General features: G+C 64.0%; 40 protein-coding genes and 1 pseudogene. 21 read left to right on the top strand and 20 right to left on the bottom strand.

Going from position 1 to position 52,977, the window contains the following annotated elements; all coding sequences use genetic code 11:
- Together gltB and ACE1EY_RS12615 are read left to right on the top strand one after the other, a co-directional pair.
- A pseudogene (gltB, locus tag ACE1EY_RS12620) lies at positions 1-655 on the top strand (glutamate synthase large subunit); the annotation flags it as partial.
- Between the two features lie 59 nt (positions 656-714).
- Positions 715-2,136: an FAD-dependent oxidoreductase gene (locus tag ACE1EY_RS12615; RefSeq protein WP_370300312.1), complete on the top strand. Its 1,422-nt coding sequence runs from the start codon at positions 715-717 to the stop codon at positions 2,134-2,136.
- Positions 2,137-2,173: 37 nt separating this feature from the next.
- Here the strand turns inward: ACE1EY_RS12615 and ACE1EY_RS12610 are convergent, their stop codons facing one another.
- From ACE1EY_RS12610 to ACE1EY_RS12600, 3 genes are read right to left on the bottom strand one after another with little or no spacing between them, the layout of a single operon-like run.
- Positions 2,174-3,625, bottom strand: coding sequence for a hypothetical protein (locus ACE1EY_RS12610; RefSeq protein WP_291515201.1), 1,452 nt, complete (start codon positions 3,623-3,625; stop codon positions 2,174-2,176).
- Positions 3,622-3,993 carry a hypothetical protein gene (locus ACE1EY_RS12605; protein WP_291515200.1) on the bottom strand — a complete coding sequence of 124 codons (372 nt, stop codon included), beginning with the start codon at positions 3,991-3,993 and terminating at the stop codon, positions 3,622-3,624. The genes ACE1EY_RS12610 and ACE1EY_RS12605 overlap by 4 nt, the downstream gene beginning before the upstream one ends.
- A complete protein-coding gene (locus ACE1EY_RS12600; protein ID WP_370300311.1) occupies positions 3,983-6,061 on the bottom strand; it encodes a hypothetical protein in 2,079 nt (692 codons plus the stop codon). Before ACE1EY_RS12600 ends, ACE1EY_RS12605 begins: the two co-directional genes overlap by 11 nt.
- Positions 6,062-6,391: 330 nt before the next feature.
- Here ACE1EY_RS12600 and pyrF point away from each other — a divergent pair, with 330 nt between their 5' ends.
- From pyrF to ACE1EY_RS12575, 5 genes are all read left to right on the top strand, one after another.
- Positions 6,392-7,114 carry an orotidine-5'-phosphate decarboxylase gene (pyrF, locus tag ACE1EY_RS12595; protein WP_291515198.1) on the top strand — a complete coding sequence of 241 codons (723 nt, stop codon included), beginning with the start codon at positions 6,392-6,394 and terminating at the stop codon, positions 7,112-7,114.
- A gap of 38 nt (positions 7,115-7,152) precedes the next feature.
- Positions 7,153-8,202 carry a uroporphyrinogen decarboxylase gene (gene hemE, locus ACE1EY_RS12590; protein ID WP_291515197.1) on the top strand — a complete coding sequence of 350 codons (1,050 nt, stop codon included), beginning with the start codon at positions 7,153-7,155 and terminating at the stop codon, positions 8,200-8,202.
- A 19-nt stretch (positions 8,203-8,221) separates the two neighbouring features.
- Positions 8,222-9,112 carry an acetyltransferase gene (locus ACE1EY_RS12585; protein ID WP_373928089.1) on the top strand — a complete coding sequence of 297 codons (891 nt, stop codon included), beginning with the start codon at positions 8,222-8,224 and terminating at the stop codon, positions 9,110-9,112.
- A gap of 72 nt (positions 9,113-9,184) precedes the next feature.
- Positions 9,185-12,340, top strand: coding sequence for an isoleucine--tRNA ligase (ileS, locus tag ACE1EY_RS12580; RefSeq protein ID WP_370300309.1), 3,156 nt, complete (start codon positions 9,185-9,187; stop codon positions 12,338-12,340).
- A 134-nt stretch (positions 12,341-12,474) separates the two neighbouring features.
- Entirely contained in the window at positions 12,475-14,070 is a 1,596-nt protein-coding gene (locus ACE1EY_RS12575; RefSeq protein WP_370300308.1) for a CocE/NonD family hydrolase, read from the top strand.
- A gap of 16 nt (positions 14,071-14,086) precedes the next feature.
- Here the strand turns inward: ACE1EY_RS12575 and ACE1EY_RS12570 are convergent, their stop codons facing one another.
- From ACE1EY_RS12570 to ACE1EY_RS12540, 7 genes are all read right to left on the bottom strand, one after another.
- Positions 14,087-14,965 (bottom strand): FAD:protein FMN transferase, encoded by an 879-nt coding sequence (locus ACE1EY_RS12570; protein WP_370300307.1) that lies wholly within the window; start codon positions 14,963-14,965, stop codon positions 14,087-14,089.
- 275 nt (positions 14,966-15,240) lie between these two features.
- Entirely contained in the window at positions 15,241-16,440 is a 1,200-nt protein-coding gene (locus tag ACE1EY_RS12565) for a DUF3570 domain-containing protein (protein ID WP_291515089.1), read from the bottom strand.
- 16 nt (positions 16,441-16,456) lie between these two features.
- Positions 16,457-16,681, bottom strand: a complete 225-nt coding sequence (locus ACE1EY_RS12560) for a DUF4266 domain-containing protein (protein ID WP_291515088.1) — start codon at positions 16,679-16,681, stop codon at positions 16,457-16,459.
- The gene (locus ACE1EY_RS12555; protein WP_370300306.1) at positions 16,678-17,190 is read right to left on the bottom strand and encodes a TlpA family protein disulfide reductase; all 513 of its coding nucleotides are present in this window, start codon (positions 17,188-17,190) and stop codon (positions 16,678-16,680) included. The genes ACE1EY_RS12560 and ACE1EY_RS12555 overlap by 4 nt, the downstream gene beginning before the upstream one ends.
- On the bottom strand, positions 17,187-18,506 hold the full coding sequence (locus tag ACE1EY_RS12550; protein WP_291515086.1) for a DUF1552 domain-containing protein: 1,320 nt from the start codon (positions 18,504-18,506) through the stop codon (positions 17,187-17,189). The genes ACE1EY_RS12555 and ACE1EY_RS12550 overlap by 4 nt, the downstream gene beginning before the upstream one ends.
- A complete protein-coding gene (locus ACE1EY_RS12545) occupies positions 18,503-21,133 on the bottom strand; it encodes a DUF1592 domain-containing protein (RefSeq protein ID WP_370300305.1) in 2,631 nt (876 codons plus the stop codon). Before ACE1EY_RS12545 ends, ACE1EY_RS12550 begins: the two co-directional genes overlap by 4 nt.
- A gap of 142 nt (positions 21,134-21,275) precedes the next feature.
- Positions 21,276-22,124 carry a 6-carboxytetrahydropterin synthase gene (locus tag ACE1EY_RS12540; protein WP_291515083.1) on the bottom strand — a complete coding sequence of 283 codons (849 nt, stop codon included), beginning with the start codon at positions 22,122-22,124 and terminating at the stop codon, positions 21,276-21,278.
- 107 nt (positions 22,125-22,231) lie between these two features.
- Here ACE1EY_RS12540 and gltX point away from each other — a divergent pair, with 107 nt between their 5' ends.
- Positions 22,232-23,641 (top strand): glutamate--tRNA ligase, encoded by a 1,410-nt coding sequence (gltX, locus tag ACE1EY_RS12535; RefSeq protein ID WP_370300304.1) that lies wholly within the window; start codon positions 22,232-22,234, stop codon positions 23,639-23,641.
- Positions 23,638-24,468 (top strand): M23 family metallopeptidase, encoded by an 831-nt coding sequence (locus tag ACE1EY_RS12530; RefSeq protein ID WP_370300303.1) that lies wholly within the window; start codon positions 23,638-23,640, stop codon positions 24,466-24,468. Before gltX ends, ACE1EY_RS12530 begins: the two co-directional genes overlap by 4 nt.
- Positions 24,469-24,485: 17 nt before the next feature.
- On the opposite strand, the gene ACE1EY_RS12525 is transcribed toward ACE1EY_RS12530, so the two are convergent.
- Positions 24,486-25,361, bottom strand: a complete 876-nt coding sequence (locus ACE1EY_RS12525) for a DNA ligase (RefSeq protein WP_370300302.1) — start codon at positions 25,359-25,361, stop codon at positions 24,486-24,488.
- Between the two features lie 239 nt (positions 25,362-25,600).
- Here ACE1EY_RS12525 and ACE1EY_RS12520 point away from each other — a divergent pair, with 239 nt between their 5' ends.
- The 4 genes from ACE1EY_RS12520 to ACE1EY_RS12505 all read left to right on the top strand — a co-directional run bounded on the left by ACE1EY_RS12520 (position 25,601) and on the right by ACE1EY_RS12505 (position 30,611).
- Entirely contained in the window at positions 25,601-28,645 is a 3,045-nt protein-coding gene (locus ACE1EY_RS12520; protein WP_291515079.1) for a PKD domain-containing protein, read from the top strand.
- A gap of 9 nt (positions 28,646-28,654) precedes the next feature.
- Positions 28,655-29,206, top strand: coding sequence for a hypothetical protein (locus tag ACE1EY_RS12515; RefSeq protein ID WP_291515078.1), 552 nt, complete (start codon positions 28,655-28,657; stop codon positions 29,204-29,206).
- A 109-nt stretch (positions 29,207-29,315) separates the two neighbouring features.
- Positions 29,316-29,726 carry a PaaI family thioesterase gene (locus ACE1EY_RS12510; protein ID WP_291515077.1) on the top strand — a complete coding sequence of 137 codons (411 nt, stop codon included), beginning with the start codon at positions 29,316-29,318 and terminating at the stop codon, positions 29,724-29,726.
- A 72-nt stretch (positions 29,727-29,798) separates the two neighbouring features.
- Complete coding sequence (locus ACE1EY_RS12505) at positions 29,799-30,611, top strand: SDR family NAD(P)-dependent oxidoreductase (RefSeq protein WP_370300301.1); 813 nt, start codon at positions 29,799-29,801, stop codon at positions 30,609-30,611.
- 7 nt (positions 30,612-30,618) lie between these two features.
- Here the strand turns inward: ACE1EY_RS12505 and ACE1EY_RS12500 are convergent, their stop codons facing one another.
- The 5 genes from ACE1EY_RS12500 to ACE1EY_RS12480 all read right to left on the bottom strand — a co-directional run bounded on the left by ACE1EY_RS12500 (position 30,619) and on the right by ACE1EY_RS12480 (position 36,253).
- Entirely contained in the window at positions 30,619-31,767 is a 1,149-nt protein-coding gene (locus ACE1EY_RS12500) for a DUF819 family protein (RefSeq protein ID WP_373928088.1), read from the bottom strand.
- Positions 31,761-33,161, bottom strand: a complete 1,401-nt coding sequence (locus ACE1EY_RS12495) for a TonB-dependent receptor (RefSeq protein ID WP_370300313.1) — start codon at positions 33,159-33,161, stop codon at positions 31,761-31,763. The genes ACE1EY_RS12500 and ACE1EY_RS12495 overlap by 7 nt, the downstream gene beginning before the upstream one ends.
- Before the next feature lie 313 nt (positions 33,162-33,474).
- Positions 33,475-34,314, bottom strand: a complete 840-nt coding sequence (locus tag ACE1EY_RS12490) for a TonB-dependent receptor plug domain-containing protein (RefSeq protein ID WP_370300299.1) — start codon at positions 34,312-34,314, stop codon at positions 33,475-33,477.
- A gap of 247 nt (positions 34,315-34,561) precedes the next feature.
- Positions 34,562-35,506: an AraC family transcriptional regulator gene (locus ACE1EY_RS12485; protein ID WP_370300298.1), complete on the bottom strand. Its 945-nt coding sequence runs from the start codon at positions 35,504-35,506 to the stop codon at positions 34,562-34,564.
- A 93-nt stretch (positions 35,507-35,599) separates the two neighbouring features.
- Entirely contained in the window at positions 35,600-36,253 is a 654-nt protein-coding gene (locus ACE1EY_RS12480) for a M23 family metallopeptidase (RefSeq protein ID WP_370300297.1), read from the bottom strand.
- A 128-nt stretch (positions 36,254-36,381) separates the two neighbouring features.
- Between ACE1EY_RS12480 and ACE1EY_RS12475 the strand changes: the two genes are divergently transcribed.
- The 3 genes from ACE1EY_RS12475 to ACE1EY_RS12465 all read left to right on the top strand — a co-directional run bounded on the left by ACE1EY_RS12475 (position 36,382) and on the right by ACE1EY_RS12465 (position 41,208).
- Complete coding sequence (locus tag ACE1EY_RS12475; protein WP_373928087.1) at positions 36,382-37,782, top strand: flavin-containing monooxygenase; 1,401 nt, start codon at positions 36,382-36,384, stop codon at positions 37,780-37,782.
- Positions 37,782-38,708 carry an SDR family oxidoreductase gene (locus tag ACE1EY_RS12470; protein WP_291515068.1) on the top strand — a complete coding sequence of 309 codons (927 nt, stop codon included), beginning with the start codon at positions 37,782-37,784 and terminating at the stop codon, positions 38,706-38,708. Before ACE1EY_RS12475 ends, ACE1EY_RS12470 begins: the two co-directional genes overlap by 1 nt.
- A gap of 64 nt (positions 38,709-38,772) precedes the next feature.
- Positions 38,773-41,208: a penicillin acylase family protein gene (locus ACE1EY_RS12465; protein ID WP_373928086.1), complete on the top strand. Its 2,436-nt coding sequence runs from the start codon at positions 38,773-38,775 to the stop codon at positions 41,206-41,208.
- Positions 41,209-41,222: 14 nt separating this feature from the next.
- Here the strand turns inward: ACE1EY_RS12465 and ACE1EY_RS12460 are convergent, their stop codons facing one another.
- Positions 41,223-43,799: a TonB-dependent receptor gene (locus tag ACE1EY_RS12460; RefSeq protein ID WP_370300294.1), complete on the bottom strand. Its 2,577-nt coding sequence runs from the start codon at positions 43,797-43,799 to the stop codon at positions 41,223-41,225.
- 140 nt (positions 43,800-43,939) lie between these two features.
- On the opposite strand from ACE1EY_RS12460, the gene ACE1EY_RS12455 reads away from it, so the two are divergent.
- Together ACE1EY_RS12455 and ACE1EY_RS12450 are read left to right on the top strand one after the other, a co-directional pair.
- Positions 43,940-44,671, top strand: coding sequence for a FadR/GntR family transcriptional regulator (locus ACE1EY_RS12455; protein WP_370300293.1), 732 nt, complete (start codon positions 43,940-43,942; stop codon positions 44,669-44,671).
- 1 nt (position 44,672) lies between these two features.
- Positions 44,673-45,356, top strand: a complete 684-nt coding sequence (locus tag ACE1EY_RS12450; protein ID WP_291515065.1) for a sterol desaturase family protein — start codon at positions 44,673-44,675, stop codon at positions 45,354-45,356.
- A 12-nt stretch (positions 45,357-45,368) separates the two neighbouring features.
- On the opposite strand, the gene ACE1EY_RS12445 is transcribed toward ACE1EY_RS12450, so the two are convergent.
- On the bottom strand, positions 45,369-45,509 hold the full coding sequence (locus ACE1EY_RS12445) for a zinc-binding dehydrogenase (protein ID WP_291515064.1): 141 nt from the start codon (positions 45,507-45,509) through the stop codon (positions 45,369-45,371).
- Positions 45,510-45,792: 283 nt separating this feature from the next.
- Here ACE1EY_RS12445 and ACE1EY_RS12440 point away from each other — a divergent pair, with 283 nt between their 5' ends.
- Positions 45,793-50,151, top strand: a complete 4,359-nt coding sequence (locus ACE1EY_RS12440) for a DEAD/DEAH box helicase (protein WP_370300292.1) — start codon at positions 45,793-45,795, stop codon at positions 50,149-50,151.
- Positions 50,152-50,156: 5 nt separating this feature from the next.
- On the opposite strand, the gene ACE1EY_RS12435 is transcribed toward ACE1EY_RS12440, so the two are convergent.
- Positions 50,157-50,933: a ferredoxin--NADP reductase gene (locus ACE1EY_RS12435; protein WP_291515062.1), complete on the bottom strand. Its 777-nt coding sequence runs from the start codon at positions 50,931-50,933 to the stop codon at positions 50,157-50,159.
- Positions 50,934-51,207: 274 nt separating this feature from the next.
- Between ACE1EY_RS12435 and bfr the strand changes: the two genes are divergently transcribed.
- The gene (gene bfr / locus ACE1EY_RS12430; RefSeq protein ID WP_291515061.1) at positions 51,208-51,708 is read left to right on the top strand and encodes a bacterioferritin; all 501 of its coding nucleotides are present in this window, start codon (positions 51,208-51,210) and stop codon (positions 51,706-51,708) included.
- Between the two features lie 43 nt (positions 51,709-51,751).
- On the opposite strand, the gene ACE1EY_RS12425 is transcribed toward bfr, so the two are convergent.
- A complete protein-coding gene (locus tag ACE1EY_RS12425; RefSeq protein ID WP_291515060.1) occupies positions 51,752-52,432 on the bottom strand; it encodes a hypothetical protein in 681 nt (226 codons plus the stop codon).
- 245 nt (positions 52,433-52,677) lie between these two features.
- Here ACE1EY_RS12425 and ACE1EY_RS12420 point away from each other — a divergent pair.
- Positions 52,678-52,977: transaldolase family protein (locus ACE1EY_RS12420; RefSeq protein WP_370300291.1), on the top strand; the 300-nt coding region annotated here is incomplete at its 3' end.

The following is a 52,977-nucleotide window of genomic DNA, read 5'->3' as shown; positions in this document are numbered from 1 at the left end:
TGCGCCGATCACCATCGAGCTGAATGGAACCGCCGGACAGAGCTTTGGCGTGTGGAACGCTGGCGGCCTGCATCTGGACCTGGTCGGCGATGCCAACGACTACGTCGGCAAGGGCATGGCCGGTGGTCGCATCACCATTCGCCCGCCGGAGAAAAGTGCGTTCAAGACTCAGGACACGACCATCATCGGCAACACCTGTCTCTACGGGGCCACCGGCGGCTCGTTATACGCGGCCGGCCGCGCGGGTGAACGCTTTGCGGTGCGCAATTCAGGCGCACTGGCCGTGGTCGAGGGTTGTGGCGATCACGGCTGCGAATACATGACAGGCGGCGTGGTCTGCGTGCTCGGCTCCACCGGCGTCAACTTCGGCGCCGGCATGACCGGCGGCTTCGCCTATGTGCTGGATCGCGACCGGCATTTTGTCGACCGGTACAATCACGAGTTGATCGACATCCATCGGCTGGTGGCCGAGCACATGGAAGGCCACCGCCACTATGTGCGCGACCTGATTGCCGACTATGTGCAGGTCACCGGCAGTCAGTGGGGCGCCGAGATTCTTGATGACTGGCGCGACTGGGTGGGCCGTTTCTGGCTGATCAAGCCCAAGGCCATCGATATCGGCGATCTGCTCGACGCCATCCGCCAGGCTGCCTGAGGACTAGGCAGACCATGCCCGCCACCAAGCGGGCCGATCAACCCTGCAAGGGTCAGTAAATGGGTAAGAACACCACGCAATTTCTGGATGTGCCGCGTCATGATCCGGCCAAGACCTCCGTCGAAGTCCGGATACAGGACTTTCGCGAAATCTATGGCGAGTTTGATCCGGAATCCGCCGTGCAGCAGGCCGGGCGCTGCCTGTCCTGCGGCAACCCCTACTGCGAGTGGAAATGCCCGGTCCACAACTACATCCCGAACTGGCTCAAGCTGGTCGAGGAAGGCAACCTGTTCGAGGCCGCCGAGTTGTCGCACAAGACCAACTCGCTGCCCGAGGTCTGCGGCCGTGTGTGCCCGCAGGACCGCCTCTGCGAGGGTGCCTGCACACTCAATGACGGATTCGGTGCCGTCACCATCGGTAGCATCGAGAAATATATCTCCGATGAAGCCTTCAAGCAGGGCTGGCGTCCGGACCTGTCGCAGGTCGTGGCCACCGGCAAGCGGGTCGCGATTGTTGGCGCCGGGCCGGCCGGGCTGGGCTGCGCCGATGTGCTCGCCCGCAACGGCGTGCAGGCCGTGGTCTTCGACAAGTACCAGGAGATCGGCGGCCTGCTGACCTTCGGCATTCCGCCCTTCAAGCTGGAAAAATCGGTCGTGCGCACCCGCCGCGAGATTCTCGAAGGCATGGGCGTCGAGTTCCGGCTGGGCGTGGAGATCGGAACAGACACGCCGTTTCAGGCGCTGCTCGATGAATACGATGCCGTATTCCTCGGCATGGGGACCTACACCTACATGAAAGGCGGCTTCCCCGGCGAGAACCTGGAAGGCGTCTACGATGCGCTGCCTTACCTGATCTCGAACATCAACCGCGAGCTGTTGCTGGAGAATCACCCGAGCGACTTCATCAACATGGCCGGCCAGAAGGTCGTCGTGCTCGGCGGTGGTGACACGGCGATGGACTGCAATCGCACGGCCGTACGGCAGGGTGCCGAACGCGTGCTCTGCGCCTACCGCCGCGACGAGGAGAACATGCCGGGCTCACGTCGCGAGGTGGCCAACGCCAAGGAAGAAGGCGTGCAGTTCCTCTTCAACCGCCAGCCCATCGAAATCGTGGGAGACGGCCGCGTCGAGGGCGTCAAGGTCGTGCAAACCCAGCTGGGCGCACCGGACAACCGTGGCCGTCGCAGGCCGGAGCCGGTCCCCGGCACGGAAGAGGTCGTCGACGCCGATTGCGTCATCATCGCCTTTGGCTTCCGGCCAAACCCAGCCACCTGGTTTGGCGACCACACGATCGGCATCCACGATGATGGCCGGGTACAGGTCAATGCGCAGGCCGACGGCAAGCATGCCCACGCCTTCCAGACCGGCAATCCGAAGGTGTTTGCGGGGGGTGACATGGTCCGGGGCTCCGACCTCGTCGTCACCGCCGTGTTCGAAGGCCGGGAGGCCGCCGAGGCGATCTGCGACTATCTGGAGGTCTGATTCAGGCCGCGCGGCCGGGACTGAAACGAGCGGGCGTTTAGCCGTTGAGCGGCTGCGCCAGAATCCAAAGCCCCACACCGGTGAACAGGACCATCAGCGCCAGCACGGGAATCTGGCTGAGCAGCACGGTGCGCGTATCGCGAAACTGGCGCAGCGCTTCAGCGTGGGCGATGTAAACGCTCACAACGTGCCCGAGCAGGATCAGCAACACCTGGCTGTACCACACCACCCCCATATCGGGCAGGATCGGCACGCGGCCGGTGATGGCGGTCCCGAACAGGTTCCAGCCCCAGCCAAACGGATCGGACACCAGCGCCCGGATCTTCACGCCCTGATCCAGCAACAGCGTGTAGTAGTGCGTCACGTGGTACACGACCGCGATGGGCAGCAGGCTGTACCCGAAATCCATTGCCAGATCGCGAACACTCGCCCGGGTGCGGCAAAGGCATTTGCCAAGCCAGAGAAACAGCGCCACCGCGCCAAGGTACAGAAATGGTGAGGCCACAAGACACAGCATTTCGTAGCGAATAAACCAGATGCGCACATCGCCGTAATACTGCAGGGGGTGGCGACCAAACCATTGCGTCAACAGGCCGCTCGGGTCCATCCAGAACGCGTTAAACCACGGCTTTGTCTCGCTCAGGCCGTCAAATGCGGTCGAAGACAACATGAACAGCAGGAACACAAGCAGGCTGCGGTGCTCGATGCGGGCCCCCAGCAAGCCCACGAACGGCCAGCGAAGCCAAACCCGCCTCGCCCCGTTGGCGTCCCGGTCAATCAGCACCGGCGCCATCATCGACACCAGCCGAAACATCACCGCGAAAAACTCGCCGTGGCGAAACCATGCCCGAGCGCCTACCAGGAACACGCCGAGCAGGTTGATCGCGGTGTACAGCAGCAGTGCGACCGACAGCGAGAACGGCCGGACATCCCCAAACAGTTCCAGCGCGATGAAGCCCATGTACAAGACCAGCGCCGGCCAGTACGCCAGACCTGCGGGGTAGCGAAAACGCCCGGTCGAGAAGGCCGGCCACAGGCGGTCGCAAAGGCGACTCAGCGTGCGCCAAGGGTTCAGCACACCGTACCAGCCGCCGATCACAGCACTGAGGTAGGTGCCGCCCAGCACGAACAGAATCCAGAAGAACGTCATGTTGAAGTTGCGGTACGGATCGCGCGAACCGACCAGACCGGTCAGCACGGAAAACGCGAACAACAGCAACACCACCGCCCGCAGAGTGCTGATGGCGTATCCACGTCGCAGCCAACGCAAGGGCGGACTTCCGCTCAGCTCCCGGTAGCGCGGAGCGCGATCAAAATGCGACCGACCCACGAATAAACCGAACACGACGAAAGACAGCACCAGCGCGGCCATCGCACCGTAGATATAGAGCCAGTACGGCATCGGCAGCTGGTAGGGCTGCCCGAACGAATGGCCGGAAACCGGCGTGGAGAACAGGACCGCAGCAAGCAGCCCGGCACGTCGCATCACGACCGTGGGTAGACCTCCAGCGTCCCGACCTCCAGCGTGCTGCCGTGAAGCTCAAGCTGGTGCTGGCCGGCGCGATCGGCAGTGAATTCGAGCGTCTGGGGCGCTCCCGCCGGCAGCGGCAGATGATGCTCGTAACCGTGCACGTGCATCGCGTCGTCCACGGCGCTGGTGACCTCGAAGCGAACCCGATCGCCCTGCTCGACGCGAAACCGCTTGGCGACCCAGTGCTTGCCGTCGCCGAGCGCGAGCTCAAAGACCTGCATCTGCGGTGCGGAGTTCGCGGACGGCACCGCCGGCCGCATGGTCCACCACAGTCCTGCCAACAGCGCCATCGCCACCAGGGCGATGAGCAGCTGGCTAACTTTCATCGGACGCGGTCTCGCGATTGTAGGTGCGCTCCCACATCTGCAAATAGCCTTCGGCCGAGTTGTAGAGCGCATCCAGCGCCTCGCGACCACCCTCCAGACGCACTTCCTCGACAAAGTCGGCGACCAGGCCGTAGTGCGCCATGCCGACTTCGTCGATGTGCCAGAACTTGCCGCTTTCCGGAATCGTCAGCAGGCCCACGGACACTGGATCAAAGCCCGCGAACTGAGGTCCCCAGTCGGCGCCCTGGAACAGGGTGAAGGGATATTGAACCGGCTCCGAATCTCCGCCACGCGGCCCCGGATGCCCACCGAATCCATTGGCATCCGCACCGAAACCCAGCCCCAGTATCCGGTCATCCGGAACACCAGCCTTCTCACGCCAGAACTTCAACTTTTCCAGGAACTCGACGTGTTTGACGCCGTTGCCCTTGTACGGATAGATGATGCCGCCGCTCGCAAGCATCCGTTGCGCCTGGTCGCTGGTCAGCCCGCCATGGGCATCATGGGAGGAGGCCATCGGGTATGGCGGATTCTGGGATTCCGCAATGTCCAGCATGATGTCCTTGCTGTGATAGGCAGCGTGGTCGATGTCGATCACCATGCGCTTGTCCATCAACGCCTGCAGGGCGTACGCCCCCAGTTCCGTCACGGTCCGCTTGTTACAACTCTTGCCATCGGGGTAGACCGGCAGCGAGCCCCCCGTCAGCCCGAGTATGGCGGCGGTGAGCGGATCATCTCCCAGGCCGGGCAGCGAGGTGGCGATCTCCAGGCCCGGGGTGCGGACCGAAGGCTCGTCCTCAGGATAGTCGCGGCAGGCTTCGACCTCCCAGAACGCGCCGGTGTCCAGCAGCCCGAGCAGGTTCATGATGTCGCTGAAAATTCCGGTGCCGCCGAGAGCACTGTTGATGTCGTGATACGGGTAGACGTGTCGCACACCCAGTTCCCACAGGCGATCAATCTCGGCATCGATCTGGGCCTGGTCACACTCGGGAACCTCCGCCAGCCCAACCGCGAGATTGACGCCGCAGTTGAAGACCTGCGCCACTTCCACACCCAGCACCACGGCGAGCTTGCCATCGTTGATGACCTCCCGGGCCTGCTGCGGGCTGGTCACGATGCGGAACCAGCCCTTGCCCGGGCCGCCATGTTGCGCATCGACGTAGTCCTGAACCTCGTACAGATACTGCACCTGCTTGACCGCGATACTCATGTCATCGCAGTCCGCCAGCGGGGCGAGGGAATACAGCTTTCCGACGTTGCAAAGCGCCTGAATGTTGGTGCCGTGATTGACCATCAGCCGCAGTCCGGCCAGCCAGGCGCGCTCCACCCACTTGTAGTACATCACCTGGTGGGTCAGGTAATCGCGCTGCGGCCAGTCGATGAACGTGGGCCAACCCTCGGTCTCATGCGTCCCCACCGTGCCGGAGATGATCTGGTTCGCATCCAGCACGCCCTGCGGACCGTGGAACTCTAGGCAGTCCTCCAGCGCATGCGGAACGCCGAAGCGGTGAATGACCTCCCCGTACAGCACACCGCCTGCAGACGGCCCCACGTCCCCCGCGTAGGAGAGCTCGCTGGACATTCCCATGTGCGTGTGAACATCGGCAAAGCCGACCGCCGGCTTGTTGATCCCGTTGCCCTTGAAGCTGTCGCCGGTCACCGCCACCGGCATCTCCGGATAAATGGCGCAGGTCACGGAGGTGGGCACGAACTCGAAGTGCGTGGTGTTCGTGTCGCCGGGGTCGGCCAGGGTCAATGCGCCGGCGTCGTTCACCGCCAGCGCCAGACTGGCGTCGTCGGAATACAGGGTAAAGGCGTCCGAATCAGGCACCGGATCAACCGTCCAGATCGCAGCATCGCTGGGAGCACTCTGGCCGGCAGCGGGTGACGCCGAAGTCAACAGCCGAGTGTCGGTTGCGTAGAGCAGATACTTGCCCAGCGTCGCCGCCCGCATGAAGAACGCCTCGGCGTTCTCGGGCGCAACCACCGAGGTGTCGTAGCCACCGGTGTCGTTGGCCACAACCAGACCATCCGTCGCCACCGATCGCAATGCATAACACTGGTTCACGATGGAAAAGCGGTCGATGGGCAGAGGTGACTGTCCGACGTCCGAGTCTGATGGAGGGGGGCTCGAACCGCAGGCCATGATGGTCAATGCCACACATGCGGCAACCGCTAAACGAATATTGGCCATGTCCCCGGTCCCGATTTGTTGTTTAAGTTTGTTCAGGCTCGAGTGTATGAGAGTGACCCAGGTGAACAAACCGTAAAAATGCCCCAACGGCGCGCTGCAGGAGATGAACGACGCATCCGCACCGTCACCGTTCGACGCGGGCTTCGACAATCCCCCGATCGGCTCCTAAGATAGCCGCCGTCCCCCTACCCCTCCCGACGAATCATGGCCGAAACCACTGCGCGCGAGCGATTGATCGTTGCCCTGGATGTTCCAGACCTCGCCCACGCGAAGGCATTGGTCGAGCGGCTGGGCGATACCGTTGGTCACTACAAGATCGGCCTTGAACTGGCGATGACGCCGGACTACTTCGTCTTGCTGGACTGGCTGGTCGGTCAGGGGCATCGTGTGTTCTGCGATCTGAAGCTGCATGACATCCCGGCCACCGTTGGCCGGGCGGTCGAACGGCTGGCCGCCTCCGGCGCCCAGTTGCTCACCGTTCACGCCGGTCAGACCGCGATGCTCGAGGCTGCCGCGCAAGCCAAAGGCGCCACACTGCAGGTGATCGCCGTCACGGCTCTGACCAGCCTCGACCAAGCAGACCTCACCGACCTGGGCATCACCACGCCGGTTGATGACCTGGTGTTGCGCCATGCCAGCCGCGCTCGACAAGCCGGCCTGGATGGTGTCGTGTGCTCCGGCCACGAAGTGGGCCGGGTCCGCGCGCTACTCGGTCCTGATGCACTCGCGGTCACGCCAGGGATTCGGCCAACGCTCGAAACCCATCACGCCGATCAGAAACGCGTGATGACGCCGCAGTCCGCAATCAAGGCGGGCGCCAGCCACATCGTGGTCGGACGGCCGATTCGCGACGCGGACAACCCGGCCGCCGCGGCTGAATCCATCCTGCGCGCCATCGAACAAGGCCTGGCTGACCAACCCGCCTGAGTGACGCGGCAGGCCCGAAGCTTTTAGACTCCGCCGCCATGGAATCCAGTCATCGCTTTATCCGCGCGCTGCGTCGCCAGCCCGTGGACAAGACCCCCGTGTGGATCATGCGTCAGGCAGGACGCTATCTGCCCGAGTATCGGGCCACGCGCGCCGAAGCCGGGGACTTTCTCACGCTTTGCAAAACCCCGGAGCTGGCCTGCGAAGTCACCATGCAGCCGCTGCGCCGCTTCGAACTGGATGCGGCCATCCTGTTTTCGGACATCCTGACCATCCCCGACGCGATGGGTCTGGGGCTGACGCTGGTCGAAAAGCAGGGCCCGCGCTTCGACCGACCCGTGCGCGATCTCAGCGGCATTCAGGCCCTGGGCGTGCCGGATCCCGAGGATGACCTGGGCTACGTCATGGACGCCGTGCGGCTCATTCGCAAGACGCTGGACAACCGGACTCCGCTGATCGGCTTCGCCGGCAGCCCATGGACCCTGGCCTGCTACATGGTCGAAGGTCAGGGTTCGCGCGATTTCGCCCGGATCAAGACGCTGGCCTACGACCGCCCGGATGCGATCGCGCATTTGCTGGACACCCTGGTCGAGTCGATCACCCTGTATCTGAATGCGCAGATCGCCGCCGGTGCGCAGGCGGTGCAGATCTTCGATACCTGGGGTGGATCGCTGTCCTACGACGCCTACCGCCGTTGGTCGCTGGAACCGATGCAGCGCATCATCGCGGGTCTGGACCGCGGCCCGGAAAACGTTCCGGTGATTCTATTCACCAAGGGCGGCGCGCCATGGCTGGAACACATCGTCGACGCCGGCGCCGATGCGCTGGGCCTGGACTGGTGCTGCGACCCGGCCGATGCCCGACGCCGGGTCGGCGACCGTGTCGCGCTGCAAGGCAATCTCGACCCGGGGATTCTGCGCGCCGATCACCACGTCATCGAACGCGAGGTGGCACGGACGCTTGATGCCTTCGGACCCGCGCCCGGCCACGTGTTCAACCTCGGTCACGGCATCACGCCGGACATCCGCCCAGACGCTGTCGCCACCCTGGTCGATGCAGTCCACCGACACCGGTTCGAAGCGGCCTGAGGTTAGCCTCACCACGCAGGTGAGGCGACAGTGCACCGCAGGTGTCACGCTGGTTCTTGGCGTGATCTGGCTGCTGGGCTGCTTTCTGCTGCTGCTTCCGATCGCCCTGATCAAACTGGCGCTACCGCATCAGGCAGTGCGCGGCTGGTGCGCCGGCCGCATGGACCGGATCGTTGGTCTGTTCTCCGCCGGCCTTCAGCGACTGCTGGCGCTGATGCGCGTCGGCGCCTACGAATTGCGCATACACGGCGACCTACGCACCGACCGAACCTACCTGCTGATATGCAATCATCAATCCTGGGTCGACATTCTTTATCTGCTCGTCCTGCATCATCGGCGCATCCCCTTCCCCCGCTTCTTTCTCAAGCGCGAGCTGATCTGGTTCCCGGTCATCGGCTTCGCGTGCTGGGCCATGGATTTTCCGTTCATGCGCCGTTATTCCTCGCAGGCGAAAGCGGCCAATCCCGCCCTGGCTCAACGCGATCTCGAAACCGCCCGTGCGGCCTGCGCGCGATACCGCGGCCGCGCGGTGACCATCATCAATTACGTCGAGGGCACCCGGTTCTCCCGCGCGCGCCATGCCGCCCAGCAAGCACGCTGGACACACCTGCTCAACCCACGCGCCGGCGGGGTGAGCTATGTGATTGATGCCATGGGCGACCAATTGGACGGCATCATCGACACCACCCTTGCCTACCCGACACCCGAGGGGCCGGGCTTCTGGCGGTTCCTGACCGGCACCGAGCAACCCGTGCTGGTCGAAATGGCATTGCGGCCGGTCCCAAGCTTCGACCACAGCACACCACGCGGCCGGCGTGAACAGGCCCGCAACTGGGTCAACGCGCTCTGGGACGAAAAGGATCTCCGCATCGAAGCCATGCGCGCGGAACTGGAACCACGCCTGCGCTAACGCAGGGGCCACGCCGCGGTTGGGTATACTCACGCGCCGCGAAATCCCGTCCACACGGCCAATCCAACCGACATGACTCGCTTTCTTGAAGTCCGACAACTCGATCACCAGGCCATGGAGGCCGAGCGACTGGACTGGTGGGAACGCGAACAGATTTTCCAGCAGTCGATTTCGCAGCGGGCGGACGCGCCCAGCTTCACCTTCTACGAAGGCCCGCCCACGGCCAATGGCCGGCCCGGCGTGCATCACGTGCTGGCGCGTACGATCAAGGACAGCTTCTGCCGCTACAAGGCGATGCGCGGCTACCGCGTGGACCGCAAGGCCGGCTGGGATACGCACGGCCTGCCGGTTGAAATCGAGGTCGAGAAAAAACTCGGCCTGAAATCCCGCGAAGACATCGAAGCCTTTGGTGTCGCCGAATACAACGCCGCCTGCAAGGCCAGCGTCGGCGAGTACACCGGACTTTGGAACACGCTAACCCAGCGCATGGCCTACTGGGTCGATCTGGATGATCCCTATGTGACTTACGACAACCACTACATCGAATCGGTGTGGTGGCTGCTCCGGCAGCTGTGGGATAAGGGCCTGATCTACAAGGGCCACAAGATTCACTGGTATTCGCCGGGCACCGGCACCGTGTTGTCCAGCCACGAGGTTAGCCTGGGCTACCAGGAAGTCGCCGACCCCGCCGTGACGGTCGCGTTTCCGCTGGCCGACGAGCCGGAGACCGCCTTTCTGGCGTGGACGACCACGCCCTGGACGCTGATCTCCAACCTGCTGCTGGCCGTAGGGCCGTCTATCCGCTACGTGAAGGCGAAGACCGAGTCCGGACAGTTCATCGTCGCCGAGGCGCTGGCCTCCAAGGTGCTCGGCGAGGACTTCGAGGTGCTGGAGACCCTGCGCGGCGACGAACTGGCCGGCATGCGCTACACCCCGCCCTTCGACCACTATGTCGATCATGCCGGCGCCCATGTCGTGGCCACCGCCGACTACGTGACCACGGAGGACGGCACGGGCATCGTCCACACCGCCCCGGCGTTTGGCGCGGACGACTTCGAAACCGCCAAGCGCGTGGGGGTGGAGATGGTCAACCCCGTGCGCCGCGACGGCCACTTCGAAGAAGCCATGCCGCTGGTCGGCGGTCTGTGGTTCAAGGACGCCGACAAGCCGATCTGCCGTGACCTGAAAGAGCGCGGCCTGCTGTTCAAGCGCGACCAGTACCTGCACAACTACCCGCATGACTGGCGCCGCGGCACGCCGCTGATGAGCTACCCAGTCGAAAGCTGGTTCGTGAAAACCACGGCCTTCAAGGAGCGACTGGTCGAACTCAACGCCACCATCGGCTGGCAGCCCGAACACGTCGGTCGTGGCCGCTTCGGCGAATGGCTGAAGAACAATGTCGATTGGGCCTTGTCGCGCCACCGCTTCTGGGGCACTCCGCTGCCAATCTGGGTCTCGGACCGCGATCCGGAACGGGTCGAAATGATCGGATCCATCGAGGAGCTGAGAGCCAAGGCCGGCGATGCCTGGCCGGGCGACGAGGCGCTGGACCTGCACCGCCCGTTCGTCGACGACATCACCTGGCCCGACGGCCAGGGCGGCACCATGCGGCGCGTGCCAGAGATCATCGACGTCTGGTTCGACTCCGGCGCGATGCCCTTCGCCCAGTGGCACTACCCCTTCGAAAACAAGGACAGCTTCGAGCGCAATTTCCCGGCCGACTTCATCGCCGAGGGCCTGGACCAGACGCGCGGCTGGTTCTACACGCTGCACGCGATCGCGACCCTGGTCATGGACTCGGTCGCGTATAAGAACGTGGTGGTCAACGGCCTGTTGCTGGATGCCAACGGCGAAAAGATGTCCAAGTCCAAGGGCAACACGGTCGATCCGTTCGAAGCGCTGGACACACACGGCGCCGATGCCGTGCGCTGGTACCTGATGGCGGCCTCACCGCCCTGGGACAGCACCAAGTATTCCGATGCCGGGATCGTCGAGACCCGGCGTAAGCTGTTCATGACGCTGACCAATGTCTACGGATTCTTCGCCAGCTACGCGAACATCGACGGCATCGACCCGACCGAAGCGCCGGTGCCGCTGGAGCAGCGCCGCGAGTTGGATCGCTGGATGCTGTCACGCCTGCATACGACCACAGGCGAGGTCATCGAGGCACTGGATGGCTACAACCCGACCCGCGCGGCCCGCGCCATCGAGGCGCTGGTCGACGCCCTGTCGAACTGGTATATCCGCCGCTCCCGGCCGGTGTTCTGGGCCGGCAAGAAGGACACCGGCGTGTCGGACGCCGACAAGCGCGCCGCCTACCAGACCACCTACACGGTGCTGCTCGGCATTGCCCGCCTGATGGCGCCAATCGCTCCGTTCTACGCCGACTGGCTGCATCAGGCCCTGCTGGGTGATGCCTCGGCGGCAAGCTCGGTCCATCTGGCGGACTTCCCTGTTGTGGACCAGAGCATGATTGCTCCAGAGCTGGAACACCGGATGGCCCTGGCACGAACAATCGTGTCGACCACACTGGCACTGCGCAACACCCACAAGCTCAACGTCCGCCAACCCCTGGCGAGGCTATCGGTGGTCATCGAACCCGGTGTCGACGAGACCGCCATCGAACTCGTGCGCGACCTGATTCTGGACGAGGTCAATGTCGAGGCTCTGGACTATGTCGACAGCGGCTCCGACCTGATTCATCGCGCGGTCAAACCAAACTTCCGCGTGCTCGGCAAGCGCGCCGGCAAGCGGATGAAAAGCCTCGCGGCGCAGATTGCCCGACTCGACGCCGAGCAGATCTCCGCGGTGGCCGATGGCCAAACCCTGGTCGTCGACCTCGATGGCGAGCCGTTCGAACTGGCCGGCGATGACCTGCTGGTCGAAACCCAGGGCGCCGAGGGCTGGGCTGCGCTGCGGGAGGGCGGCGTGACAGTTGCGCTCGACACGACCGTCACCCCGGCGCTGCGCTCCAAGGGCCTCGCACGCGAGGCGATCAACCGCATTCAGAACATGCGCAAGGCCGCCGATTTCGACGTAACCGACCGCATCGTCGTGCTCTGGCAGGGCGAGGGCGAACTGGCACAGGCGCTGACCACGCACGGCGACTGGGTCGCCCGCGAAACGCTGGCGATCGAGCTGCGTTCAGATGCGGACCCGGCCGGCGAGCACCGGGAGCAGTTCGAGCTGGATGCCGGCCTGCTAACGCTCGCCATTGGCCGAAGTTAGCGCCAGAAAGGCCCGCCGGGGCGGCCGTTCAATACCGTTGGCGTAGCCGGGCTACCCTCGCTTTCACAAAACAGTCACAATCCTTCGCTGTGTAACGGGCGTAAGACCCGACCATCACTTTGCGAGGAGACGTTATGACACGATGGGGAATGCTGGCGGTCGTCGGCTTGGCGACGGCAATGGGCGCGGGCTGCGGCAGCAGTTCTGGCGGCGGCACGAACGACGGTAGCGGTGGCGGCCCGGTTGGTGGCGGTGGGGAATCACGCGACGGCGAGGTGTACTCACCAGAACCGCTGGTCTCCAATGTGGACGGCGAGGCCATCGCGATCACTGTGCTCGAACCCACCACGGTCACCGAAGGCGCGACCTATCCGCTGATCCTGCACAGTCATGGCTACGGCGGCGCGCGACAAGCCACCGCTCCGGCCGAAGGCTCCCTGATGGACCGTCTGCGCGACGCCGGTTACGGCATCGTCAGCATCGACGAGCGCGGTCACAATGAGTCCGGAGGCACCATCCGCATTCTCGATCCGGCGCTGGAAGGCCAGGATCTGTTGCAGATACTGGACTGGGCCGAGACGACCTTGGGCTGGCTCGCCTATGACAACAACGGCCCCGACACCGGCCTTGGCAAGGGCAATCCGATCATCGGGGCCATCGGAAGCAGCTACGGCGGTGGTTACCAGCATCTGATCTGGGCCATCGACAGCAAACACCGCCTCGACGCCATCGCACCGGATATCACCTGGAACGATCTGCGCTACAGCCTGTTCTCCGGCGGTGTCTTCAAGACCTTCTGGGCCACGCTGCTGTCCGCCGGTGGCAACCTGCCGCCGAACACGCAAGACCCGCAGGTCAACCAGGGGCTGGTCGAGGGCTTGACCCTCAACATGCTCAGCGACACCAACCTCGAACTGCTCTACCACCACAGCCTGGCGTCGCATTGCGCCGGCGAAAACGCCTTCACGGCCGCCGGTGGGCTGACGCCGATCGATGCTTTCGTGACACAAAGCGCGCAGGACACCCTGTTCAACTTCAACGACGCCTATGCCAACTTCCAGTGCCTGTCGGCGCAAGGTGGCGATGTGCGGCTGTTCACCAAAGCCCAGGGCCATGGCATCGACAATGGCGATGGCGGTGACCACTGCGGCGAGATCGAGCGCGCCGACGCCACCTTCGCCTGGTTTGAGGAAAAGCTCTACGGTCGCAGCGGGGTGGCGGATTTCATCCCCGGCATCTGCCTCATGCTGGGCGGTTCCGGCAGCGACGCGGTGATCGTGGACGAGGTCGCGGTGGGTGGCACCGAGGTGACCATCGAATCGCAAAGCGTCACGACGGGTGAGCTTGGTGGCCTCTCACCAGTGGCCATTCCGGTGTACACCGCCCCGACTGGCGGTGACGTGTTGGCGGGCATTCCTGTGCTCAACATCACGGTCACCGACCCGTTGCTCGGCGACGCCGGCGTGGGCGATCCGATTTTCCTCGCGGCGATGGGCCGCGCTGGTGGCGAAGTCTTCCAGAACCAGTACCGCCCCATTCGTGGGTATGGCGAGTTCAGCATCGAAATGAACGGTGTGTTCGAGCGCCTGGCGGAAGGCGAAGAACTGATGCTGCTGTTCTCCGGCGGTTCGCTGGATCAGTATGCGGGGTCCACGGGGCTGGGTGGCCAGGTCAATGTGGAAGGCACGATCAGCCTGCCACTGATCGGCACCGACCAGCCCGCGCCCTAATCCACGCCAGCCGCGGCTAGCCGGCGTCACCACCGAATATCACCTGCCGCTGGGCGGTGACCGCGACAAAGGGCAGGCCTAGGCCCACAAGCCATGCCTGCCCGGCGTCGACGCCGCTGACCATCGCCACGGTGGTCGCGATGCCGGCAAGCAGGCAGCTGTCGGCACGAGCCGAGACGCCAGCAAAACCAGACTCCGGTGGCCAGCCCGTTCTCGGGTCGAGCACATGACCGTAGACGCCCTGATCGGTGCGAATCGCCCGCTCATAATTGCCGCTGCTGGCCAGCCCGCCGCTCGCCAGTTCGATGGTGGCCACGGCCTGATCGGGGGCAAACGGATCACGAATGCCCACCCGCCAAGGGCTGCCATCCGGGTTCGGGCCGATCACCGCGAGATCGCCACCCAGATCAACTAGGCCATGCACGCCACCGGCCACCCGCGCCGCGGAGGCGGCAGCATCGGCCGCGTATTCCTTCACGAATCCGCCGAAATCCAGTTCCGCGCCGACCGGCAGCTCCAGGACCGGGGGTTGCCACCGCACACGATGCCAGCCCACCTGTTCCAGACATCGGTCAACGGCCAGCAGATCCGGCACGGCGCCGCTGCGAAAATCCCACACCCGCCGCAACACGCCGGAGGTGATGTCGAAGCGTCCTTCGCTTTGCGCATGCGCTGCCGCGGCGAAATTCAGCAGCTCGGCCGTTTCGTCATCGACGACAACGCCGCCAGGCTTGCCGGCGCTACGATTGATTCGCGAGGTTTCACTATCAGGCAGATAACGCGAGTAGCGAGCCTCCAGACGCAGCACCACGGCTTGCGCCGCCGCCACCGCGGCCGACGAATCTGCCTGGATGCGGCACGGGCAGCCCATCGCCCGGAAGTCGACGGCCTCCACGCCGTGCCTAGGGAAACACTGATCTATTCCCGCCGCCAAGTTGCCGCCTGAAAACAGGCCAGGCAAGGCGCGAGGAGTGAAGTTTGGTCATTCCAAACAAGCGACGAGTAACGCCGCATGGCCTGTTTTCAGGCGCAATCCGTATGGAACGGGCCGGTTTTCCCGCAAGCCTGCGTGGTCGTTCGCTTATTTGGAACGACCAAACCGCACTCACTCCGCCTAGGCTTGCGCGAAAACCGGCTCCGTCTTGGTGGTGTGAATAGATTAGTGTTTCCCTAGAACGCGTACTTCAGCCCGACGGCCAGCAACGTGAAGTCCACCAGTCCGGGGTTCTCGGTGACCACGGAGCCCAGGGCGTAGTCGCCGCTGCTTTCGTACTGCTCGATGCTGCCGGTGAGACTCAGGCTGTCGAAGCGGTATTCGCCCGCCAGGCCGATCGTCAGGGCGCCGTAGGGCGATAGCCGGTAGTCGCTGGAGTACAGGTTGTCGTCTCGGGTGGTACGGAAGTACGGCCGATAGAAAAAGGCCTGACTCTGGCTGTAATAGCGCAGATTCGGCGTGACGGTTACTCGCTCACCGATGTCCTGATACCAGCTCAGTGAGACCGTGTGCGAGACGACTTCCCAGTCGTCTCCGTAGAGCCGGTAATCCAGATGTGCGGTGGCGCCGACGCTGGAGAAGCGACGCCGCAGTCGTGTCGTCCAGGCGCCCGTCCAGCGCCCATCCGGACGGGCGTCCTGGCGAAGGTCATCATCGACGAACACCAGCTTGTAGGGATCCGACAAATAGCCATCCAGATAGCTCACCGACAAGGCCGTCTGTACAACGGTCTTGGGGCCGAGGATCTGGGACACCCCGCCAAGCAGCGTCAGGGACTGCTTGTCCTCTTCATCGGGGCGGCTCGGGAATCGCGTCTGCGCATCGGTGGGTGTGATCGTATCGGACGCATACCCGCCGCCCACGGTGTACGCCGTCATCTTGTCATCGTCTTCCCACTCGACCTCGATGCCCAGATTTTGCGACTCGTAGTCGTCCTCGGTCGATTGGCCGACAGACACCGACACCCGCCGTCCGCTGGCACTGTACCGTGAGACGGACAGCAGCAGATCGGTGCGCGCATCGTCGATGGTGGCACCACTCATGACCTGCACGGGTGCGCCATCGGCGTCCGGCTGGACAAACCAGGGCGAGGCACCGGACATCGTCTCGTAAGCGACATCCAGGGCGACAGAGAACCGCTCGCCCACCGGAGCGCTTGCCCGTAGCTGCCCGATTTCGATGTCATAGCGCTCGGTGGTTGTTGACGACACCTGCTGCGAATCCAGCTCGGCTTCGTCGTAAAGCGCCGTGCGGACCGAGACGCGCGCCGTCTCGTCCCGCGTCGCCGCAGCCACCTGATACGCAGGCAGCGACATGGCGGCTGCGGTCAGTGCCTGCAGGGCCTTGCTCGCGGGGCGTTGCTTGGAATCGGTCATGGAATGCTCGCAGGCCCTAGTTACAGCCGCAGCCGCCGCCGCCCACGCTGGCTCCGCCGGTGGACGCTTCCTTGCTGAAGTACACGTGTGAGTCGAGCTGGCTTGCGAGCGGGTCCGGCTCCCAGCTCATCGTCGGTTCGGCGAGATGGCCCCGCTCCCAGGGCTTCAGCGGCGTGGTCGAACAGGCAGAGCAGAGACAGATCGTCAGCGCCGAAAGAACAAGCCGGGTGATTTGCTTCATGGCGTGGCCTCACCGTTCATGGTCTGGACCAGACGGCGTCGGATGTCGCTGAGTTCAGCGGGGCGGAAACCCTCGTGCCGCCACACCACCACACCCTCTCGATCAATGATGAACGTGGTCGGCATGGTGGGAATCTTGTAGAGCACGGCGAGTTCGGCCGCGGGGTCGGAAATAACCGGGTAACTCACCGGATACCGCTGGAGGAATTTCTTGGCTGCCTCGGGATCCTCGTCGAGATTCACCGCGATGATCTCGAACATGTCCGGGTAGCCGGCGGCGACCAGGTCACTGCGCATCTCGTCGAGCATGGGCAGCGACTGTTTGCAGGGCCCGCACCAGGATGCCCAAAAGTCCAACAACACGGTCTTGCCCCGCAGCTCTTTCAAATCGATGGTGTGGTCATAAAGCAGCCGCGGCCCCTGGGTCTCCGGCGCCACCTGGCCAATCTCCACCGCCTGTGCGGCGATGGGAAACAGCAGCAACGCCCCGCCCAGCCACGATCGAATCATGCGTACAGTCCTTGCAGCGGCCCGTCTCCGTGGCCTGTATACCCGAAGCTGTTGATCGGTATGCCGACCGCATTCGCGATCGATACCAGCAACTTGGCGTGCGTCTCACCGTCTCCGCCATTGGCGGCAGAGTAATCGAGGTAGCGGCCGGTCTCGAGTCCGCCCGCCCGGCCGGCCAGAATGAACGGCATGTTGCGATGGTTATGCAGCGACGAATGGCCCAGCTCCGAACACAGGAAGATCGCCGTGTTGTCGAGCAAGGTCCCGTTACCGTCGGGATGCGCGTCGAGTTCACGCAGCAGATAGGCAAACTGCTCCGAAAACCAGCGCTTGTAGCGGGTGAAGTTCTCGGCGGAATCGAGATTGTTCGCATCAAAATGCGAGGAGTCATGATGACGCTGCGAGGCTCCGGTTTCCGGCTGTAAATGCGTGGGACTGACCGGGTGCGACCATTGCAGTGAGATGCTGCGGGTCATGTCGCAGCCCAAAGCGAGCACGGCCAGGTCCATCTGCAGCTTGCCCACGGTCGCGAACTGGTCATCACGGTCGTGGTAGTTCGGATAGGTGTTATAGCCGTCGGGAATCGACCAGCCCTGGCGATTCCAATCCGGCTGCGAGCATTCGCCCGCCCCGGCCTGATCGGCGGCCAGAATCCGGTTCTCGACCTCGCGCACGGACTCCATGTGCAGTTCCAGCTTCTGCCGTTGGGCCTGGCCCAGCCGTGTCTGCAAGCTGTTGATATCCGCCAGCGCGGCGTCCAGCACCGAGAGCTTGCGACGGTTCTCGATGTCTTCCACGCCGCCCGGCGGACCGAACAGGCGCTCGTAGGCCGACAGCGGATTGTCTTCCGGCGAGACCGGTTGTCCGGAACCCAGGTAGGACATGTAGCCGGAACCGTTCTGGTGATTCGACGCCACGCCAAGATGGATCGAGGCATGCGGCGTCTGATCCTTGTAGTACTGCCCCACGAACACGTCCATGGAGAGGTCGCCGGTCGCCGTCAGCACCTTGGCCACACCACCCTCATGCGTGGAACCACCGGAATACATGTTGAGCCCGCGCAGGAAGACGCAATGCTGCCGCACGGATTCCAGCGGATCGGTCATCGTCGGCAGCGTGAAATTGTAGGTGCCTCCGCTGGGATGCCATAGCTCCGGCGCACAGCCATCGGGGATGAACACGAACAGCGCGCGGGGCACGCCGGCGTTTTCGGCTGCCAAGGCGGACCGATGCAGCAGGGCCGACAACGGCAGTGCTGCACCGGCGTTGGCCATGCCGCGCAGAAAGCCCCGGCGTGAGATCGGTCGACGAATCACGATTCACCTCCTGCATGCCGCCGCATGAAGCTCGGATGTTCGATCTGGTTGATCAGCATTTGTTTGAGATCAAGCTGGCTGTCGCGGAACGCCTGCGTCAGCTCCTCGATCACGCAGTCGTCGCGTTCGCCCTCCACGTAGCCACGCGTATAGCGGTAGTACTGGGTGACGGCACAGTCTTGCGCCGCCGGACTCGAGGCCAGCAGCTGGGCCAGCTGGCGCGCGCCGAAGAACGGGTCGTTGGTGCCCGACTGGAAGCCTTCGATATCCACGACCTCGCCGGAGTCGTCCACCGTTTGCCCATTCTCGTTTTCGCGATAGTCACCGACACCATCGTAGCGCTCGAAACCGAAGCCGATGCCGTCAATGAACTGATGGCAGCTGGCGCAGTTCGGGTCATCGGTGTGCTGCCGGAAACGCTCGCGCGTGGTCAGGCTCGGGTCCAGTCCGGGAGGCGTGGTGTCGACATCCTGCGGCGGGTCGGGCAGTTCCTGGCAAAGCAACTGCTCGCGCACGAATACGCCGCGCTTGATCGGCGACGATTCGTTGGAATGTGCATGGCTGGCGACGACGCTGCCCAGGGCCAGCAGCCCCCCGCGTGTGCCGTCAGCGACGGTTTGCTGGGCAAAGGCCGCATCGGATGTCGAGCCCGGCTGGCGATAAAAGCTCCGCAGGGCGCCGTTGAGAAAGGCGTAATCCGCGGTGTAAAGCTCCGTCAGGCTGCGCGTTTCCGAATCCAGGAACACGTGATTCACGAAGCGGGAGAACTCCTCGACCATGGACTCGCGCACGGTGTCGTTGAATCGCGGGTAGATCTCGTAGTCCTTGAACTGTTCGAGAATCTGGTACGCCCCGGTCCACTGACTGGCGAAGTTGGCGATCTGCTCGCGCGCACGCGGATCTTGCAGCATCCGCTCAGCCTGCGCGGCACGGCCGGCCCCGCCGGCCAAATCACCATCAGCCGCGGCCTGCAGCAATGCCGCATCCGGCATGCTGCCCCACAATGCATAGGACATCGCCGTCGCCGCCTCGTAGCCGGACAGCCTGTAGATGCCGTTGCCCGACGCCTCACCGATCTCCGCCCGGTAGAGAAAGTTCGGCGATGTCAGCATGGCGCGGATGATCAACGCCATGGCCGTATCGAAGTCGCCGCCGGTGAGCTCGTCCCGGTTCAGATCGCGGTAGCCGTCACGCTCCGCAGTCGTCAGCGGCCGCCGAAACGCGCGGCGCCCGAAGGTATCGATGAATGCGTTGAGGCAGGCGTCGCCGCTACTGCAATCCCCCAGCAACGGGTCGCGGCGCTCCGCCACGGCGCGCTGAGCCACGGCGGCGCCGGCGGCGAGGTACTGGTCGACATGCCGGCTGGTCACCACGGCCACGTTGGCGTTGTTGTCGTAACCGGCCACGCGCGCCTCGACCGGAAAATCGGCAGTGAAACTGCCCGTCAGCCCGGTGAGATCGGCGATGGTGCGGTCGTACTCACGACGCGTGAGCAGGCGCAACATCCGCGGTGCCGCGGCGCGCTCCGCACAGGCCAGCGGTTCACCACCATCGTCGCCCCCCGTCCCGCCGTCGCCGCCGTCGTCGCCATTGCCGTCCGAGCCGGAATCGCCGCCGGCGCCACTATCAGCCGTGATGCAACCATCGGCGATCAGACGTACATCGGTCGGCAGTTCGTTGGTGCCGCCATGCTCGCCCTGAAAACCGAATGAGGTCTGGGCGCCGCTGTCGATGCGACTGTTGTAGTCAACATTGCGCGCCGAGACTGCCGCGCCGGACTGCGCGAGATCGGTGTTCCAGGCGTTGGTGACCCGCTGGCCATTGGCGAAGGTGAACGCCACTTCCCAGCCGTCGATGGCCTGACCGCTGAAGTTGGAGATCACGACCTCCGTGACAAACCCGACATTCCAGTTGCTCTGGAAGCGCATCTCGACACTACAGGTCGGGTCGGGAGCGTCGGAGCCGCCATCGCCGGAGCCGCCGTCACCGGATCCGCCGTCGCCTCCATCCGAGCCTCCGTCGCTGCCACCGGAACCTCCATCACCTGATCCACCGTCGCCGTTTCCGGAATCTCCGCCGTCCGAGCCATCGTTGCCACCGGACCCGCCGTCGCCGACCGAGCCATCGCCCGAGTCGCTGGTGTCGTCAGGAAAACCATCCCAGATGTACTGCGCGATATCTTCGGCACAATCATCAACGCAGCGCGATGGATTGGTCGACGGCATGTTGACGTCGATTTCCGGGATCAAGGTATCCAGCCCGCGGCAGGTGGGGCACTGCGCCATGGTCATCGCCGGGCCAATGCCGCCTTCGCCACGATCGCCATGGCAGCTGGCGCAAAGCTGCGCATACTGACGCTTGCCATTGTCGAGGTCGGGTCCGGCATCCGCGACGGCACCGCCGTCTCCGCCGCCGGCGCCACCCGTCCCATCGTCGCCACCGTCACCGGCGGTCTCACCCCCGCCGTCCCCGGTTTCACCACCGTCGCCGCTATCCTCGTTCGGATCGGCCGACTCGGAGACGGCATCCGCCTCGCCGGAATAATCGCCCGTGCAGGCGCCCAGCACCGGCAGCATGCAGGCCAGCAGCAGCCAGCGTGCCGCGCCACGCGCAAACGAATCAGACATTTCGCCACCCCAGACCACGGTTGCCCCCAAGCATCGCTGCGACGCTTCACCCGTCGCTTACAAAAACTTTACATGAAGCGTTATCGCAAGGTTCGTTCCCATCTCGCGGTCGCGATGAGCCGCTAGGGAAACTCCGGTCTATTCAGCCAGCGACTCCGCTCGCCATCGCCCTCGCCCCCTTGCGCACGCCCTCGTATGCCCGCACGGCAACCGGTTCCCCCAGTTGCCCTGCCAGCGTCGTTGCAGTGAATTCTGCAAGCTGCTCGACGGTGGTATCGGTCGGCAGAATATCCACGAGTGACGCCGGAAGTTCCAACTCGAAATGCCCTTGCGGTGCGTCATAGCCGAAGCGCCGATGGGCCACGCGCTGGGCCGGCAGTTCATCGGAGCCGGTGGCCAGGAAATGGTCGTTCCAGCGAGCGGCCCAGGCCCGCTCCAGCCCCTCGTCGCGGCGGCCAGCGCGCTCAATGCGTATCCGCGAACGGTGACCATGCGCGATACGCTGACAATCCCCGTCATGTTTCCGCAATCCGTGGCAGTAGTGGTACCAGGCGCCATCGATCTGCTCGGGGCGCAACACCACGTCCACGTCGCTGACGTTGCCCGGCACCTGGCCTCGAACCACCTCACGCACGGCAGCCGCAACAGTGTCGATGCCGACCTGCCCAGCATCAATCAGGCACAGCGCCTGGGACGGACAAACCACCTCGATCATGCCGCCCGCAACCAGGGTCAGCAGCACACGGTTGACCGACGCATCGTAGGCAACCGCCGGCGACTGGGCCGGCACCACCAGCTTATGGTCGACCAACCGTTCGGCGGCGTCCCTGATTTCGCGCTTGACCCGGCCGAAATCCAGCACCATGCCCTGCGCGTCGAGATCACCGGTCAGTTCCAGGTCCAGCAGATAGGTCTCGCCGACCAGTCCGCGCTGCGGATCCAGATAGGCGAAATCGAGATTGGCGAGTTCTTCAACGAACAGCGTGGCCATGGTCGGAGGTGGGCAATGGCGGAGGGTTGCCAAGCGTCGCCCCGGCCGGTGTTGGCGTCAACGCATTGATACACTACGCGCCCTTCGATGCCCCAGCTGAACGCCCCATGTCCGTCACCACCCGCTTCGCTCCCTCCCCGACCGGCTACCTGCATATAGGTGGCGCGCGCACCGCGCTGTACTCCTGGCTCTACGCACGCCAGCAAGGCGGACGCTTTGTGCTGCGCATCGAGGACACCGACCGCGAGCGGTCCACCGAGGAGTCGGTGCAGGCGATTCTCGATGGCATGGCCTGGCTGGGCCTGGAGGCCGACGAGCCACCGGTGTTCCAGACGGCACGCTTTGATCGCTATGCCGCGCTCGCCCAGCAGCTGCTGGATGACGGCCACGCCTACCATTGCTACTGCACCAAGGACGAGCTGGAGACGATGCGCGAACAGGCGCGCGCCGACGGCCGCAAACCCATGTACGACGGCCGCTGCCGCCATCGCAGCGACCCCGTCCCTGGCATTGATCCGGTGATCCGGTTCCGCTCGCCGGATGAAGGCGAGACCGCCTTCGACGACCTGATCAAGGGGCGTGTGAGCTTCCAGAACAAGGAACTCGACGATCTGATCATCGCCCGTGGCGACGGCACGCCCACCTACAACTTCACGGTGGTGGTCGACGACTACGAGATGGGCATCTCCCACGTCATCCGCGGCGACGACCATGTGAACAACACACCCCGGCAGATCCAGATCCTGCAGGCACTGGGAGCCAGCGTCCCGATCTACGCCCACGTGCCGATGATTCTTGGTGAGGACGGCAAGCGCTTGTCGAAGCGACACGGCGCGGTCGGCGTCATGAGCTACCGCGACGAGGGCTATCTGCCGGAAGCCTTACTGAATTATCTGGTGCGGCTCGGCTGGTCGCATGGCGACCAGGAAGTCTTCACCCGCGCGGAGATGCTGGAGCACTTCCGCATCGAGCAGGTGCAAAAGGGCGCCGGGGCGTTCAACCCGAGCAAACTGAACTGGATCAACCACCAACACATGCAGAACCTGGACCCGGCGATCGTGTTAGAACACTGGCGCTGGCACCTCGACCAAGCCGGCGTTGATCTGGCGAACGGCCCGGACCCGATCGATGTGATCAAGTCGCAGCGCGAACGCTGCAAGACACTGGTCGAGATGACCGAAAAAAGCCTGTTCTTCTACAACGAGCCGACCGAGTACGCCGAAAAGGCGGTCAAGAAGTGGTTCAAGGCCGACACCCAGGCGGTATTGACCGACTTGCTGGAGCGCTTCCGCGCCCTGCCGGAATGGACCGGCGAGGCGGCCCACCAGGTGGTGCACAGCGTTGCGGAAACCCGCGAACTGGGCCTGGGCAAGGTCGCCCAGCCCATCCGTGTCGCGATCTCGGGCGATGCCGTATCGCCACCCATCGACGAGACCCTGGCGCTGCTGGGCCGCGAGCGCACCGAATCGCGTATCGCCAAGGCCATCGACTTTCTCAACGCCCGCAACGCCGCATGATCCGGTTGGCGATTGCGCTGCTCATCGGGACGACCCTCGCGGCACCGGCCTGGGCAGAACCCACGCTGGCTCTGCGCGATGACGTCACCCAGGGCGCGATGGTGCGCGGTGCCACGTCGGCAGGTGCCACCGTCACGATGAACGGGCAAAGCCTGCCCGTGTCGGCGGAGGGCGCCTTCGTCTTTGCCGTCGCCCGCGCCTTCGAGGGCGATGTGACCCTCCGCGCGACCGACGTAGATGGCAGCACTGCCGAACTCATCGTCCCGGTGGCAAATCGCGAATTCGAGGTCCAGCGAATCGATGGCCTGCCGCAGGACAAGGTCACGCCGCCCCGCACCCAGGAAGTTCAGGACCGAATCTGGCAAGACGTGGTCCAGATCCGCAAGGGCCGCGGCGTCGAGTCCCAGCGCACCGACTTCACTGAAGCCTTTCTATGGCCGGTGGATGGCATCGTCACCGGTGTGTTCGGCAGTCAGCGCATTCTCAACGGCACGCCCAAGTCACCGCACAGCGGCCTGGACATCGCCGGCGACACCGGCACGCCGGTGCTGGCCCCCGCCGGCGGCGTGGTGACGCTGTGGCATCCGGACATGTACTTCACCGGTGGCACGCTCATCGTCGACCACGGCCACGGCATTACCAGCACGTTCATCCACCTGTCCGACACGCTGGTCGCCGAAGGCGACGTGGTCACGCAGGGTCAGGCCATCGCCAAGGTTGGCGCCACCGGCCGCGCGACCGGCCCACATCTGCACTGGTCGATGAACTGGGGCAAGGTCCGCATCGACCCCCAGTTGCTATTGCCCGAACGCGACGCCACCAAGTAATAAGCCCCAAGGCAGCCTCACTCAGAGGTTTGTGGCTGTGCCGATATCTCTGGAGGCGGCCCACCCGGTCGAAGGCGTAGAAAGCGGGCGAACCGGGGCAGACCGTTGGCGGTGTAACCGTTGTAGCGATAGGTCACCCACGCGCCCAACGGCGGCGGATCGGCCCGCTGCTCGTCGCTGAAGCCGGTCCCCAGAGCGAAAACCCGGCCATCCGGCGTACGGACGTCGATCGACCCCATCATGCCCTGTAACCGACCCCGGCCCGGATTGATTGCGACCACTCGGGCTTCAGCATCCTCAAACGGCTTGAGCTTGAACAAACCGGAATTGCGACCGGGCTGATGGCTGCGCAGACCATGGTGCAGGATCAGACCTTCACCACCTCGCGCCAGAACGTCGGACAACGCGGCATCCAGCTCCGCGGCGTCACGGACCTTGAACTGATCGACCGCCAGCACCCAGGCCTGATTGATCGCGCTCACCGCCTCGCGAATGGCCGGCACACGAGCGTTAAAATCGCCTCCGTGCTGCGGCAGGTCAAAAACGCGATAGGTGACCGCCTTCCAGCCCGGATGCTCGGGGCCTGCGGTGCGGACCAGCGTTGAAATGCGAGAGAACCCGTCGTAGCCGGCCCAAAGCTCACCGTCCATCACGGTCTTCGGCCAATCGCGAGTGAACCAGTCCGGTACGTCGATCACCGCGCCGCTACGGGTCAGCAGTTGCCGACCATCCCAGTAGCCACGAACACCGTCGAATTTCTCGCTCACCCAGTACTGCGATAGCTCCACGTCACCCTGGTACGACTCCGCGAGCGCCACCGGCGGCGCAGACGCCGCAGCCATGCTGACGACCATGCACACCGCGAAGCCCAACATCACGACTCGATAGCGCATGTCCCCTCCCAAAATCGACCGGTGCATCCATGACATTACCGAATGGGTTGGAGCGAAGCGATACACGGCGGCGGACTGGAGGATCAAATCCGTGCAGGTGTGCGGGTCGCTCTACACGGCTGGACGTTTCCGGGCGACCTGCCTAGAATTGGGAAAATAAGTCCACGGATTGGCGCGTCGCAGTTTGCGGCGATTTCGTACTCAAGAGTGCGGTTCTGAAAACTTCGCCTGGATTCGCCATGCTCAAGGTCACGCCGTCGCGCGCGCTCGCCTCCCTCGTCTTGTTGGTTTGTTCTGCTGCCGGGTTGGTCGCCCAAGCCGCGGACCCGGCGAGCGGCACACTGTCGCTGGATACGCCGGCGCTGAGTTTCACGTCCGGGCCTTCGCTGGTCTCCGATCCTGTATCAGGTCCGTGCCCGGCGTCCGCCCAGTGCGATCGCTTTGATCTAACGGTTGATCTGCCGGCCGACTTCGCGACGACGAATCCATCCGCGACCATTCGCATCCTGTTGACTGCCCAGATTCCCGCAGAGGATTACGACCTTTATCTGCTGAGCGAAGATGGTGGCGAGATCGGCTCGTCCGGCAACGCCCCGCCCTCGTCGGAAACCATCATCACGCCGGCCGGTGGTGGTTCCGTCAACTACCGTGTCGAGGTGCTTCCCTACGCGGTGACAGGCGGAACCGCGGATGTCACGATCACCCTGGACATCCCGGTCGAAGAAGAGCAGCCAGACCAGCCTGTCGCCACCGGCCTGCCACCCCGTTTCTATTACAACCAGTCTCCGAACGGTGTGGCGAACGGCGCGGGCGAACCCACGATTGGCTTCAATCCGAATACCGGCCGGGTGATGTTCATTGCCGGTCTGGAACCGGTGCAGATCAACTTTGTAGAGAATCTGGATACGGTGGATGTGGCGGGCAACCCGCTGCCGCCGAGCTGCGAACCGGTCTGGGAATCGCGGCCTTACACCGGCAACGTGAACACGCTTGACCCGATCCTTGAAACCGAGCAGAGCACTGGTCGCACCTTCCAGTCGCAGCTGTCGGGGGCCAACAGCGTTTTCTCCATCACCGATGACGATGGCGACACCTGGATTCCCGGCCAGGTCGGCCCGCCCAATGGCGGCGCAGACCACCAGACAGTCGGCTCAGGCCCCTATTCGCCTGACTTCGTGGGGGTGCCCAATCCTGACGGCTATGCGGTGTACTACTGTTCGCAGTCCGTCGCCGCGGCATTCTGCGCGCGCTCCGACGATGGCGGCGTGACCTTCGGCGCCGGCGTGCCCATGTTCAACCCGGCACTGGATTGCGGCGGCAGCATTGGCGCCCTGCATGGTCATGTGCAGGTCTCCCCTGACGATGGCACCGTCTACGTCCCATTCGGTGACTGCGGAGGGGAGCAGGCTGTCGCCGTCTCCGAGGACAGCGGCACCACATGGTCGGTAAAGACCGTGCCCGAAACCCTGCCGGGCGATGATCCGGGTGTCGGAGTGGGCGCCGACGGCACCCTTTATTTCTGCTACGTGAACGATTCCGACGGCCAACCCCGCATGGCGGTGTCGGATGACAAGGGCGACACCTTCATCAGCTACCGCAACCTGGCGGCCGGCCACGATATCGCCAACGCAGTCTTTCCGACGGCTGTCGCCGGTGACGGCGATCGCGCGGCCTGCGCCTGGCTGGGCACGGACGATGACAGCCCCGGCGCGACCGCGTCGGGCGGCGACTTCCCGGGTTTCTGGTATCCCTACGTGTCGGTTACCTACGACCGCGGCAACAGCTTCCACACGGTCAACCTATCGCCCACCGATCCGGTGCAGGGCGCAGGCGGCATCTGCCTGGCAGGCACGACCTGCGGCAACAACCGCAACCTGCTGGACTTCAACGACATCCAGATCGACGATCAGGGTCGGGTGCTATTCGGACATTCAGACGGCTGCATTGGCACCTGCGTGGCCAATCCGGCGCGCAACACGTTCTCCGACAATGGGGTGCTCGCGCGCCAATCCGGAGGCCGCACGCTGTTTGCCGCGTTCGATGATCAGCTAGGCACGCTTTACAACAGCACGGCGCCTTCCACCCCAGCCGCCGCTTGTCTGCTCGATAGCTCCGTGCGCGACACCACCCAGGCAGCGCTGGCCTGGAACAAGCCCGACGACGGCGGCGCTGCGATCACCAGCTACGACATCTATCGCGCTGAAGATGTGACCGGGCCCTACGCATTGGTCGGCTCATCGGATCGGGAGACTTATACCGATCCCACGGTCGACCCGGCCATCACGAACTACTACTACCGCGTCGTGGCAAACAACAACGTGGGTGCAGCAGCCGAGAGCAACACCATTGAACTACCGGTGGAGGAGATTGTAGAAGTCGACACCTGCACCCTGCCCGGTGACCGCTTCATTCTCGATGCGCTGGGCGACGGCGGTGCACCAGACACGGACATCGAGTACATCGCCGTTGCAGAACTGCCGGACAGCCCGGACTTTCTTAGCGTGACCTACAAGGTCGACAGCTTCACCGCGGGACAACCGCCGGCGTCCTCCTTCTATCCGCTGCTGTTCCAGAACCTGCTCGGCGACGGTGTTGACCGCTACTTCGCGGTGAATGCCGCGGCTGCATTGCCGCAGTTCGAATTCGGGACCTACGTGAACCAAGCCGCCGGCGTGCTGACGTTCACCGTGGAAGGCGACCTGGAAGGCGCTATCAGCGCCGATGGCACCATGGTCATGCAGGTGCCGCGCAGCTTCTTCGGTGGGACGGAGGTTGGCGAAGCGATCACCGGCTTCGATGCCCGTGCCCGCGTCGGCTCATCCACGGCTACAAGCCGCGACACAGCCGGCCCTGGCGGTTACGTCGTTCGCGGCACCGCGCTGTGCACCGCCTCCGGCCTGATTCGGGCAACCCTGAATGCATCGACCAATGCCGGCAACGCACCACTGGATGTCGTGCTCACGGTATCCGGCACGCCGACTGATGGAGAGGCGCTAGACAGCTATACCCTGGACTTCGGTGACGGCCAAAGCACTAGCGGCAGCTTCGGCGGGCAGAGTTCGGTGGCGATTAGCCACACGTACACCGCCGCCGGCAACTACCGGGCCGTGTCACAGGTCATCGACACCAGCGGCGCGCAGAGCAGCGAACCCGGCGCCGCAGTGATCGAAGTCAGCGACGCGGGCGTCACGCCCACCGAGCCGGTGGCCGGCAAGGGTGGCGCACTCGGCGGCGCATGGTTGCTGCTGGCGGGGCTCGCCGCCTTGCTGCGTCGTCGCCGCTAGGCCATGCGCATGCGATTCCGGACCTGCCCGATCTTCGGCGCCACGGCCCTGTTGATCAGCCTGCTTGTCGCCTGCGGCGGCGAGCGGGCTGCGCTCACGGTCTCCGCACTGAAAATGCCGCCAAGCGGGCCATTCGCGGCCCTGACCGTCAAGGACAAATCCGTGGTAGAGCGGGTCGCGATCAGTGACGATTTGTCCAAGTCCGATCGCGTCGTCATGGAATCCTTCGCTCAACAGCAAATCGACGGTTCCGCGTACTGGCGCTATTGGCTCCCCGGCGAAGCCGAGCGCGGCGTCTACAAGGTCAAGGTCACCCTTTACACCACGAACTCAGCCGCCGAGGCATCCTGGATGAAGCGTTATCCGCCGATGGCCTTGCAGGGCACGGAATCGCTGGACGTGGGCGCCGTCAGCTTCCATCTGCCTGACCGGATAGCCGGCTTTCGGTTCGACCGTGCGCTGGTCGAGGTCAAGGCCGAAGGTTCGGCGGATGCCCTGCCCGCTTTCACAAAAGCGTACGCGCGCTTTGTCGGCGACCAACTCGCCACCGCCGACCGTTAACCAGCCAAGGCGCTAAGATGACAGGCATCATGCGATGCCAACCATCTGTGTCCGCTCACCAGCACAGCCTGGTCGGCGTCGCCTCGATCCCACGGCGACGAACCACGGCATGCGTACCGACCCACGACTTCAAACCGTCATCGACCACCCGCTGCATCAGGCACTGGGCGTTCGGGCGATCGAATCGCAGAACGGCTGTGGGCGAATGGAATTCATTGCCGAAGGCATGACGATCAATCCTGCCGGCATGCTCCACGGCGGCGTGCTCTACACGCTCGCCGACGTCTGCGCCTACGCCGGACTGCTAAGCCGCCTGGAACCACATCAGGAGGCCGTCACCCACGATCTGCATGTGTCGGTCCTGCGTCCCGTGACAGCGGGCCAATCCGTGACGATCACGTCCAGAATTGTGCGGCTAGGCCGCGCGGTTTGCTTTCTGGACGCCGAAGTTCAGGCGGGCGGCAAGACCATCGCGACGGCGCGGGTGACCAAAACTTTGATCACCCGGCCAAGCACCTAGTGCACCTGCCGTCCACATGATTCCCTAGTAATCTCGGTTTTCTGCTCTGCATCGAACCGACGGAATTCTTCCATGTCTTCACCAAACAAATCAGGCACCACGGTCACGCTGATCACCGGCGCCGCCAGCGGCCTGGGCTGGGAGCTTACGCTGGCGTTCCACGAACGAGGGGATGCTGTCGTACTGGTCGACATGAACGCCGAGCTGCTCACGCGGCGGGAACGCGAGTTGTCCGATCCGGAGCGTGTGTTGTGCTGCGCGGGCGATCTCACTCAGGCGGAGTTCCTGACCGAATTGGTCGCCGCGGTCGACCAGCGTTTCGCACGATTGGACTGCCTCGTGAATAACGCCGGGATCACGCATCGGTCACCGGTACGCAGCACGCAGTTGACGGTATTCACCCGCGTCATGGCAGTGGATTGGCAGGCCCCGGTGGCGCTGACCCAGCAATGCCTGCCGATGCTGGAACGGTCCAGGGGGCTGATTGTGAACATCGGCTCGATGGCAAGCTGGATGCCGGTACCCGGCCGGGCCGCCTACTGCGCGGCGAAGGCGGCGATGGCTCAGTTCTTCGAAGTGCTGCGCCTGGAAATGGAACCGCTAGGCGTGCGCGTGCTGAACATCTACCCCAGTTTTCTCGATACACCCATCGAGACCAGCGCCCTGGGCGCGGACGGCAAGCCCGCACAACATCGGCGGTCCATGGTCGGCAAGATGCGAGGGGCGGACTGGATGGCCTCCCGGGTCATGAAGGCCATCGACAAAGGCCAGCCCTGGGTCTTTGGCGACCAGATATCCTGGTTCGGCAGCGTGCTGTGGCGCATCTGGCCGCAGCAGTATCTGCGCAGCGTGCGCAAGCGGTTCGCTGGCGAAATTACCCGTTAATCGGGCCTCAGCCACCCAACAAACTCGCCACGGCGAACCCCAGGTAATTGCCCAACGCAAGGCCCACGGCGCCGGCGGTCATTCCCGAAACCACGACTTCGCGATTTCCCAGCACCTTGGCGATGGGCCCAACAAAGGGCGGCCCGAAGTAGGCAGCGGTGGAGGTGATGATCAGGGTATCGACATCGATGTTGAACAACCGCGCCGTCAGCCAGTGCAAAGCAACGGCCAGCAGCACGCAGCCGCAGTAGAGCAGCACCAGCGAGCCCGCCTGCAGCATGTGCCCGATGTCGGCCTGGGTGCCGATGGTGATGCAGAACACCAGCAACAAATACTGGCCGGTCTCGTAGCTGTGGGGTAGTCCGCGCACGTTCGGCGACAGCGTGCAGACAATTGCCAGGCTGGTGATGGACAGAATGATCATCGCCTCGGCTAGCCGCCCCAGCAGCAACCACGACAGGCCGGCGGCGGCGGCGCAAAGCCCGAGCGAAAGCAGCACTGCAAGGCCCGCGCGATACCAGGGACCGCCCCGCTGGTCGATGGCCGGCTCCCCGGGCTCCGCCGGCCCGGTGCCGACCGGGACGAACGCGGGAAACACCCTTGCCAGCAGCGGCTTTGCGACCGTCATCAAGAACAACAGGAACACGCTGCCCAGGACCACATCTGCGCCGTTGACGAGAATGAAGGTCTCCGAGTCGACCTGGCGGGCGAGCGCCACGGCGTTCATGTTAGGCGTGCCGCCGGTGTAGAGCCCGGTCAGCATGCCCGAGATGTCAGCCGCGGCCGGAACCCGCGCGCCCAGCAACGCGAACACCAGCGCAGAACTGATGCACACACAGATCACGGCCAGCACAAACGACAGGACCGTCGGTCGCGCCAGACGCAGCCAGCGGCGCAGGTCGGCCGGGAACAGCAGCAACGGGACGGCTACCAGCACCGACGCGGCCACGATGCCGCCGGCCAGCCTGGCATCGAATACAACGCCGGGGATTTGCGCGGCAACGATCCCGCTCATGTAGCAGAGCACTACCGGGCTGAGCGTTTCCACCACACGCAGCCTGGGCTCGGCCCAGACGAGTACCGCCGGCACGCCGAACAGAAACAGGGCCTGTGCAGCGAGCAGCGCGATCGGCATGAACGTGCCGGTGGCTACCACTGCAGGTTGAGGCTGGCGTAGATCGTCCGGCCGGGCTGCTGATTGGCTAGGAACACGCCGGGAAACAGGGCGGTGTCCAGCGCCTGATTGAGCACCCGCTTGTCGGTGAGGTTCTTGCAACCGACGCTAAGGTTCCAGGTGTCGGCGGCCGAGCCGAGCCCGATCCGCGCCGAATAAATGGTATGCGCCTCGACGAAAGTGGCCTGGTCCAGATCGGTGTCCGTGTGTTGATCCCCCTGATGCCGCGCATTCAGCCCGAACGTCAGGTTCAGACCTGCGACGCTGTAGTCCAGCGTCGGGCTGAGCGTTGCCGACCACCGCGGGGCAAAGGCCAGCGTCTTGCCACTCAGGTCCTGCCGTGCATCCAGGCCTTGCTCCACCGGCGCTGGCGCGCTGCCGTATTGCTTGTAGCGCGCCTCCAGCCAGCCCACCGACGTGTTGATGCTCAGTGGCCGATAGGGCGTGAGCCACTGCGAGTCCAGCTCGACGCCCGTGGAGTACGCCGACCCTGCATTGGTGACATCGAAGAACACGCCGTTGAACGCCAAGACCTGGAGATCATCGAAATCCATGCGATAGGCCGTAGCGTTCAGACTCAGGCTGCGGCCGAACCAATGACTCTTGATACCCAGTTCCACCGATGTCGCGGTTTCCGATCCGTACTCCAGATCTTCCCCGGTGAAGGAAATCGCATTCGCGCCGCCGCTTTTGTAGCCACGCGCCCAGGTCGCGAACACGCGCAGGTCATCATCAGCACGGTAGAGCACCGAAAGTTTGGGCGACAGGTTGGTTTCCGTGCTTTCCAGATCGCTAAAGCTGTAGTCGTTGGCGCCAACGATCAATTGCACCAGGCATTGCTGGGTCACCGGCTTGGTGCGGCAACTGCTCGTACCGACCGAGTCGATGTTCTTGCGTTCGTGGTTCAGCCGCAGGCCGGGCGTCACCGACCAATGTTCGCTCAGATCCCAGGTCAGCTGGCCGAATGCGGCAAAGGTTCGCGTGCGCTGGCGAAAATCGAAGGTGTAGCGATCCTCGCCCACGGCGGTGCCGACCAGCGGACCCAGCAGCGGCCCCAAGGCACCGGCCACCGTTCCGCCGCCGGCGAATGGAATACCCGCGATCGCACCACCGCTGATCAGCGTCAAGCCTGAATCGCTCAGGGCGTAGGTGGCGAGGTCTTCGCCCGCTTCTATCCCGGTGTTGATGTAATAATCCGCTTGCAGTGCGTAGAGGCCCGTGACGAATGTCACGCCCTGTCCCCAGCCGAACGGTGCGCCACCCAGGCCGGTGAAGCGCCATTCCAGCGAGTGCTGCGAGTAGTCTTCCGCGTCGCCGAACAGGCGGATGAGATCGGCCGGCGAAGTATCCAGATCCTGATACTGGCGGATGTTCATGTGCGAGCCGGCGACGACCAGCGTCGTATCCAGTCCATCCAGCCCCAGCACCGGCCCCAGGTCCATGCCGGCCGAACCGGAGACGGTCCAGGAATCGATGTTCATGTAGCCGGGGATATTGAAGCTGGTCTGGAAATCGTAGGGGTCGTCCTCGATCTCCGGATCGAAGTTCGCCAAATAGGCGGCGGTATCGTCATCGAGTTGGTAGAGCTGACGCGGCCAGAAATTGACCTGGGTCTCGGTGCGTTGAGCCACCAGGCCGAGCTCCAGATTCGAGTCGCTGACATAGTCCAGGCGCAAGCGCTGCGCCGATTTACGTGACTCGTCCTCGTAGCGATCCAGCAACGTGTTGTACGAGCGTCCGTGGCGGTGATCTTCCAGAATCGCCAACCGTGCACCCAGCCCATCGGCCAGCCGGCCGCCCAGACCGCCTTCGATGCGGTCGTCGCCGTCCTCGTTGCGTTTGTAGCTCAGGTTGGCCTCGGTGCCCGTAGCCGGCGCGCCGCGGGTGACGATGTTGAACACGCCGGCAATGGTGTTCTTGCCGAACAGCGTGCCCTGGGGCCCGGATGCGTTCCAGGTCGAACATGGACTCGGTGAAGTAGGAACCGCGCGCGAAGAACACATCGTCCTGCACCAGCCCCACGGAGGGCTCGAAGCTGGGATTGAAGGTGTTGGTGCCAAACCCGCGGATGAAGACCTGCGGCGACGTCGGACTGGTGGACTCGACCCGCACGTTCGGAACATAGGTCGAGGCCTCGGTCAGATCGCTCACGGCATTGTTCTTGATGAAATCACCTTGCAGCGCCGTGACCGACACCGGCACATCGCTGAGGTTCTGCTCGATCTTCTGCGCGGTCACCACCACCTCCTCGATCACTCGACGCGATGGTTTCGGGGCCTCGCGCTCGGCCTGCGCGGCCGGGACCGGAATCGTCTCCAGCGGTGCCTGGCCGTTGCGACCGGCACCCTGATCAGCCTTTTCTTCCCGCTGCGATTGCGACGGCACAGGCCTGTCTTCTTGCGTGGACTCGACGTCCTCGGACTCATCGTCGCCGAACAAGAAATCCAGATCGTCATCCTGCGCCGCCGCCTCCAGCGATAGCAGCACCCCCAACGCCAGCCACGCACTACGGGTTCGTCTGGAAGCCATCTGCATCCCCAACCAGAACGGCGGATGTTCTCCGCCCAAACCTATGAACTTACAGAGGAGCGCGCCATTGCAGAATGACCCTGCGGGCCAACAACTTGACCGAACGGGACCGATCGCGCGCGTTTAAGGAAACACTGATCTATTTACGCCGCCAAGTTGGCGCCTGAAAACAGGCCGGGCAAGGCGCGAAAGCCGGCTCCGCCTTGGTGGTATGGATAGGTCAGTGTTGCCTTCATGTGCCAATGCGTCAGGCCCGGTCCTGCGATGGCGACATGCCCGTCCAGCGGCGAAAACTGCGGCTGAAGGCGCTTTCGTCCGAAAAGCCGAGTTCCGCCGAAATTCCGGCAATCTTGTCGCCGCGCTCCAGCGCCCGGCAAGCGAGCTGCTGCAACTCGCGGTCTCGCAGATGCTTGAACGAAAACCCCTCCTCCGCCAGCTTGCGACTCAGATGGCGGCCACTAATCGCCAACAGCGCGGCGATGTCATCCTTGCCGGCCTGCGGATGCTGGTGGACAAGCTCGGAGACTGTGACGGAAAAGCTCCGCTGCCCCAGCCTGCCCAGCGACTGATCCGCCAACTCACGTAGCTGATCACGCAGTGCGGGGTTGGCCTGGATCAACGGCAGTTCCAGCATGTCGCGGTGGAACAGCAAGCGATCCTCTGGCGCCCCGAAGTGGACGGGACACCCCAGCAGGTCGGTATAGCGAGCCTCGCGATCCAACGGAGCGTGGCGGAACTCTACCGCGGCGGCCTCGAAGCGTCCGCCAGAGCACCAGCGCGCCAGATGCATCGCGCAGCCCAGCGACATCTCGGCGCGTGGCTCACGACAAACCTCGTAATGGCCGGCGTAGCAAAGAGCCACCTGATCCCCGACATCATGAAACCAAACCTCACCCCCCTGGCTGACGATGGGGTGGTACTCGGTGTACAGCTCCAATGCCTCACCCAGAGTCTCGGAACTCATCAACAGCAAGCCAGCGACATCGAGATGACCGACCTGCAGATGCAGCGCAAGCTGCAGGCCGATCAGAGGATCGTCACCGGCGGCGCAGAGCTTGACCCAAAGGGCATCGTGCACATCGAGCCGAACGCGTTCTTCACCCGGCGCCATTGCGGGCAAGTTGATGCCCAGGCGCGCCGCCGTCTCCACCAGCGCCTGGCTGAAACGTCGGGTCACGGTGGGCTCGCTCATGGCTGGACGCCCTCATCGACCATGCCAAACGCGCCGATACGGTCGTCGACGGGCCGGATCCGCCGCGCGCTCAGGCGACCCGGGATACACGCTTTAATACGGCTCTGCACGGTATCGATAGCCGGATGCCAAGCTACGTTCATTTGGCTGGGTATTGCTGAACGTCGTCGGAGTCGACTCGTACGGGTATCGCCACCCGCCCTGCGTGACAACGAAGTGGAGATGCGGATAGCCCGCCAAGCCCGTGGCCCCGCTCCGTCCGATCTGGTCTCCCTGCTCGACCTGCTGGCCGATGTCCACCAAGGCGCCACCTGTCGTCAGGTGCATGTATTGAGCAAATGTTTCGTCGGCGTGCCGCACCACGACCAGATTGTTCGGGAAGTCGTAGTCTATTCCGGACTCCTCGACGTAAACGACGAGACCTGCACGCGCGGCAGTGATGACCGAACCGATATCCATATCGAAATCGATGGCGTAGGCATCGGGCTGTCCGGCGCTGTGATACGAACCGCTACAGTGGCTCAGGTCCACCGTGTACGCCGCACCCACCGGGTAGGGAAGCACGTACGGAGACGACGTCCATTCGGGATAGAACGCGCCGGGGCAGCCTGCCGCCGTCGGGGCGGGTCCGGTGTTGGCATCGGCAGCGCCTTGACCATCCGAGGCTGGCCCGCACCCGCAGAGCAACAATGCCGTTGTTGCAATGACGCAGGACACGGTGGATCGCGAACAAGCAGGTGCAGGCATGGCCTTCGTCTCCCCCCAGGATAGATATCTACGCTAGCCGATAACGGCTCGGCCGCCCAGCGGGCTGGTCAAGCCCGGCTGGCGAAGCGGCTTGCCCAGGCCGCCTCGCACATAGTCCTGATTTGTTCATGTCCTGTCCCGAATGGCTCGGGAGATCGCTGCTGCGGCTGGGTAAGCTAGCCTCCCCCCGAAACTCGCAGCCCATTCACGCAATGTACGCCATTATCGGTGCCGGCCCCACGGGCTTGAGCATGGCTCGCAACCTCCAGAAGCTCGGCCTGCCCTTCACCGGATTCGAGATCCACAGCGATGTGGGCGGCCTTTGGGATGCGGACAGCCCGACCAGCACGATGTACGAGTCGGCGCATCTGATCTCGTCCAAGCGCACGACGGAATTCAAGGAATTCCCCATGCGTGATGATGTTGCCCAATACCCGCATCACACCGAACTGAAGCAATATTTTCAGGATTACGCCCGACACTTCGAGCTATATCCCCATTTCGAGTTCGACACCGAAGTGCTTCGCGTGGAACGTAGCGGCGAGCAGTGGCAGATCACCACCCGCTGCAACGGCGAGGAGCAAGTTCGGCACTTCGAAGGGGTGATGCTTTGCAACGGCACCCTGCACGAGCCCAATCGGCCCGAGCTGCCGGGCGACTTCAGCGGACGGGTGATTCACTCCAGCGAATACAAGACCGCGAAGATGTTCGACGGCCTGCGGGTGCTGATCATCGGCTGTGGCAACTCGGGCGCAGACATCGCTGTCGATGCCGTCCATCACGCCAACAGCGTCGACATGTCGCTGCGGCGCGGCTACCACTTCCTGCCCAAGTTTGTGCTGGGCCGACCGATTGACACGCTGGGCGCCGGTCAGTGGGGCCTGCCGCGACCGATCAAGCAATTCGTCGACGGCACCGTGATCAAGGCGCTGGTCGGCAAGCCTTCCGACTACGGCCTGCCCGACCCCGACTACAAACTCTACGAATCGCATCCGGTCCTGAACTCGCTGCTGCTGCATCACGCCGGCCACGGGGATGTGAAGGTTCGCAAGAACATCGAACACTGCGCCGGCAAAACAGTGAGCTTTGCCGATGGCTCATCGGCCGAGTACGACCTGATTGTTCAGGCCACCGGCTACAAGCTGCACTACCCGTTCATCGACAAGAAAGCGCTGAACTGGCATGGCGCAGCACCGGAGCTTTACCTGAACTGCCTGCATCCGCATGACGACAGCCTGTTCATGATGGGCATGGTGGAAGCCACCGGCCTGGGCTGGGAGGCACGCAATCGGCAGGCGGAGCTGGTCGCGCTGTACATCCAGCAGCTGAAAAACGGCGCTGCCTCGGCCAAGAAACTGCAGAAGGCCAAGGCCGAACAGATCGGCCAGCGCCTGGACGGCGGCTATGCCTATCTCAAGCTCGATCGCATGGCCTATTACGTCAACAAGCAGGTCTACAACCGGGTGCTAACAAACCACATCGAAGCACTCAAGGCCGATCTGCTGGCCGCCGACCAGGCGGCGGCGTAATGCGGGTTCTGATCACCGGCGCCGGCGGCTACATCGGCCGGCAGGTCGCACAGCAACTGGCCACGCGACACCAGGTGATCGGCATCGACCTGCGCGCCGACCCGAACGCCGGATTCGATCTGCGCGAAATGGACATCCGCGATCCGAAATTGCGCGACCTGGTCGTCGACAACGCCATCACCCACGTCGTGCATCTCGCCGCGGTGCTGGAGTTCAGCGGCGACCGCGCCCGTGACTACGACATCGATGTGAACGGCACCCGCAACGTGCTCGACGCCTGCCTCGCCGGCGGCGTGCAGCATGTGACGGTGACCAGCAGCGGTGCCGCCTACGGCTACTACGCCGACAACCCGCAATGGATTTCGGAAACCGACAGGTTGCGCGGCAATGTCGAGATGCCCTACGCCGACCATAAGCGCCAGGTGGAGGAGTTGCTGGCCGGCTACCGCGCACAACATCCGGAACTGGCGCAGCTAATCCTGCGCGTGGGCACCGTGATCGGGGCCGGCACCCGCAATCTGATCACCAACCTGTTCGAGAAAAAGCGTCTGCTGGCGATCCGCGGTTACGACTCGCCATTCGTGTTTATCTGGGATCAGGACCTGGTCGGCATCATCAGCCATGGGGTGGAGACCGGCAACGGCGGTATCTACAACGTCGCCGGCGACGGTTGCCTGACCATGGACGAACTCGGCCAGTTACTCGACAAGCCTGTGCTCAAGCTGCCGGCGCCACTGATCGTCGCGGGGCTGAAGATCGGCCGGAAGCTGGGCCTCACCCGGTACGCGCCGGAGCAGATCAAGTTCATCCAGTACCGCCCGGTGCTGGACAACCGGCGACTGAAGGAAGACTTCGGCTACCGGCCCGCCAAGACGTCGCGCGAAGCATTTCTGCATTTTCGCGACCACGGATTGCGAAGGCGCTAGCTGTCGGACGAAAACCGGGCGAAAACGATACCAACAAGCGATGCGCAAGCAGGAGGCACCGCAGATGCAAACGCTCCGATCTCTCGCCGTCATGGCTTTCGTTGTTCTGCTGGCCGCCTGCGGTTCCGGCCAGCCACCCGGCGGCCAGGCTCCCGATGCCGGAGGCGTCACGGTCACCCGGACGGCTGGTGGCGTGCCGCATATCCAAGCGAACGACTGGTTCGGCCTGGGCTACGGCTATGGATACGTCTCGGCCAAAGATGCCATCTGCCGCATCGCCGAGTTCTATGTCACCACGGCCGGTGAACGCTCGCGCTACTTCGGCGCCGACGAGGACTTTCCGTTCCCCGCCAACGGCTTCAGCTTCAACAATCTCAACAGCGATTTCTTTTTCAAGCTAATCCGTGCCCAGGGGACAGTGGAGCGTCTTGCCGCAGAACCCGCGCCACTGGGCCCCGGACCAGAGATTCGCGACCTGTTCGCCGGCCATGTCGCGGGGTACAACCACTATCTCGCGGAGACCGGAGTCGACCAGCTGTCCGACCCGAGCTGCCGCGGTGCCGACTGGGTCAAGCCGATCGCCATCGACGACGTGTTTCGCATGGCCTACACGCTGGCGATCTTTGCCGGCTCGGCCCCCTCGGTGGACGGAATCGGCGGCGCGGCACCGGTCGCCAGCGCCAGCGCCGACGACGTGCCAAGCATGATCTCTGCCCTGCGCAAAGCTCACGACTGGCATCCGGGCGGCCACATGGCCAGCAACGCTGTGGCGATCGGCACCGAGGCCAGCGCCGATGGCGCACCAATCCTGCTCGGCAACCCGCACCAGACCTACAACGATCCGGGCATCTTCTATCAGGCCAGCTTCCGGATTCCCGACCGGATGGAACTCTCCGGCACCACCTTTCTGGGCCTGCCTTTTGTCGTCATCGGCACCAACCGTGACGTGGCCTGGTCGCACACCACATCGGCGGCGTTTCGTTTCACGCCGTACCAGCTCACGCTCGTCGGGGCGCATAGCTACCTGGTCGACGGGCAGGTGGAACAGATGCAGGCGTGGCCGCTCACGGCGGAGACGCTGCAGGAAGACGGCAGTCTGGAGACCGTCGACCGTACGCTCTACACCACCCGTTATGGGCCGATGGTGACCAATATCGCCGGCCTTCCGATCTTCGTCTGGACACCGGTTCTCGGCTTCGCGCTGGCCGACCCGAACGCCGAGAACATGCGCTACCTGAACCACTTCGTGAAACTGGCGGATGTCCGTTCGGTGCGCGAATTCGAGGCGGTTCTGGACGGGTTGCAGGGCGTGCCGTGGGCGAACACGGTCGCGGTTGATCGCGACGGCGAGGCGTTCTACGGCGATATCACCGTTTCAGCCAATGTCGACGACGCCAAGGCGGTGACCTGCGGTTCCGTGCTGGGTGCAGTCGCCTTCCCGCTGCTGGGTCTACCGATACTGGACGGCAGCCGCTCGGCCTGCGCCTGGGACGACGATCCGGACGCCGTGGTCCCCGGCATCTTCGGTCCGTCCAATTTGCCGCGGCTGTTCCGCGACGATTACGTCAGCAATTCCAACGATTCCTACTGGCTATCGCATCCCGACGAGCCGCTAACCGGATTCCCGCGGATTCTTGGCGAGGAAGGCACGGAGCGCCGGCTGCGCACCCGGCTGGGTGTGACCATGATCCGCGAACGTCTGGCCGGCACCGACGGCTATCCCGGTACCGGCTTCACCCACGACATCATGAAAGACTGGCTGTTCGGTTCACGCCAGTACCTCGGTGAGCTGTGGCGGGACGACCTGGTGACCGTCTGCAATACGCTGGGCGTGGCCATCGGCAGCGGCGGTCCCGTGGACATCTCGGCGGCCTGCCCGATTCTCGCGGACTGGGATCTGACCACGAACCTGGACTCCCCCGGCGCCCTGCTGTTCCGCCGCATCGCAGGCCGCCTGACCGGCACGACCCTGCCTTCCGGCACGACGACGCAGACACGGTTGCCGGGGACTCACGCGTTCCTCGTTCCGTTCCTGTCCCAACAACCCATCGACACACCGTCTGGTCTCAATCCACTGCACCCGACCGTCGCAATGGCGCTGGCAGACGCGGTGGCAGAACTCAACGACGCCGGCATCGAACTGGGCGCAACCCTGCGCGACTACCAATACATCGAACGCGATGGCCTGCGGTACCCGCTGCATGGCGGCATCGACCGCATGGGTTCGTACAGCATTCTCAATATCGAATGGGACCCAGCCTCGGGATACGCCAATCCCTACCACGGCAACACCTACACCCAGGTCGTCAGCTTTCCGGATGACGACTGCCCGCGCATGTCGACGATCACGACGTACTCGCAGTCCCCAGATCCAACCTCAGCCTTTCATGCCGACCAGACAGCGATGTACGGCGACAAACAGTGGTTGGAGGTACCGTTCTGCGGAGACGCGATCCGCGAGCAGGCCATCGAGACCATTGAACTGACCGCCGTGGACTGAACACCGAAGAGGTGTCAGAAGCTGTAGCCGACCTCCAGCTCGTATGAGGGACCGGGAAATGCGCCGCCGAAGTGGGTGCCGCGATAGGCGGGGGCATCCTGCGCACCGGCCAGCGATTCGTGACCGGTCACGTTGTCGCCGAATAGCGTGACGCGCCAGCCGTCCCCGCTGCTGGACTTCAGACCCAGCCGGACGCCATAGGTCGTGCCCGGCACGCGATAATCAATCGGATCAAGGTCGGTCGCCAGCGGCACGTCACTGGTGTAACTGGCGGTGATTCCGGCGGTCGCCACCACGGGCCAGCGCCAGGGGCTGCCCTCCCAGCCTGCGGTGAACGTGGTTTTCAGTTCGGGAGCCAGCCGCAGGCGCTGGCCGCCGAGATCGCAGGGCGGCGTGCCGGTCTCCTCGGCCGCGCAGGGCGCGCTGGAAAAATCATCGTACTCGGCCTGCGTGAACGCGCCATTGAGTCCGAGCAGAACCCCGTACGGTGTCAACAGCACGCCTTCGAATTCCACTCCCTGGATGGTGGCGGAGGCCGCGTTGCCGACGACGTAGGCAAACCCGTTGAACGTTGCGACCTGCAACCCGTCGAAGTCAGTCCGGAACAGCGAGACGTTAAGCCGCGCCGCTCGCCCGAGCAGTTCCGACTTGATGCCTATCTCGTAGGTCAGCGCGTCTTCCTCGTCGAACTCCAACTGCTCATCGTTGACCGGCTGTGCGTTGAAACCGCCGGACTTGTAGCCGCGCGCGACCGACGCGTAGGCCATGGCGTCATCTCTGAAATCGAATTGCGCGGACAGCTTGGGAATCAAATTGACGTCTTGCCGCTCTCGATGCGCCTGGAACTGCGTGTCGCCGGCGATGATGACCGGAAAGATCACCGAACCCAGCGGCGAATCGCCGATTCCGAATCCGACACCAGGCAGCCCCTGCGAACCGCTGAGAATGGCGTTGCCGTCCTGCCCTGTGCGGTTGTTGAGCAGGCGATGCGCCACATCGAGGATCTTCTTCTCGTAGTTCAGCCGACCGCCCAATGTCGCCGACCAGCGCGGCGCGAAATGCCAGGTGAACTGGCCGTACAGCGCCAGACTGTCAGTGAGCTGATCGAAGCGGGTCAATGACGTTTCGACGGGTTGGGGCATGCCGCCCTCCAGCGCGAGGCGGGCCCGGATAGTCTGTCCGGCGACTGCACCGCTGACCGCGTCGTTCAACACGGCATCCTGGCAAGCCTCCGGAGCCGGGCTGTTGACGCAGGCGCGGCGCTCCAGCTCCCCGGTGATCTGCAGTATCTCGTTGAGCATCAGGTATTCAGTGATGTCGTAGGTGGTCCGCAAGTCGGTGCGCAGGCCGTACAGGCCGGCGACGTACTCGAAGTCACCCGGCGGTGACGTCAGCCGGAACTCCTGGCTGTACTGGCGCAGCGACTCATTGTTGTCGAGGACCAGAAACGGCACAGGAGAGACATCGGCATCCAGACTGACGACTTCGTCCAGCCACGCATAGTTGGTGATGCTAGTGAAGACCGTGCCCCCGCCCGTCGTGCGATCAATCTTGATGGTGCCGTCCCAGGCATCGCGGGCAACCCCGGCAGGAAAATCGGTGGAGGTTTCCTCGTCGTACGGGTTATCGCCGACCCGGTCGTCAAACACTCGCATCGCGGCCAGATGTCGGTCGCGTACCTCGATCAGCTGACTGCCGGAACCGTGCTGGTTGACGATGCTGGCATTGACAGTGAAATCCACGCTCAGGTCGTCTCCTGGCTCCCATAGCAGCCGCCCGCGCGCTCCCAGGTTGTCCAGGTTCTCCTCGTCGACGCCGGTGCCGGTGTTATGCACGCGGCCGTCACGACGGTCGCTTAGCAGTGCCACGCGCCAGCTCAGCTCATCCCCCGCGGGCCCGGTGGAGGCGAACCGGAAGCGTCTGTGTTCGTCTACACCGAACTGGGCATCGGCGGTCACGCCGAACTCGCGCTCCGGCCTCGCAGTGCGGAAATGGATCGCGCCGGCCGAGGAATTCTTGCCGAACAGCGTGCCCTGCGGCCCGCGCAGCACCTCTACGGACTGCAAGTCGAGCAACCCCTGGTTGATGTATGAGGCGCGCCCGTAGAACACCTCGTCGATCAGAATGGCGACAGACTGCTCGAAACCGCGGTTGTAGCTGGACCCGAGACCGCGCATGTAGATGCTCGGAAAGGTGGGCACTGCCAGCACGTCAAGGTTCGGAACGTAGCTGGCAACCTCGTTCATGTCGCCCATATCCTTGTCGACCAGATCATCGCCGCCGATCGCGGTCACCGATAGCGGCACGGTCTGGAGATCTTCCTCGCGCTTCTGCGCCGTGACGACGATCTCCTCCAGTGCGGGCCGGCGCCGGGCCCGAACCACCGATTCGGACGCCTGGTCCGGCAGCGGAATCACGTCCACCAACTCCGGGTCCGGTGACGCGGCGTTTGTGTTTGCCTGACCGGACTCGCGCCCCGCCTGCGCCTGCGCCTGCGCCTGCGCCTGCGACACAGCGGCAACCGCCGACAGCGCCGCAATCAACATACCCGTACGAATCATCGCGCTGTGCGACACACGCGTAGTGCGCATGCTCACCCCCTCTCTGTCTCCTCGACGGCCGTCTTTCTTTGGACGGTCCATTGGCTGCCGCCCCGATCCAGACGGATTCGACAACGTCGAGCACAATGGTGCACTGGTAGAACCACTGAACCAAATGGTGCTCTTCACCCATGTTCGAAGCCGTTCAAAAACAGTCTGTCTCGGATGTGGTGCTCAACCAGCTACGCGACCGCATCGTCAGCCAGCAGCTCAAGCCCGGCGAAGAATTGCCGGCCGAACGCGCGCTGTGCGAACTGCTCGATGTCAGCCGCAACGCCGTGCGCGAAGCACTCAAGCGCCTGCAGCAAGCCGGTCTGGTGCGAGTCCGCCACGGCGGCACTACCACCGTCAGCGACTACCGTGCGCAGGCCGGACCGGAACTGCTGGCGAGCCTGATGATCGACGCCGCCGGACGCATCCAGGTCGGCGTGGCCCGCAGTGTGGTCCGCATGCGCCAGGTGCTGTCACCGGAGATCGCGGCCGACGCCGCAACGCATGGCAGCCCGGCCATGGCAGACCGGCTGGATGCCATCGTCGAACAGATGCGCGAAGCATCTGGCCCCGCCGAACTGCAACCGCTGGCGCTGGAATTCTGGGATGTTCTGGTCGACGGCAGCGGCAACATCGCCTATCGGCTGGCGTTCAACTCATTGCGCAAGACCTATGAGCCAATTGCGCGACTCATGACCGGCATGCTGGCCGACGAGTTCTCCCGGCTCGACAGCTTCTCGTCGATGGCCCGTCATGTGCGCTCCGGCGAACGTGAAGCTGCGTTCGACGTGGCCCGCGACTACATCGACTCCAGCAGCCAGGCCATCAACCGCTTCCTGACCCTGTACGAACAGCATCTCGAGGGGATCTGACATGAATAGTGCACAGACAAGACCGCCGATACCGACCACCGCCGGCGAGACCATCCGCGAGCTGTACCGCAACGCCAGCCCGATCATCCTGACGATACTCGCGGTCGGACTCGTGGCCTATCGGCTCTGGCTCGGCAACTGGCGGCCGGCGGATCTGATCGCTCCGCTCGCAATTCTGCTGATATGGCCATTCTTTGAATGGGTCATCCACGTGAAGCTGCTTCACATGAAGCCGCCGCGCATGTTCGGGCGGACCATCAACCTGAACGTTGGACGCACCCATCGGAAGCACCACGTGGATCCGAACGATCTGTCGGACATCACCATCAATCTGGAGGTGTTCCCAACCGTGGTACCGGTCATCTTTCTGCTTGCCTACGGCCTGATGCCCACCATCGAACTGGCCACCGGGGCGCTGGCCATGTTCTTCGTCCTGGCATTGCACTACGAGTGGTGCCACTTCATGGCGCATGTCCGCTGGACACCGGCGCTGTCGTACTACCGCCGCCGCCAGCGCATGCACCGGCTGCATCACTTCCGCAACGAAAACCTGTGGTGGGGCGTCTCCACCGGCATCGGAGATCTTGTGCTGGGCACCGCGCCGGATGCCGCCGACGCGCCGCGCTCGCCGACGGTCTACAACGTCAACGGCATGGCCGGGACGGATACCGCGAGTCATGGCTGAGGGATCGCGCCGCTAGGGCGTCAGCAACACCTTGCCGACGTTCTTCCGGTCTTGGATGTACCGGCGCGCCTCCGCGGCCTCGTCGAGCGTAAAGCAGCGGTCTACGTGCGGGTGGATGGCGCCAGATCGATAGCAGTCCAGCAATTGCTCCATGTTCACGCCAAACCGGCAAACCCTAGTGCTTCGCGGTCACCCACCGCATCCACGATCTCCGCACGACGTGCTTGCAGAGCCGCAGCGCGCTGCTTTTGGATTCCTTCCCGCTTTGGAGCCCTCGATAGCGATGTTCGCTCTGAGCTACGCAGGTTCTCTTCCAAATCAGTCAGGCTGAATGCGGCTCGGTCCCACCACGTCGACAGCACTCGCGAGACCTTCTTGGCGGCGGGCCCGACATTTACTGATTTTATCAACAGCCATGTCGTAAGATGTCCACGCCATGCAAACGCATCTGCACTTCCAGCCGAACAGTGAACGCGACGGTCTGTTCCACCCCGCCGTATCCGGCTGGCTGCGGTCGCGCTTCGGCCAACCGACCGAGGTGCAGGAGCGCGCCTGGATGATCACCGCCGAGCATCGCAATGCGCTGATCGCCGCGCCCACCGGGTCCGGCAAGACACTGGCGGCGTTCCTGTCTTCGATCAACGATCTGGTCGAGGCCGGCATTGAACGCGGGTTGGACGATTCGGTGCACGTGCTTTACGTGTCACCGCTCAAGGCGCTGTCCAACGACATTCAGAAGAATTTGCAGGAGCCGCTGGCCGGCATCCGCGCGAACCTGACTGCGCTGGGCTACCCGGATGTCGCGATCCGCGATGGCGTGCGCACCGGCGACACGCCGCAATCCGAACGCGACCGGATGCGCCGCAATCCGCCGCATATTCTGGTCACGACGCCGGAGTCGCTGTACATCCTGCTGACCTCGGACAGCGGCCGGCGCATGTTCGGCGCACTGCGCACGATCATCGTGGACGAACTGCACGCGGTCGCGGGGAGCAAGCGCGGCGCACATCTGATGCTGTCGCTGGAACGCCTGGCGGCGCTGTGCCCCCGCCAGCCGGTGCGTATCGGTTTGTCGGCCACGGTCAAGCCATTGGCGACGATGGCGGATTTTCTGATGGGCGGGGCGGCTGCCCCGGACCGTGACGACATCGAGATCATCGATGCGGGGCATGTTCGTGAGCGTGATCTGGCGCTGGAGATTCCAAACTCGCCACTGACAGCGGTGATGGCCAACGAGGTCTGGGAGGAAATCTACGACCGGCTCGCCCAGCTCGTGGCCGACCACCAGACGACGCTGATCTTCGTCAATCAGCGACGGGTCGCCGAACGCGCCGCCAAGCACTTGGCCGAACGCATCGGCGAGGAGCATGTGACCTCGCACCACGGCAGCCTGTCACGCGAACATCGTCTGAAAGCGGAGCAGCGCCTCAAGAACGGGCAGCTCAAGGCGCTGGTGGCGACCAGCTCGCTGGAACTGGGCATCGACATCGGCGATATCGATCTGGTCTGCCAACTGGGATCACCCCGGGCGATCAATGCCTTTTTACAGCGTGTGGGCCGTGCCGGGCACCGCATCGGTGCCACGCCCAAGGGCCGGTTGTTTCCGCTGGCGCTGGACGACCTGCTGGAGTCGGCCGCCCTGCTCCACGCCATCGACCAGGGCGAGCTGGACCGCATCCACATCCCGCAGACCCCACTGGACGCGCTGGCCCAGCAGATCGTCGCCGAGGTCGGCTGCCAGGAGTGGTCGCTGGATGATCTGTACAAGCAGCTTTGCCACGCCCAGCCGTATCGCGAGCTCAGCGCCGAGCGGTTCGAACAAGTCGTGCGCATGCTGGCGGAGGGCTATGCCACGCGACGCGGCCGGCGCGGTGCCTATGTTCACTACGATGCCGTGCATCGCATGCTGCGCCCGCGACGCGGGGCCAAGCTCACCGCGGTGACCAATGCCGGGGTGATTCCGGACCAGTTCGACAGCGATGTGGTCCTGCTACCCGAGGGCCACCGCATCGGCACAGTCGGCGAGGATTTCGCGTTCGAGGCGATCCCTGGCGATATTTTCCAGCTCGGCAACACCTCGTACCGCATCGCCAAGGTCGAAACCGGCAAGGTGCTGGTCGAGGACGCCGGCGGCCAACCGCCAACGATTCCGTTCTGGTTCGGCGAGGGGTTGGGGCGAACCGATGAACTCTGCGCCGCGGTGTCCGCACTCAGCGCCACCGCGGCGGAGCGGCTGGCCGAGGGGGTCGAGGCCTGCCGCCACTGGCTCATGCACGATGTCCACCTGCCCGCCGCCGCGGCCGACCAGCTCGCTGACTATCTGGCCGCGTCCTGGACCGCGCTGGGCGTGCTGCCCAGCCTGGACACCATTGTCTTCGAACGCTTTTTCGACGATGTCGGCGACACGCACCTGGTCATTCACTCGCCCTACGGCGCGCGACTGAACCGGGCCTGGGGCCTGGCGCTGCGCAAGCGGTTCTGCCGGCAGTTCAACTTCGAGCTGCAGGCCAGCGCGCTGGACGACAGCATCGTGCTGTCGCTAGGGCCAACGCACAGTTTTGCCCTGGAAGAGGTCTCCGGGTTTCTGAAAGCTGCAACGGTGCGGGATGTGCTGATCCAGGCGCTGCTGGATGCGCCGATGTTCGCAACACGCTGGCGCTGGGCCGCCACCGGGGCACTGGCAATCCGGCGCATGAACGGCGGGAAGAGGGTGCCGCCACAGTTCCAGCGCAGCGACGCCGAAGATCTGCTGACCGTGGTCTTCCCGGATCAGGTCGCCTGCGCGGAGAACCTGACCGGCCCGCGCGAGGTGCCTGATCATCCGCTGGTGCAACAGACCCTGCATGACTGCCTGCACGAGGTCATGGACATCAGCGGCCTGGAGCGCCTGCTGCAGGGCGTGGAAACCGGCGCCGTTCGCATTATCTGCCGCGACTTGGCGGCGCCTTCGCCGCTGGCCCACGCGATCATTCATGCCAAGCCGTACGCGTTTCTCGATGACGGCGAGGCCGAGGAGCGCCGCACCCGCGCCATCAGCACCCAGCCGCTGATGGACCTGCGCACCGCCGCCGACATCGGGCGGCTCGATCCGGAGGCCATTGCCCGCGTCCGCGATGAAGCCCAGCCAGCGGTCGGCAATGCAGACGAGCTACACGACGCCATGCTGACCTTCGGCTGCCTGACCGAACCCGAGGTCACCGCCCCGGCCGATGCCTTGCTGGCGCAGCTGCACGCGCAAGGCCGCGCCACACGCCTGCGCACGGCCACCGGTGTCACGCTCCACGTCGCGGCTGAACGCCTGCATGAATTTCTCGCCCTGTTCCCGGATTCGGCACGCACGCCACCGATCAGTGCCGTCCACCCGGAGCGAGCCGAAAGCGCTGATGCCCTGCGGGAGATTCTTCGCAATCGCATGGAGCTGCTGGGGCCGGTGACCATCGCGGAACTGGCCCGCCAGCTGGACACGGCCTTCAGCCAGGTCGAGCTCGCCCTGCTGCAGCTCGAGGCCGAGGGCGCCATGATGCGCGGCGCCTTCACCGCGCCAGAGGCCTCCGAATGGTGTGATCGTCGCCTGCTCGCGCGCATACATCGCTACACCCGCGACACGCGCCGCGCAGAGATTCGCGCGGTCGCGCCCAGCGAGTTTCTGCGTTTTCTGTTCCGCTGGCAGGGCGTGGCACAGCGCGATGGCGAGACCGATGCGCGATCCAAGGGTGACCAGGCGTTGCTCGCGGTATTGCAGCAACTCGAAGGCTTCCCGGCGCCCGCCATTGCGTGGGAGCAGGACATTTTGCCGGCGCGCATCGGTGACTACCTGCCACTGATGCTGGACCGGCACTGCGCGGCCGGGCGCATCACTTGGGCGCGGCCTGCGCCCGCGGGGCAGGACGATACCCGTCGCAAGGCCGGGCCGATCCGCACGACCCCGGTATTCTGGTCGACTCGCGAGCATCTGCCGTTCTGGCAACGATCGGACGGCACGACCGAAACCAGCCCGGAGCTCTCACCGCGCGGCGAACGCGCGCTGGACGCCCTGAAAACGCATGGCGCGAGCTTCCACTCGGACCTGCTGGCCGACACCGGACTGCTCGGCGCGGAGCTGGAAACCGCGCTGGGGGAACTGGTGAGCCAGGGGCTGGTGACCTGTGATTCCTTCGCCGGCCTGCGCGCGCTGCTGCAGCCCTCCAAAAAACGCGGTCGGCCACGGCGCCGACCATCAATGCGGGCGCTGGACCTGGACGAATCCGGCCGCTGGTCGCTGACGCGACGGCGCCGGATTATGACGGAGGACACCACCGCGCTGGCCGAGCCGCATGTCGAGCACATCGCCCGCACTTTGCTCGCACGCTATGGCGTGGTGTTTCGTCGCATGCTCGACCGCGAAGACGGCCTGCCACCCTGGCGCGATCTCTATTACGTGTACCGACGCCTGGAAGCGCGAGGCGAGATCCGTGGCGGACGCTTTGTCAGCGGCTTTTCCGGCGAACAGTTCGCCCTGCCGGAAGCCGCCGCGACCCTGCGCAGCCTGCCGGAGATGTCGGAGGCAGAACCCGAATACGTGTCAATCTCGGCAGCCGACCCGCTCAATCTGGCCGGCATTCTCACGCCGGGCGACAAGGTCGCACGCCTGCCCGGCAACCGCGTGCTATTCCGCAACGGTACGCCGGTCGCAAAGCGCAGCAATGGCGAGGTACAGCTACTCACCGAAATGGACGCCGTGGCCAGCTGGGATGCTCACAACCTGCTGATTCGCGGCACGGCGCAGGCTAGCGCGCCGACGATTCGTCCGCAGTAGCCGCCCTATTTCTCGACGAAGGCGCGCTCGATCACGTAGTCGCCCGGCTCGCCGATTCCGGCGGAGATCGTGAATCCGCGCTCGTCCAGCAGGCTGGCGGTGTCCTTGAGCATGGCCGGGCTGCCGCAGAGCATGGCGCGGTCATCGGTCGAGTTCATCGGCTCCAGGCCGAGATCATCGGTGAGCTTGTTCGACCGGATCAGGTCGGTGATCCGGCCCTGGTTGCGAAAGTCTTCCCGGGTGACAGTGGGGTAGTAGATCAACTGGCCACCGACCAGATCACCGAGATACTCGTGTTCCTTTAGCTCGTGTTCCAGCACGTGGCGGTAGGCGAGATCGTTTTCGTAGCGCACGCCATGCACGACGACGACCTTGTCGAAGCGCTCGTAGCTCTCCGGGTCCTTGATGAGGCTCAGAAACGGCGCCAGGCCGGTGCCGGTCGCCAGCAGCCAGAGATTGCGGCCAGGGTTGAGGTCGTCCAACACCAGCGTGCCGGTGGGCTTGCGGCTGACGAGGATCTTGTCGCCCGACTGCAGATGCTGCAGGCGGGAGGTCAGCGGCCCGTCCTGCACCTTGATGCTGAAGAACTCGAGGAAGTCCTCGTGATTGGCGCTGGCGATCGAATAGGCCCGCATCAGCTTCTTGCCTTCCAGGTCCAGGCCCACCATCACGAACTGCCCATTGCGAAAGCGCAGCGTTTCGTCGCGGGTGGTGGTGAAGCTGAAGAGCGTGTCGTTCCAATGGTGGACGCTGAGCACTGTCTCGGGAGCTACGGCTGCCATGTCTTCGGTCGCCTTTTGCGAGTGAATACGGAAGCGCGACTGTAGGGTCGGCGCAGCACTCCCGCAATGCAGCATTCGCTTTTGTTATATCGATCAAACGGTTGTCGGCGGTCGGCCCGCGTTCGCCGGTTATTCACAAATGAGAACGCTTCCGTGAATCATTTAAATTGTCCTGAAAAATCAGTCACTTAGCTTGCCACCAAGCAAGGTGGAGCGTATCCTTCCGCAAAATTCACAGTGACGCACGGATTCCCCCGGCGACAGGAGAGCTGCCATGAAAGGCGACAGCAAGGTCATCGAATATCTGAACGCCGGTCTCAAGAACGAACTGACGGCGATCAACCAGTACTTTCTTCACTCGCGGATGCTGCAGGACTGGGGCGTCTACGAGCTGGCGAAGAAGGAGTACGAAGAATCCATCGACGAGATGAAACATGCCGATGCGCTGATCCAGCGCGTGCTGTTCCTTGGCGGCCTGCCGAACCTGCAAGACCTCGGCAAGCTGTGGATCGGCGAGACCGTGCAGGAAATTCTCGAGTGCGACCTGAAGATCGAAATGCAGGCACATCCGCTCTACAAGGATGCTGTCGCACACTGCGAAGCCGTGGGTGACTACGTGTCACGCGAGCTCTTTGTTCGCATCCTCGAATCCGAAGAAGATCACATCGACTTTCTGGAAACCCAGTTGTCGCTCATCGGCAAGGTCGGCGAACAGAACTACATCCAGTCCCAGGTCGGCGTCGATATCAATCAGGAATCGAAACCCGCGATGTAAGTCGACAGGTCGTGGGGGGGCACCACCCCCACGACCGCGGCGCCTACAGCCGGGCGGACTCGGCGCCGGACCAAGCCCGATGAATGCGGCCGGTGATCTTGGCGGTCTCGTGAATCTCAAGATTCACCTCCCGGTAGAACCGAAGATCACCCTCAACCCGAGTCCCGGGGCCAATCACGACGCGCGGCACGTGTCGGCTGCCATGGTTGGTTTCCTCGTAAACGATATCGCCCAGGATCACCGAATCCGTTCCGGTGTCCAGCGGGCTGTTCACGGTTTCGATGCCGCCTTCGATGCGTGACCGGGTGAAGACGATCTCGCCATTCACGGTCTCGATTCCGTTCTTCACGGTGGCGCCTGAGCCCAGCCGGATGTCGCCGTTGACGGATTCCACGCCACCGATGACGGTGAGTCCGCTGCCGGCGTGAATCCCGCCATTAACCGATTCGATGTCCTCAACTCTTACGCGCTCACCAAGCTTGATGGACCCGTTGACGACCTCGATATCGCCCACCCGGCTGGAATCCCCCACCGACACGGAGCCGTTAACGGTTTCGAGATCGCCGACACGACTGTTCGGCCCGATCTTGATCGCACCATTGACCAGACTGAACTCGGCATTCGGGTCATCGATTCTCTCGATGTCCACCGAGTTGGCGCAGGCGGAAGTGGTCATTGCGCAGGCCACAAGGCCCAGCACCCAGAAACCTTGGCGGTGAATCATCGATTGAACTCCCAATTGGCGAATGACAGCAACCCAACTGCAGGGCGCATGCCAAGTTTATTTCTCTATGAATTCAAAAACTTATCGACGCCCAATATCTCAGGTGGGCGATATTTCGGTCATTCAGACCAAAGATTAGCGAGCTTCCCCGGCCCTTGGTCTGAGATGCGTCCAGGGCCAGCGCGGTCGCAACGCGATGATCCGCTTACAATTCGCTGACTCCACTGACACGCTAGAGCCTTCGAATGGAATTGTTCATAGATTCAGCCGACCTCGACGAACTGCGCCAATGTGTCGCCGGCGGTTTGGTCGACGGCGTCACCACCAACCCCTCTTTGGTCGCGAAGACCGGCCAGCCGTTCCACGACACCGTCGTGGCGATCTGCGAATTGGTCGGTGGGCCGGTCAGCGCGGAGGTCACGGCGCTGGACACCGAATCGATGCTGGCACAGGGACGAGAACTGGCTGCGTTGCATGAGCATGTCGTCGTCAAGCTGCCGCTGACCACCGATGGGCTGGCCGCCTGCCGGGCGCTAAGCGATGAC

The sequence above is a fragment of the Abyssibacter sp. genome (genome assembly GCF_964229365.1).
Lineage (GTDB): Bacteria > Pseudomonadota > Gammaproteobacteria > Nevskiales > OUC007 > Abyssibacter.
Note: the sequence above shows the minus strand (reverse complement) of the source record. Positions and strands in the feature narration are given on the sequence as shown.

Excerpts from the sequence above, each read along its gene's own strand:
- ACE1EY_RS12615 (WP_370300312.1), top strand. The coding sequence starts at position 715 with ATGGGTAAGAACACCACGCAATTTCTGGATGTGCCGCGTCATGATCCG.
- ACE1EY_RS12605 (WP_291515200.1), bottom strand. The coding sequence starts at position 3,993 with ATGAAAGTTAGCCAGCTGCTCATCGCCCTGGTGGCGATGGCGCTGTTG.
- pyrF (WP_291515198.1), top strand. The coding sequence starts at position 6,392 with ATGGCCGAAACCACTGCGCGCGAGCGATTGATCGTTGCCCTGGATGTT.
- hemE (WP_291515197.1), top strand. The coding sequence starts at position 7,153 with ATGGAATCCAGTCATCGCTTTATCCGCGCGCTGCGTCGCCAGCCCGTG.
- ileS (WP_370300309.1), top strand. The coding sequence starts at position 9,185 with ATGACTCGCTTTCTTGAAGTCCGACAACTCGATCACCAGGCCATGGAG.
- ACE1EY_RS12575 (WP_370300308.1), top strand. The coding sequence starts at position 12,475 with ATGACACGATGGGGAATGCTGGCGGTCGTCGGCTTGGCGACGGCAATG.
- ACE1EY_RS12565 (WP_291515089.1), bottom strand. The coding sequence starts at position 16,440 with ATGACCGATTCCAAGCAACGCCCCGCGAGCAAGGCCCTGCAGGCACTG.
- ACE1EY_RS12560 (WP_291515088.1), bottom strand. The coding sequence starts at position 16,681 with ATGAAGCAAATCACCCGGCTTGTTCTTTCGGCGCTGACGATCTGTCTC.
- ACE1EY_RS12555 (WP_370300306.1), bottom strand. The coding sequence starts at position 17,190 with ATGATTCGATCGTGGCTGGGCGGGGCGTTGCTGCTGTTTCCCATCGCC.
- ACE1EY_RS12545 (WP_370300305.1), bottom strand. The coding sequence starts at position 21,133 with ATGTCTGATTCGTTTGCGCGTGGCGCGGCACGCTGGCTGCTGCTGGCC.
- ACE1EY_RS12540 (WP_291515083.1), bottom strand. The coding sequence starts at position 22,124 with ATGGCCACGCTGTTCGTTGAAGAACTCGCCAATCTCGATTTCGCCTAT.
- gltX (WP_370300304.1), top strand. The coding sequence starts at position 22,232 with ATGTCCGTCACCACCCGCTTCGCTCCCTCCCCGACCGGCTACCTGCAT.
- ACE1EY_RS12530 (WP_370300303.1), top strand. The coding sequence starts at position 23,638 with ATGATCCGGTTGGCGATTGCGCTGCTCATCGGGACGACCCTCGCGGCA.
- ACE1EY_RS12525 (WP_370300302.1), bottom strand. The coding sequence starts at position 25,361 with ATGCGCTATCGAGTCGTGATGTTGGGCTTCGCGGTGTGCATGGTCGTC.
- ACE1EY_RS12520 (WP_291515079.1), top strand. The coding sequence starts at position 25,601 with ATGCTCAAGGTCACGCCGTCGCGCGCGCTCGCCTCCCTCGTCTTGTTG.
- ACE1EY_RS12515 (WP_291515078.1), top strand. The coding sequence starts at position 28,655 with ATGCGATTCCGGACCTGCCCGATCTTCGGCGCCACGGCCCTGTTGATC.
- ACE1EY_RS12510 (WP_291515077.1), top strand. The coding sequence starts at position 29,316 with ATGCGTACCGACCCACGACTTCAAACCGTCATCGACCACCCGCTGCAT.
- ACE1EY_RS12505 (WP_370300301.1), top strand. The coding sequence starts at position 29,799 with ATGTCTTCACCAAACAAATCAGGCACCACGGTCACGCTGATCACCGGC.
- ACE1EY_RS12495 (WP_370300313.1), bottom strand. The coding sequence starts at position 33,161 with ATGAACATCCGCCAGTATCAGGATCTGGATACTTCGCCGGCCGATCTC.
- ACE1EY_RS12490 (WP_370300299.1), bottom strand. The coding sequence starts at position 34,314 with ATGGCTTCCAGACGAACCCGTAGTGCGTGGCTGGCGTTGGGGGTGCTG.
- ACE1EY_RS12485 (WP_370300298.1), bottom strand. The coding sequence starts at position 35,506 with ATGAGCGAGCCCACCGTGACCCGACGTTTCAGCCAGGCGCTGGTGGAG.
- ACE1EY_RS12480 (WP_370300297.1), bottom strand. The coding sequence starts at position 36,253 with ATGCCTGCACCTGCTTGTTCGCGATCCACCGTGTCCTGCGTCATTGCA.
- ACE1EY_RS12475 (WP_373928087.1), top strand. The coding sequence starts at position 36,382 with ATGTCCTGTCCCGAATGGCTCGGGAGATCGCTGCTGCGGCTGGGTAAG.
- ACE1EY_RS12470 (WP_291515068.1), top strand. The coding sequence starts at position 37,782 with ATGCGGGTTCTGATCACCGGCGCCGGCGGCTACATCGGCCGGCAGGTC.
- ACE1EY_RS12465 (WP_373928086.1), top strand. The coding sequence starts at position 38,773 with ATGCAAACGCTCCGATCTCTCGCCGTCATGGCTTTCGTTGTTCTGCTG.
- ACE1EY_RS12460 (WP_370300294.1), bottom strand. The coding sequence starts at position 43,799 with ATGCGCACTACGCGTGTGTCGCACAGCGCGATGATTCGTACGGGTATG.
- ACE1EY_RS12455 (WP_370300293.1), top strand. The coding sequence starts at position 43,940 with ATGTTCGAAGCCGTTCAAAAACAGTCTGTCTCGGATGTGGTGCTCAAC.
- ACE1EY_RS12450 (WP_291515065.1), top strand. The coding sequence starts at position 44,673 with ATGAATAGTGCACAGACAAGACCGCCGATACCGACCACCGCCGGCGAG.
- ACE1EY_RS12445 (WP_291515064.1), bottom strand. The coding sequence starts at position 45,509 with ATGGAGCAATTGCTGGACTGCTATCGATCTGGCGCCATCCACCCGCAC.
- ACE1EY_RS12440 (WP_370300292.1), top strand. The coding sequence starts at position 45,793 with ATGCAAACGCATCTGCACTTCCAGCCGAACAGTGAACGCGACGGTCTG.
- ACE1EY_RS12435 (WP_291515062.1), bottom strand. The coding sequence starts at position 50,933 with ATGGCAGCCGTAGCTCCCGAGACAGTGCTCAGCGTCCACCATTGGAAC.
- bfr (WP_291515061.1), top strand. The coding sequence starts at position 51,208 with ATGAAAGGCGACAGCAAGGTCATCGAATATCTGAACGCCGGTCTCAAG.
- ACE1EY_RS12425 (WP_291515060.1), bottom strand. The coding sequence starts at position 52,432 with ATGATTCACCGCCAAGGTTTCTGGGTGCTGGGCCTTGTGGCCTGCGCA.